Source organism: Streptomyces sp. NPDC102274 (assembly GCF_044766385.1).
Classification (GTDB): Bacteria; Actinomycetota; Actinomycetes; order Streptomycetales; family Streptomycetaceae; genus Streptomyces.
In genome coordinates this window covers 1-57,671 of record NZ_JBIWLW010000042.1, presented here as the reverse complement: position 1 = coordinate 57,671, position 57,671 = coordinate 1, and the positions used below count along the sequence as shown (strand labels likewise).

44 protein-coding genes, 1 rRNA gene and 4 pseudogenes (1 of these 49 running past the window's edge) are annotated in these 57,671 nt (G+C 71.5%); 10 read left to right on the top strand and 39 right to left on the bottom strand.

All coding sequences use genetic code 11. From position 1 onward, the window contains the following. The 7 genes from ACIRQP_RS36420 to ACIRQP_RS36390 form a co-directional block, all read right to left on the bottom strand. Window positions 1-2,847, bottom strand: partial view of a DNA polymerase III subunit alpha gene (locus ACIRQP_RS36420; RefSeq protein WP_403898358.1) — the 5' portion only. It extends 606 nt beyond the left edge of the window; 2,847 of the gene's 3,453 nt are visible here — the first part of the coding sequence; it begins with the start codon at window positions 2,845-2,847; the stop codon falls past the left edge of the window. 529 nt (window positions 2,848-3,376) lie between these two features. Continuing rightward, entirely contained in the window at window positions 3,377-4,459 is a 1,083-nt protein-coding gene (locus ACIRQP_RS36415; RefSeq protein WP_403898355.1) for a S1 family peptidase, read from the bottom strand. A gap of 564 nt (window positions 4,460-5,023) precedes the next feature. Next, complete coding sequence (locus ACIRQP_RS36410; RefSeq protein ID WP_403898352.1) at window positions 5,024-6,376, bottom strand: NtaA/DmoA family FMN-dependent monooxygenase; 1,353 nt, start codon at window positions 6,374-6,376, stop codon at window positions 5,024-5,026. After that, entirely contained in the window at window positions 6,373-7,530 is a 1,158-nt protein-coding gene (locus tag ACIRQP_RS36405) for an LLM class flavin-dependent oxidoreductase (RefSeq protein ID WP_403898350.1), read from the bottom strand. The genes ACIRQP_RS36410 and ACIRQP_RS36405 overlap by 4 nt, the downstream gene beginning before the upstream one ends. Before the next feature lie 15 nt (window positions 7,531-7,545). After that, window positions 7,546-9,480, bottom strand: coding sequence for an FAD/NAD(P)-binding protein (locus ACIRQP_RS36400; protein WP_403898347.1), 1,935 nt, complete (start codon window positions 9,478-9,480; stop codon window positions 7,546-7,548). After that, window positions 9,437-9,631 carry a hypothetical protein gene (locus ACIRQP_RS36395; RefSeq protein WP_403898345.1) on the bottom strand — a complete coding sequence of 65 codons (195 nt, stop codon included), beginning with the start codon at window positions 9,629-9,631 and terminating at the stop codon, window positions 9,437-9,439. Before ACIRQP_RS36395 ends, ACIRQP_RS36400 begins: the two co-directional genes overlap by 44 nt. Window positions 9,632-10,044: 413 nt before the next feature. Beyond that, window positions 10,045-11,229, bottom strand: coding sequence for a DUF5685 family protein (locus ACIRQP_RS36390; RefSeq protein WP_403898342.1), 1,185 nt, complete (start codon window positions 11,227-11,229; stop codon window positions 10,045-10,047). Between the two features lie 276 nt (window positions 11,230-11,505). Between ACIRQP_RS36390 and ACIRQP_RS36385 the strand changes: the two genes are divergently transcribed. Beyond that, entirely contained in the window at window positions 11,506-11,940 is a 435-nt protein-coding gene (locus ACIRQP_RS36385; RefSeq protein ID WP_030354938.1) for a cell division protein SepF, read from the top strand. A 36-nt stretch (window positions 11,941-11,976) separates the two neighbouring features. Here the strand turns inward: ACIRQP_RS36385 and ACIRQP_RS36380 are convergent, their stop codons facing one another. Continuing rightward, on the bottom strand, window positions 11,977-13,185 hold the full coding sequence (locus ACIRQP_RS36380) for an acyl-CoA dehydrogenase family protein (RefSeq protein WP_403898376.1): 1,209 nt from the start codon (window positions 13,183-13,185) through the stop codon (window positions 11,977-11,979). A 192-nt stretch (window positions 13,186-13,377) separates the two neighbouring features. Further along, a complete protein-coding gene (locus ACIRQP_RS36375; protein WP_403898339.1) occupies window positions 13,378-15,126 on the bottom strand; it encodes an MFS transporter in 1,749 nt (582 codons plus the stop codon). A gap of 424 nt (window positions 15,127-15,550) precedes the next feature. On the opposite strand from ACIRQP_RS36375, the gene ACIRQP_RS36370 reads away from it, so the two are divergent. Next, the gene (locus ACIRQP_RS36370; protein ID WP_403898336.1) at window positions 15,551-16,552 is read left to right on the top strand and encodes a phosphatase PAP2 family protein; all 1,002 of its coding nucleotides are present in this window, start codon (window positions 15,551-15,553) and stop codon (window positions 16,550-16,552) included. Between the two features lie 141 nt (window positions 16,553-16,693). Here ACIRQP_RS36370 and ACIRQP_RS36365 read toward each other — a convergent pair whose 3' ends face one another. The 4 genes and pseudogenes from ACIRQP_RS36365 to ACIRQP_RS36350 form a co-directional block, all read right to left on the bottom strand. Further along, window positions 16,694-16,909, bottom strand: a complete 216-nt coding sequence (locus ACIRQP_RS36365) for an I78 family peptidase inhibitor (protein WP_403898333.1) — start codon at window positions 16,907-16,909, stop codon at window positions 16,694-16,696. A gap of 349 nt (window positions 16,910-17,258) precedes the next feature. Further along, window positions 17,259-18,212 (bottom strand): annotated as a pseudogene (locus ACIRQP_RS36360) (helix-turn-helix transcriptional regulator); the annotation flags it as partial. Between the two features lie 54 nt (window positions 18,213-18,266). Next, complete coding sequence (locus tag ACIRQP_RS36355) at window positions 18,267-19,250, bottom strand: transferase (protein ID WP_403898331.1); 984 nt, start codon at window positions 19,248-19,250, stop codon at window positions 18,267-18,269. Then, the gene (locus tag ACIRQP_RS36350) at window positions 19,247-20,515 is read right to left on the bottom strand and encodes a glycosyltransferase family 4 protein (RefSeq protein WP_403898328.1); all 1,269 of its coding nucleotides are present in this window, start codon (window positions 20,513-20,515) and stop codon (window positions 19,247-19,249) included. Before ACIRQP_RS36350 ends, ACIRQP_RS36355 begins: the two co-directional genes overlap by 4 nt. 467 nt (window positions 20,516-20,982) lie before the next feature. On the opposite strand from ACIRQP_RS36350, the gene ACIRQP_RS36345 reads away from it, so the two are divergent. Together ACIRQP_RS36345 and ACIRQP_RS36340 are read left to right on the top strand one after the other, a co-directional pair. Next, window positions 20,983-21,777 carry a hypothetical protein gene (locus ACIRQP_RS36345; protein ID WP_403898326.1) on the top strand — a complete coding sequence of 265 codons (795 nt, stop codon included), beginning with the start codon at window positions 20,983-20,985 and terminating at the stop codon, window positions 21,775-21,777. Beyond that, the gene (locus ACIRQP_RS36340; protein ID WP_403898323.1) at window positions 21,774-22,232 is read left to right on the top strand and encodes a hypothetical protein; all 459 of its coding nucleotides are present in this window, start codon (window positions 21,774-21,776) and stop codon (window positions 22,230-22,232) included. Before ACIRQP_RS36345 ends, ACIRQP_RS36340 begins: the two co-directional genes overlap by 4 nt. Window positions 22,233-22,343: 111 nt before the next feature. Here the strand turns inward: ACIRQP_RS36340 and der are convergent, their stop codons facing one another. From der to aroH, 5 genes are all read right to left on the bottom strand, one after another. Then, window positions 22,344-23,804, bottom strand: coding sequence for a ribosome biogenesis GTPase Der (der, locus tag ACIRQP_RS36335; protein ID WP_382883827.1), 1,461 nt, complete (start codon window positions 23,802-23,804; stop codon window positions 22,344-22,346). A 73-nt stretch (window positions 23,805-23,877) separates the two neighbouring features. Then, complete coding sequence (locus ACIRQP_RS36330; RefSeq protein ID WP_403898373.1) at window positions 23,878-24,480, bottom strand: lysophospholipid acyltransferase family protein; 603 nt, start codon at window positions 24,478-24,480, stop codon at window positions 23,878-23,880. A gap of 107 nt (window positions 24,481-24,587) precedes the next feature. Next, window positions 24,588-25,301 (bottom strand): (d)CMP kinase, encoded by a 714-nt coding sequence (gene cmk, locus ACIRQP_RS36325; RefSeq protein ID WP_403898320.1) that lies wholly within the window; start codon window positions 25,299-25,301, stop codon window positions 24,588-24,590. A 181-nt stretch (window positions 25,302-25,482) separates the two neighbouring features. Further along, the gene (locus ACIRQP_RS36320; protein WP_403898318.1) at window positions 25,483-26,568 is read right to left on the bottom strand and encodes a prephenate dehydrogenase; all 1,086 of its coding nucleotides are present in this window, start codon (window positions 26,566-26,568) and stop codon (window positions 25,483-25,485) included. After that, window positions 26,565-26,927 carry a chorismate mutase gene (aroH, locus tag ACIRQP_RS36315; protein WP_403898315.1) on the bottom strand — a complete coding sequence of 121 codons (363 nt, stop codon included), beginning with the start codon at window positions 26,925-26,927 and terminating at the stop codon, window positions 26,565-26,567. Before aroH ends, ACIRQP_RS36320 begins: the two co-directional genes overlap by 4 nt. Window positions 26,928-27,077: 150 nt before the next feature. On the opposite strand from aroH, the pseudogene ACIRQP_RS36310 reads away from it, so the two are divergent. Further along, window positions 27,078-27,582 (top strand): annotated as a pseudogene (locus tag ACIRQP_RS36310) (DNA polymerase beta superfamily protein). Window positions 27,583-27,681: 99 nt separating this feature from the next. On the opposite strand, the gene ACIRQP_RS36305 reads toward ACIRQP_RS36310, so the two are convergent. From ACIRQP_RS36305 to ACIRQP_RS36255, 11 genes and pseudogenes are all read right to left on the bottom strand, one after another. After that, window positions 27,682-28,704: an ADP-ribosylglycohydrolase family protein gene (locus tag ACIRQP_RS36305; protein ID WP_403898312.1), complete on the bottom strand. Its 1,023-nt coding sequence runs from the start codon at window positions 28,702-28,704 to the stop codon at window positions 27,682-27,684. After that, window positions 28,701-29,444: an NUDIX hydrolase gene (locus ACIRQP_RS36300; protein ID WP_403898310.1), complete on the bottom strand. Its 744-nt coding sequence runs from the start codon at window positions 29,442-29,444 to the stop codon at window positions 28,701-28,703. Before ACIRQP_RS36300 ends, ACIRQP_RS36305 begins: the two co-directional genes overlap by 4 nt. A 232-nt stretch (window positions 29,445-29,676) precedes the next feature. Beyond that, window positions 29,677-30,876 carry a pseudouridine synthase gene (locus ACIRQP_RS36295; RefSeq protein WP_403898307.1) on the bottom strand — a complete coding sequence of 400 codons (1,200 nt, stop codon included), beginning with the start codon at window positions 30,874-30,876 and terminating at the stop codon, window positions 29,677-29,679. Continuing rightward, a complete protein-coding gene (gene scpB, locus ACIRQP_RS36290; protein ID WP_403898371.1) occupies window positions 30,876-31,442 on the bottom strand; it encodes an SMC-Scp complex subunit ScpB in 567 nt (188 codons plus the stop codon). Before scpB ends, ACIRQP_RS36295 begins: the two co-directional genes overlap by 1 nt. 98 nt (window positions 31,443-31,540) lie before the next feature. Further along, window positions 31,541-32,656, bottom strand: a complete 1,116-nt coding sequence (locus tag ACIRQP_RS36285) for a segregation/condensation protein A (protein ID WP_403898305.1) — start codon at window positions 32,654-32,656, stop codon at window positions 31,541-31,543. A 47-nt stretch (window positions 32,657-32,703) separates the two neighbouring features. After that, window positions 32,704-33,306 carry a hypothetical protein gene (locus tag ACIRQP_RS36280; protein WP_403898369.1) on the bottom strand — a complete coding sequence of 201 codons (603 nt, stop codon included), beginning with the start codon at window positions 33,304-33,306 and terminating at the stop codon, window positions 32,704-32,706. Further along, entirely contained in the window at window positions 33,303-34,424 is a 1,122-nt protein-coding gene (locus ACIRQP_RS36275) for a ParA family protein (RefSeq protein ID WP_030354916.1), read from the bottom strand. Before ACIRQP_RS36275 ends, ACIRQP_RS36280 begins: the two co-directional genes overlap by 4 nt. A 382-nt stretch (window positions 34,425-34,806) precedes the next feature. Beyond that, window positions 34,807-35,922 carry an alanine dehydrogenase gene (ald, locus tag ACIRQP_RS36270; protein ID WP_403898302.1) on the bottom strand — a complete coding sequence of 372 codons (1,116 nt, stop codon included), beginning with the start codon at window positions 35,920-35,922 and terminating at the stop codon, window positions 34,807-34,809. A gap of 157 nt (window positions 35,923-36,079) precedes the next feature. Then, a pseudogene (locus ACIRQP_RS36265) lies at window positions 36,080-38,057 on the bottom strand (AAA family ATPase). A gap of 842 nt (window positions 38,058-38,899) precedes the next feature. Further along, window positions 38,900-39,526: an NUDIX domain-containing protein gene (locus ACIRQP_RS36260; RefSeq protein WP_403898299.1), complete on the bottom strand. Its 627-nt coding sequence runs from the start codon at window positions 39,524-39,526 to the stop codon at window positions 38,900-38,902. Window positions 39,527-39,624: 98 nt separating this feature from the next. Then, window positions 39,625-41,343, bottom strand: coding sequence for a CTP synthase (locus ACIRQP_RS36255; RefSeq protein WP_403898297.1), 1,719 nt, complete (start codon window positions 41,341-41,343; stop codon window positions 39,625-39,627). Window positions 41,344-41,759: 416 nt separating this feature from the next. On the opposite strand from ACIRQP_RS36255, the gene ACIRQP_RS36250 reads away from it, so the two are divergent. Both ACIRQP_RS36250 and ACIRQP_RS36245 read left to right on the top strand, forming a co-directional pair. Next, window positions 41,760-43,586, top strand: a complete 1,827-nt coding sequence (locus tag ACIRQP_RS36250) for a glycoside hydrolase family 15 protein (protein WP_403898295.1) — start codon at window positions 41,760-41,762, stop codon at window positions 43,584-43,586. Window positions 43,587-43,822: 236 nt separating this feature from the next. Continuing rightward, window positions 43,823-45,451 (top strand): PucR family transcriptional regulator, encoded by a 1,629-nt coding sequence (locus ACIRQP_RS36245; RefSeq protein ID WP_403898292.1) that lies wholly within the window; start codon window positions 43,823-43,825, stop codon window positions 45,449-45,451. A 19-nt stretch (window positions 45,452-45,470) separates the two neighbouring features. Here ACIRQP_RS36245 and ACIRQP_RS36240 read toward each other — a convergent pair whose 3' ends face one another. From ACIRQP_RS36240 to ACIRQP_RS36220, 5 genes are all read right to left on the bottom strand, one after another. Next, window positions 45,471-46,559, bottom strand: coding sequence for a glycosyltransferase family 4 protein (locus tag ACIRQP_RS36240; RefSeq protein ID WP_403898289.1), 1,089 nt, complete (start codon window positions 46,557-46,559; stop codon window positions 45,471-45,473). Between the two features lie 318 nt (window positions 46,560-46,877). Next, complete coding sequence (recN, locus tag ACIRQP_RS36235) at window positions 46,878-48,632, bottom strand: DNA repair protein RecN (protein WP_403898287.1); 1,755 nt, start codon at window positions 48,630-48,632, stop codon at window positions 46,878-46,880. Between the two features lie 164 nt (window positions 48,633-48,796). Beyond that, complete coding sequence (locus ACIRQP_RS36230) at window positions 48,797-49,702, bottom strand: NAD kinase (RefSeq protein WP_403898284.1); 906 nt, start codon at window positions 49,700-49,702, stop codon at window positions 48,797-48,799. Then, complete coding sequence (locus tag ACIRQP_RS36225; RefSeq protein ID WP_403898281.1) at window positions 49,699-50,514, bottom strand: TlyA family RNA methyltransferase; 816 nt, start codon at window positions 50,512-50,514, stop codon at window positions 49,699-49,701. The genes ACIRQP_RS36230 and ACIRQP_RS36225 overlap by 4 nt, the downstream gene beginning before the upstream one ends. A gap of 36 nt (window positions 50,515-50,550) precedes the next feature. Continuing rightward, on the bottom strand, window positions 50,551-51,000 hold the full coding sequence (locus ACIRQP_RS36220) for a hypothetical protein (protein ID WP_403898280.1): 450 nt from the start codon (window positions 50,998-51,000) through the stop codon (window positions 50,551-50,553). Window positions 51,001-51,042: 42 nt separating this feature from the next. Here ACIRQP_RS36220 and ACIRQP_RS36215 point away from each other — a divergent pair, with 42 nt between their 5' ends. Continuing rightward, a complete protein-coding gene (locus ACIRQP_RS36215; protein WP_403898278.1) occupies window positions 51,043-51,390 on the top strand; it encodes a sterol-binding protein in 348 nt (115 codons plus the stop codon). Between the two features lie 30 nt (window positions 51,391-51,420). Here the strand turns inward: ACIRQP_RS36215 and ACIRQP_RS36210 are convergent, their stop codons facing one another. Next, complete coding sequence (locus ACIRQP_RS36210; RefSeq protein WP_403898367.1) at window positions 51,421-52,236, bottom strand: ABC transporter ATP-binding protein; 816 nt, start codon at window positions 52,234-52,236, stop codon at window positions 51,421-51,423. 65 nt (window positions 52,237-52,301) lie between these two features. Between ACIRQP_RS36210 and ACIRQP_RS36205 the strand changes: the two genes are divergently transcribed. Continuing rightward, on the top strand, window positions 52,302-52,733 hold the full coding sequence (locus tag ACIRQP_RS36205; RefSeq protein ID WP_403898276.1) for a siderophore-interacting protein: 432 nt from the start codon (window positions 52,302-52,304) through the stop codon (window positions 52,731-52,733). Window positions 52,734-52,790: 57 nt separating this feature from the next. On the opposite strand, the gene ACIRQP_RS36200 is transcribed toward ACIRQP_RS36205, so the two are convergent. Then, window positions 52,791-53,837 (bottom strand): HAD-IIA family hydrolase, encoded by a 1,047-nt coding sequence (locus ACIRQP_RS36200; protein ID WP_403898275.1) that lies wholly within the window; start codon window positions 53,835-53,837, stop codon window positions 52,791-52,793. A 71-nt stretch (window positions 53,838-53,908) separates the two neighbouring features. On the opposite strand from ACIRQP_RS36200, the gene ACIRQP_RS36195 reads away from it, so the two are divergent. Then, complete coding sequence (locus ACIRQP_RS36195; protein WP_403898274.1) at window positions 53,909-55,186, top strand: DUF1015 family protein; 1,278 nt, start codon at window positions 53,909-53,911, stop codon at window positions 55,184-55,186. A gap of 80 nt (window positions 55,187-55,266) precedes the next feature. Here the strand turns inward: ACIRQP_RS36195 and ACIRQP_RS36190 are convergent, their stop codons facing one another. The 3 genes and pseudogenes from ACIRQP_RS36190 to rrf form a co-directional block, all read right to left on the bottom strand. Beyond that, window positions 55,267-56,058: a hypothetical protein gene (locus ACIRQP_RS36190; RefSeq protein ID WP_403898364.1), complete on the bottom strand. Its 792-nt coding sequence runs from the start codon at window positions 56,056-56,058 to the stop codon at window positions 55,267-55,269. Window positions 56,059-56,229: 171 nt separating this feature from the next. Next, window positions 56,230-57,210 (bottom strand): annotated as a pseudogene (locus ACIRQP_RS36185) (hypothetical protein); the annotation flags it as partial. 138 nt (window positions 57,211-57,348) lie between these two features. Beyond that, window positions 57,349-57,465, bottom strand: a 5S ribosomal RNA gene (gene rrf / locus ACIRQP_RS36180). Window positions 57,466-57,671: the final 206 nt, after the last annotated feature.

Sequence of the window (57,671 nt, the reverse complement as noted above, 5' to 3'; positions counted from 1 at the left end):
AAGGCCGCTCGGCTCCGCTCCGCCGACCGGGTCCGCGGCGATGGGCAGCTGGCCCTTGCCCGCGGACCGGGTGCGGGAGGCCCGGTGGAGTTCGGCGATCTGCAGCAGCAGGTCGCGGCGCGTGAGGCGGCCGTCGTGCAGGGAGTTCAGGGCACCGATCTCGGCGAGGCGTTCGGCGACCGGCCTGCTGGGGTGGGCCCGCTGCCAGAAGTCCGACAGCGATCCGTATGGCTGCCCCTCCTCGATCCGCGCGCACTCATCCTCGCGGATGCCGTGCACCGCGGACAGTGCGAGCCGCACGCCCCACTGCTCTCCGTCGGCCTTCTCCACGGTGTGCCTCACCCTGGAGTGGTTGATGTCGACGGGCAGAATCGGCACGCCGCGCCGACGGGCGTCGGAGACCAGGACGCGCTTTGGCCACATCCCGGGGTCGTGTTCGAGCAGGCCCGCCAGCAGGAAAGCCGGATAGTGCGCCTTGAGCCAGGCGCTCTGCAGGGCCGGTACGGCGAAGGCGACCGCGTGCGCCCGGCAGAAGCCGTACGCGCCGAAGGCCTCGACGGTCTTCCAGACCTCGTCCCGGACGGCCGCGCTGTAACCACGCGCGCGTGCCTGGCCGTGGAACCAGTCCCTGATCCTGGGCAGCCGGTCCTTGTCGCCGAGCGCGCGCCGGGCGATCTCCGCCAGCGCACGGTCGCAGCCGGTCATCACCGAGACGGTCTCGATGATCTGCTCGTGCCAGATGGTCACGCCGTAGGTGTCGGCGAGCACCGGCTCCAGGTCCGGGTGGGCATACGACGGCGTACCGCCATGGCGGGCGGCGATGTACCGCTCGGGCATGCCGCCGGCGACCGGTCCGGGGCGGAAGAGGCTGATGTCGGCGATGACATCCTGGGGGTCGCGGGGCTGCATCCGGGACAGCAGGTCTTGCTGGCCGGGCGACTCGAGCTGGAACAGACCCAGGGTTTGACTCTCCTGGATGAGTTTGAACGCGAAGACGTCGTCGAGCGGCACCTGGCGCGGGTCGTCCAGGTCGATGCGGTTGCCGGTGGTCCGTTCGATCTCGGTGATCGCATGAGCCATCGAGGACAGCATCCGGACGCCCAGGACATCCAGTTTGATATTGCCCAGCGCCTCGATCTCCGCCTTGGCCGCCATCGCCATCGGGTAGTCGCCCTGGGGGGTGGGCTGCACCGGCAAGCGGTCCAGGAGCGTCGCGTCGCTGATCACTACGCCGCAGGGGTGCATGGCCATGCCGTGGACCAGGGAGTCGAGACCTTCCGCCAGCTCCCACAGAGGCCCGTATCGGCCCGCCTCGGCCGCCAGCTGACGCAGTTCGGGCAGTTCGGCGAGCGCACCGGTGATGTCCGCGGCCCGCAGGTGCGGGAAACTTTTCGCGATCCGGTCGACCTCCGCGGGCGCGATCCCGAGGGCAAGGCCGGTGTCCCGCAGGGCCCGGCGGGCCCGGTAGGTCTCGGGCATCGCGGTGACCGCCACCCGTTCCTTGCCGAACCGGTCGAAGATCGTGTCGTAGCACTCCAGTCGTCGGGCGGATTCCACGTCGATGTCGATGTCGGGCAGCGATGCCCGGCGCACGCTCAGGAAGCGTTCGAACAGCAGGCGGTGGTCGAGCGGGTTGGCCGTGGCGATGCCCAGCGCGTGGCAGACCATCGAGCCGGCGCTCGAACCGCGGGCCGCGACCCTGATGCCCTTCTCCCGGATGTCGGCCACGACCTGGCCGACGGCGAGGAAGTACGAGTCGTAGTCCAGCGTGGAGATCACGTCGAGTTCTTCGTCCAGCCGGTCAAGCGCCGCTCGGTCCCGGTCGAGGCCTCGTCGGGCCATGCCGGCCTCGCACTGTCGGCGCAGCAGTTGTGCGGCTCCTCCCGCTCCGGGCTCGGCTCCGAAGAGCGCCGGTTCCGGGAAGTGCCGCGTGCCGAGCCCGAGATCCGCTCCGGGGTCGACGGCGCATATGGCCGCCGTGGCAGCGGTGTCCGCCACCAGGCGGCGTGCCCGCAGGGCATCCGCTCCGGCGCGTTCGGCGACCATCCGCGCGACGACCGTCATCTCCCTCTCGTCCTTGAGCCAGCGTTGCCCGCTGTCCAGACGGCGTCGGTCGATCGGCCGCAGCAGCCTCGCCGCGTCCAGGACGTCGGCGAGTCGATGCTGCTCCGGGTCGGCGTAGCGGACGGCGTTGGAGAGCACCGCGGTGGTGCGGGTGCGATCGGCCAGCGCCAGGGTCCGAGCGGCCAGCCGAAGCGATCCAGGCCCGATGCCGAAACGTTTGTGCACAACAGCTTCCAGCCTGATTCCCTTACCGAAGATCTCCCGCCACGGCGCCAGCAGCTTCCTCGCGACGTCTTCGCGCCCGGCGGTCAAGGCCCGCACCGGCTCCGAGAGCGGTCCGAGCAGCACGACCAGGCCGGGGCCGCCGTACTCGCGCAGCGCATCCCACGGCACCACCGGTGCCGTACCGGATACGGCACCGGCATGGGCGGCCGACGTGATGCGGCACAGCCGTGCCCATCCCGCCCGGTCCTGTGCGAGCAGCGTGAACCGCAGCGGCGGCTCGACGACGTGCGCGCCACCGCGCGCCGGAGTGCGGCGCCGCAGGACAGGCGGCGGGGGCGCGAGGGCCTCCACCGCCAGATCGACTCCGAAGATCGGCCGAACCCCGGTTCCGGCGCATGCCTGCGCGAACCGGACGGCTCCGGTGACCGTGTCCCGGTCGGTGAGCGCGAGCGCTGTCATGCCCCGCTCGGCCGCCCGCTGGACGAGGTGCTCGGGGTGGGCGGCGCCGTAGCGAACGGAGTAACCGGACGCGACGTGCAGATGAGCGAAGCCCGCCATGCCGCACCTCCATCACTCCACCCCTTTTCAGTCATACACCCGATATGTTCGTCGTACGCTCGTTCGATTACCTTAACCCCATCAGCCCAGGCCAGCGACCAGATTCGAACACATCAACGATTCTTTGGCGGGGCGAGCAGTGGCCGAAACAGGCACCATCCCGTCACCTCCCCGACCAGACAGAGCAGTTGGGGAAAAGCCCCCCACGGCGTGCTCCGCGCCACCGCGTTCAGCGATCCGGGACGGGCGAACAGGTAACGATAAGCATCACAACCAGCACTCTCCGTAGCCAATCGAGCGCAGGACACAGCGCCGCGGGAACGAGCCCGGTCGGGGCGGGCGGTGCGGGCGATGCGGGGTCGGTCGGGTCGGTCGGGTCGGTCGGTACGGTCGGTGCGGGGGCGGGCGGTCGGGGCGGTCCGTCGCGAGGGCGCGGCCGGTCTCGGAGGCAGCGGCGCCATGACATGCCGGAGGGGCCCGGTCCACCACGGGCAGTGGTGGACCGGGCCCCTCCTCCCAGCGGGTTCGGTCAGCCGATCTGGGCACCGTACGCGGCGAGCGCCTCCGGCACCGGCTGGAAGAACGTCTCACCGCCCGAGGAGCAGTTACCGCTGCCGCCCGAGGTCAGCCCGAGCGCGGTGCCGCCCGAGAAGAGCGAGCCGCCACTGTCGCCCGGCTCGGCGCAGACCGTGGTCTGGATGAGCCCGTTGACGATGTCGCCGTTGCCGTAGTTCACGGTGGCGTCGAGCCCGGTGACCTCACCGTCGTGCACCTGGGTGGTGGAGCCGCTGCGGGTCACCTGCTGGCCGACGGTCGCGTCGCCCGCCCGCGCGATCGCCTGCGTGCTGCCGTTGTAGAGGTTCACCTCGCTCGGGTGTGCCACGTCGGCGGTGTACTTGACCAGGCCGTAGTCGTTGTCCGGGAAGCTGGAACCCTCGTTCGTCCCGATCTCGGTGCCCTGCGCGTCCGACCAGGTCTGGATGGACTCCGTACAGTGCCCGGCGGTCAGGAAGTACGGCGCGCCGTCCTTGACCACGTTGAAGCCGAGCGAGCAGCGCCCGCCGCCGCCCGTGATGGCGTCACCGCCGGAGACGAAGGGCTTGAACTCCCCCGCCGTCTTCTTCAGTTCGGCCTTGTCTCCGAGCGCCTTCACCACACCGCCGAGCGTGTCCCAGGACTCGCCCGTGACCGTACGGTCGGCCGTGACGACCACCTTGTTGGTCACCGGGTCGACGGCCCACGACGTACCCGGGATGGTCGCCCGGTCCGTGAGGGTCTGCCGGGCGCTCTTCAACTCGGCCAGGGAGTTCTGAACCAGTCTGGCCTTGCCGCCGGCCTGGCGTACGGTCTCGGCCGCCTGCTCGTTGACGACATTGACCACGAGCGCCTTCGACTCGGCGTCGTAGTACGCGCCGGCCGCGCCGGCGCCCAGGCTGTCGTCCAGGGTGGACGCGAGAGTTCCGGCCGCCGTGGCGGTCAGCGACTTCACCGTGAACTGGGGCGTGCTCTCACTGGCGTTCGCAGTCTGGAAGGTCACACCCGCGACCACCAGAGCGACCACGGCACCTCCCGCCATCGTCACTCGCTTTTTGGATATACGCCGATGATTCAACGTCAGCCTCCTGTGGGGGGACCGTGTCAGGCCATGTGGGGTGTCCTGATACGGAGGATTGGCCGCCCACTATTCCGAGACCGACCAGTAACACACAAGGTCGAGTTCAGGACGGATGTCCACAACAGCCCCCGCGCGCCGCGCCGTCGGCCGACCGCTTCCGCGCAGGGACGGTTCCATGTGCGAACACCCGGTGCGATCACCGCGTCATCAGCGGGTGAGGACTAGTCCTGTCTTGAATTCGCCCCTGTTCCCCTGGCGCGATCCGCGCCCGCCAGCATGCGCGGCGACGTACGGGCAGCGGACGGGCAGCAGACGGACGGCGAACGGACGGGCACCCGGCCGGAGTTGGCCCGGGGCCCGCCCGCCGCTGACCGCGCATGACGAGTATGCCCGCGAGAGGTCCGTGCCGGTCAGCAGGCGTCCCCGCCCGGATCGGCGGCCGACGGCCGGCCGCCGATCCGGGACTCCTCGAACGGGCCGCGGAGACCGTGGCCGTACGGCGCTCGCGCCAACCTTCCTATTCCTGGACAGATACGGGGGAACCAGCGGATACATCCGTGCTCATGCCGCTGAACCCTTCCCTCCGGGTAGGGGAAGCCCGAGGTGTGAGCGCAGGGTGGTCCCCTCGTATTCCGTACGGAAGGCTCCGCGCTCCTGGAGCAGCGGTACGACCCGGTCCACGAAGTCGTCCAGACCGCCCGGAGTCAGATGCGGTACGAGAATGAACCCGTCCGCCGCCCGGGTCCGGACGAAGGTGTCGAGGCTCTCGGCGACGCTCTCCGGGGTGCCGATGAAGGACTGCCGCGCGGTGGTCTCGATGACGGTCTGCCGGATGGAGAGCCCCTTGGCCTCGGACAGCGCCCGCCACTTGGTGGCGACCACGAGCGGATCACCGATCCTCACCCGGCCCTGGACCAGAGCGGAGTCCGGGTCAGGATCGATCCCGGGCAGCGGCCCGTCCGGGTCGTACGCCGAGAGGTCCCGTCCCCAGACCTGCTCCAGGGCGAGGATCGCGTTCTGCGGGGAGACCTGCTGTCTGCGGATCTCGGCGGCCCGCTCCTGCGCCTCCGCGTCGCTGTCGCCGAGGACGAAGGTGACCCCCGGCATGATCTTGAGATCGTCCGGCTCCCTGCCGTACTTCGCCAGCCGGGACTTGGTGTCGGCGTAGAACTCGCGGCCCGCCTCCAGGGTGCCGTGGCGGGTGAAGATGACATCCGCGGCGGAGGCCGCGAACTCCCGGCCCTCCTCCGAGTCGCCCGCCTGGATGACCACGGGGTGACCCTGCGGGGAGCGCGGGACGGTGAACTCCCCCTCGATCGCGAACTGCCGCCCGGAGTGGGCGAACGGGCGCGGTGCGCCGTACGGGGCGCCGGGCGCGGGCGGCGTCCAGGAGTCCCACAGCTCCCGCGCGGTCGCGACGAACTCGGCGGCCCTGGTGTAGCGGTCGGCGTGGTCGAGATAGCCGCCGCGCCGGAAGTTCTCCCCGGTGAAGGCGTCGGAGGACGTCACCACGTTCCAGGCCGCGCGGCCCGCGCTGAGGTGGTCGAGGGTGGCGAGCCTGCGGGCCAGTTCGTAGGGCTCGTTGAAGGTGGCGTTCACGGTGGCGGCGAGACCGAGCCGGTCGGTGACGGCGGCCAGCGCGCTCAGCACGGTGAGGGATTCGGGGCGGCCGACCACGTCCAGATCGTGGATGAGGCCCTTGTGCTCGCGCAGCCGCAGCCCCTCGGCCAGGAAGAAGAAGTCGAACTTCCCGCGCTCCGCCGTACGGGCCAGCGCCTCGAAGGAGGAGAAGTCGATCTGGGACCCGGAGCGGGGGTCGGTCCATACGGTGGTGCTGTTGACCCCGGGGAAGTGCGCGGCGAGATGGATCCGGTTGCGGGCGGTACGGGATGTTTCGGTCGTCAAGAGGTTCATGAGGTTCCCCCGGCGGGCGCGTACTGGTTGGCCGGGCGTGCGAGGCTCAGATGCTCGCGGAGCGTGCCGCCCGGATGGAAGGTGCGGAACAGACTGCGGTGCTGGAGCAGCGCCACCGTCCCGTTGACGAGCCGTTCGAGATCGCGCCGTGGCTCGGCGGGCGTGAGGTGAAAGCCGTCCACGGCGCCGGTGCCGTGCCAGGTGGTGATCAGGTCGGCGAGATCGACGGGGCCGCCGCGGTAGTGCGGCCCGGTGTCGCCGGCGGTGGTGCGCGGCGCGCTCCCCCGACCGGGTTCCACCGGACGTTCGCCGTCGCCGAGATCGATGGTGAGCGCGGCAAGCACCCGCAGCGTGTCGGGATCACGGCCGTGGTCGGCGGCCCGTGACCGGAGTTTCTCCCGTACCACCGCCGCCTCGTCGGGCCGGCCGGCCCTGACCAGGACGACATCCGCGTGGCGCGCGGCGGTCTCCACGCTGTGCTCCCCGGTCGCGTCGACCACGATGACGGGGTGGCCCTGCGGCGGCCGGGGCACGATGGACGGGCCGCGGATCGTGAACGTGGCCCCCTCGAAGTCGACATAGTGCAGCTTGTCGCGGTCGATGAAGCGCCCTGTCGATGTGTCGCGGATCTCGGCGTCGTCCTCCCAGCTGTCCCAGAGCCGGGCGGCCACATCGGCCGCCTCGCCCGCCTCCTGCCACAGGGCGGGGACGGAAGCGGCCGGGCGGCGACCGAACAGCCGGGCCTCCGCCGGGGTGGTGGACACATCGACCAGCCAGCCGGCCCGGCCACGGCTCACCCAGTCCAGGGTGGCCACGGCCGCGGAGACATGGAACGGCTCGGTGTGGGTGGTGGTGACGGTGGGCACGAGCCCGATGCGTTCGGTCGCGGGCGCGACCCGGGAGAGCACGGCGAGCGCGTCGGGGCCGGGGCGCCCGAAGGAGTCCTGGAGCGTGACGAAGTCGAGGGCGCCCCGCTCGGCGAGCCGGGCGAGTTCGACGTACCACGCGGCGTCGTAGGACCGCTGACCGCCGATCTCGGCGGCGAGATACAGCGGCCGGTGCGGCGAGCGACGCGACGGGCCGGGCTGCGGGATGTACGGCGGGGTGTGCCGAAATCGCGGCGAAGATCGGTGCGGAGGTCGGGTGGCGGACATGGCGGGCCTTACCTTTCAGCTTCGGACGGGCTGCCCGTCCGGCGGTTGAGGAGCCGAAGCGGCCGTGGACGGTCCGCCCGCGGGCGGTGCGGCCGAAGGTCGTGTGGCCGGAGGCGGTGCGGCCGGGAGCTGTGTGGCCGGAGGCGGTGCGGTCGCGGCCGGGTGCCGTGCGAGACCGGCGAGCAGGGTGAGCGCGGCCCGCGCGGTGGCGTCGTTCTGCCGGAACGCGGGTCCTCCCGTACGCGGCCGGGTGAAGGCGCCGCTGGACCGGGCGGTGGTGTTCGGACCGAGGGCGAAGCGGCGGGGATGCGGGGTGCCCCCGCGCTCCAGCAGCCGCCCGTCGTCGGGGTCGACCCGGACCAGCCCCGCCGAGATCGCCGCGGCCCCCTCCTCGTACAGCGCGCGCAGCAGCGGGCTTCGGGTGCGTTCGGGCGAGGGGTCGGGCAGCCGGGCCTCGACGAGTGCGCGCGCCTCGACGTACTCCCCCGGTACGACGGCGCTGCCCGCCCGGAAGATCCCCCGCCGCCCGTCGGTCTCGACCGACATGTCCGCGCCCAGGAAGCGGACGACCCCGGCCCGGGAGAGCGCGAGCAGCTGGCGCAGCCGGGGACCCGGCGGGCCGGAGGCGATATAGCTGAAGAAGCCGTGCCAGCTGCCGCCGGAATCGCCGAGGTCGCCGAGGCGGATCAGCTGGCCGTAGACGGAGAGCAGCCCGAGGAAGACGGCGAGGTCCGCGCTGTGGGCCGGGTCGTGTCTCCGGCCGAGATCCGCGCGGATGTAGTCGCGCAGACCGTCCTGGAGCGCGTCGTACGAGGGGAAGCGCAGCCCGTCCAGCGGCCGGTCGAGGGCGGCGAGGTCGAGCCGGTCGGCGGGGTCGGGTACGGCCGCGCCGACCAGGGCGTCCAGCGAGGGGCCCCCGGGATCGGCGGCGGCGTACTTCTCCTCGAAGTCGGCCCAGTCGACGCGGGTGCGCTCGGGGTGCGCGGTGAAGAGGCGGTGGTAGTGCGCGAAGCCGAGCTCCTTGTCGATCAGCGGCCGGACATCGCGCCGGAAGTCGGGCGGCGCGGGTCGGTTCAGCAGCGCGTCGATCTGCTCGGGCCCGAGGAAGCGGGGCAGCGGGGGCCGTTCACCGTCCAGCCCGTAGCCGATCTTGGAGTGGTACGGGACACCGCGCCGCGATCCGACGTACAGCACCGGTTCGCGTCCCGAGGGGTGGTAGACCAGCTCCCCGTTGTCGTGGTCGGCGCTCCCCGAGTAGCGTCCGCCGCGCCCTTCGGTGACGAGCACCATCAGATCGACGAAGGCGAGTCCGAAACCGCGGACGAGGACGGGTTCACCGGCGGGCAGGGCGGACAGATCGCTGTCGGCGGTGAAGTCGGGCGGCAGATGGATCAGTCCGTGTTCTTCGGCGAACCGGCTCAACTCCACCTGTTCCGCGTCCGGTTCGGCGTCGAGATGTCCGAGGGTCAGCACAACGAGGTCGGCGAGGAGCGGTTCGCCACGGTCCGCCAGCCAGACGCGCTGGCGTCCGCCGCGCGGGCCGCTGACGCGCACGGCGTCGGTGCGGTGCCGGTGAACGGTGACACCGGGCGGCAGGGCGGCCACGGTCTGTTCGTACACCCAGCTCAGATAGGCGCTCTGCACCCGGCGGCTGGGAAAGGTCTGGCCGGTGAGGGCGGCGATCTCGGCGCGGAGCCCGGACCCGGACGGGGCCCCCGTGCGCGTCGACTCGGCCGCCTCGGCCGCCTCCGACTCGGCGGAGAGCCGTGCCCTGCCCTCCCTGATGTCCCGTGCCCACTCGTCCAGCGCGGGTCCGTGCCGTACGGGACCGGCCAGGGCCACCGTGTCATCGGTGAACATGGTCACGTCCGCGGCCATGGAGTTCATCCAGAGCAGCGGCGACTGATCACGGCGCCAGATCCGCCCGGCACCCGGCGGATACGGGTCCACGAGATGGACTGTCCAGCGGCAGACCGTCGTACAGGGAGCGCGCGTTGGCGGCGATCCGTTCCAGAAAGCCCGTGCCGCGCGGACCTGCCCCGACCACGACGACGGACGGGGGCACGGGCGGAGTGCGGACGGTGACCGAGGACACAGACATGCGAAGGCTCCGTGGATACAGCGATCGAACACGGGAGTGCCTTCACAGACAACGCGGGCGGACCGGCCCCTCAGCACGATCCGCTCGTCCTTACGAGGCTAAACGGTGTGTACGGCCCGTTGTCAAGCTTGTCCGTACTGTGAGCCGTCCGTCCCGGCTCGGTTGACGCGGAAACGGATGCCTGTTCCACTTGACTCATGTATGCGCAGCAGTGGCTGGTCACCCGCTCCCACATCGACTTCGGTCGCGTGTGGTCCTCTTCCTGTTGAGCTGACGCCCTGCACGGCCTCCCCGTACGTTCGGCGCTCGCGCGCCGTTTCCCCGCGTGCCTTCACACGCAGCGCGTCACGCTTCTCCCTCCCCCTCGCATACGTTCACGCACACCGTCCGCGCCCCATGCCGTCGTCCGTCCGTCATGCTCCGCAGTCGCAGCAACTACAGGAGTCACAGCAGTCGCAACTGTCACAACAACAGTCGCAGCCGTCGGACCAGTTGCAGCAGCCCTCACGCTTCTTGCGTGACCACGGGCCCTCGTACTCGTCCGCACAACAGAGTTTGCAGGTGCAGCACAGCCCGACGAAGGCCGCGCAGCCGGCCAGGAAACCGCGCTTGCCCGGCCTCGGCGGCGGCTGCCCGAAGCCGGGCGGCAGCCCTCCGCCCTGGCTCCCGTGACTGCCGGGGCCGCTTGGGCTCCCGTGACCGCCGGGGCTGCCGTAACTGCCGTGCCCTTCGTGCGCGCAGGCCGTCGTGCCGAAAGCGCGGTCGACCGAGGCCCGCAGTTCGTGCGCCAGCAGCACATGCGCCAGCCTGCCGTCGGTGAACTCCGCGTCCCGCAGCGCCGGCCGGATGCCGTGCACCGCGTCGTCGGCGAGCCGACGCGCCTCCGCGCGGGACGTACCGGTCGCGGTGAGCGGGTTCCACGCACCCGACGCGGCGTCAGCCGACTGGTCCTCCACGGCGTCCAGCAGATGCGCGAGCCGCCCGAAGAGCCGTCCGGCCTCGGCCAGCGGAGCGCTGTTGCCCGGCCGGCCCGCCAGGACGGCGGTGTACGCGAAGGCGGCGGCGGTCGCCGTCTCGGTCGGCTCGGTGACGGTGAGCAGCGGAGTTCCGGGGCCGGCCAGCACCTCGATCCCCTGCTGCCGCTCGACGGCGTCGACCAGTACGGCCGTGTCGAACCCCAGCTCCGCGCCGGTGCGCGCGCCCGCCCTGTCCCACCCGTGGGCGACCCGGCGCGCGGCGGCGGCCAGCGGCCGGCGCCCCAACAGCCCGTCCCCGTCGGCGACGTGGTCCCGGATCTTCGCCGAGGCGAGCACCAGCGACACGGAGGCGGCGAGCCGCGCGCCCTCGCCCTTGGCTATCGGCGCCGTACGCATGCCGCGCAGCGGGCAGGGGCCCGCGGTACGCCGCTGCCGTGCGGCGCGTTCGGTCTGAGCCTCCGTCAGAACCGAGACGATCAGACCGTCGTAGTTGGTGACGACCCGGGAGAATTGCCCGTGGTCCGCGCGAAGTGCCAGACAGAGCCCGCAGAGATGGGCCATCCACTCGACCTTGAGCCCGTCGGCGAGCCGATGCGTACACGGTCTGACGATTCCGAACACGACAGTCCCCCGAGAGTCGTTCACAAGTGCGTGACGCATCGTACCGAGTGATCGGTTCACCCGTACGTCCCCGGCATCACCCATCTGGCCGGAACGTAATATTTTGTACCGACTCAGGCCCTGTACGCTGGAACAACCTTGACGAACCGCCACATCTTCTGCACCAGTACCGTCACGAATCATCTGCGCGCCGACTATCCCCTTGGCGCGCGATCCGCATGATGGTCGACCATAGGGATAGGGAACGTCATGTGACCGCGGTGAAAGGAGGCGTCCATGGGATCGGTGCGCAAGGCGAGTGCCTGGCTGGGCCTCGTCGAGGACAACGACGAGCGTTACTACGACGACGAGTACGCCGAGGGTGCGGAGAACGGCGACAACTGGCGGACCGACCCGCGCGTACGGGTCGTCGCCGAGGCCGCCCCGGAGCAGGACCGCAGAATCGCCACCGTCTCCCCGGACAGCTTCCGGGACGCCCGGACCATCGGCGAGCTCTTCCGGGCCGGCACCCCGGTCATCATGAACCTCACGGCCATGGAGCCCGCCGACGCCAAGCGTGTGGTGGACTTCGCCGCCGGGCTGATCTTCGGGCTGCGCGGCTCGATCGACCGCGTGGCCACCCGGGTCTTCCTGCTGAGCCCCGCCGACACCGAGATCGTCACCGGCGAGGCCGCGGGCCGCGGCAAGGACGGATTCTTCAACCAGAGCTGAGCAGGGTGCTCACCGGTTCGCCCGGTCCCAACGGGGTCACCGGAAGGCGTCGAGGCCGGTGAGCGCCTTGCCCAGGACGAGCTGATGCATCTCGACGGTGCCCTCGTAGGTGAGCACCGACTCCAGGTTCGTCGCATGGCGCATCACGGGGTACTCCAGCGAGATCCCGTTGGCGCCGAGGACGGTCCGTGAGGTGCGGCAGATCTCGATCGCCTCCCGCACGTTGTTGAGCTTGCCGAAGCTGATCTGCTCGGCGCGGAGCCGGCCCGCGTCCATGCGCCGCCCCAGATGGTGGGCGAGCAGGATGCCCTTGTGCAGTTCGAGTGCCATGTCGGCCAGCTTGGCCTGGGTGAGCTGGAAGCCGCCGATCGGCCGGCCGAACTGCTCCCGGGTCCTGGCGTACTGAAGCGCCGCCTCGAAACTGGTGCGCGCCGCGCCCATCGAGCCCCAGACGATTCCGTACCGCGCGTGGCTCAGACAGCTGAGCGGGCCGCGCAGTCCGGTGGCCTCCGGGAGGACGGCGTCGGCGGGCAGCCGTACGTCGTCGAGGACCAGTTCGCTGGTGACCGAGGCACGCAGTGACCACTTGTGGGTGATCTCCGGGGCCGAGAAACCGGGGGTGCCCGCAGGGACCAGAAACCCACGAATGGGGGGGCTGGAGGCGCTGGACTCGTCGGTCCGCGCCCAGACGACCGCGACCCCCGCCACCGAGCCGTTGGTGATCCACATCTTGCGGCCGTTGAGCACCCAGTCGGTGCCGTCCCGCTTGGCGTGGGTACGCATCCCAGCCGGGTCGGACCCGTGGTCGGGCTCGGTGAGTCCGAAGCAGCCGATGATCTCGCCGGCGGCCATGCCGGGCAGCCAGCGCCGTTTCTGCTCCTCGGAGCCGAAGCGGTGGATCGCGTACATGGCGAGCGAGCCCTGTACGGAGACGAGGGAGCGGATCCCGGAATCTGCGGCCTCCAGTTCCAGACAGGCGAGCCCGTACTGGACGGCGGTGGCGCCCGCGCAGCCGTACCCGGTCAGGGACATCCCGAGCGCGCCGAGTCCGCCGAGTTCGCGGGCCAGTTCACGGATGACGGGCAGTTCGCCGCGCTCGTACCACTCGGCGATATGCGGCAGGACCCGGTCGGCGGCCCAGCTCCGTACGGTGTCCCGGATCGCCAGGTCCTCCGGTTCGAGCAGGTCGTCGAGACCGAGGGGGTCGCCGGGGTCGAAGGGCGGGGGCTTGGCGACCGACGCCATCGACGGCGCGGACTGTGCGGACGGTGCGGACATGGGACGGCCTCCGGCGGCTCGCACGGCTCTGACGGCTCTGAGACTCCACCGAGCCGTAACTAGCAGTGCTAGTTACGGCTCGGAAACGACCGTACGACTCAGTGTGCCGCGCGTCCAGACACACCCCGTCCGCGTCGGCCCTCCCACGGACCGGTGCGCCTAACGAGAGCCGCGGCCCGCCGGGACCGCCGCCTCCGGGGATTCGCGTGCCGCCGTCGGCGCTCTGCGCGGCTGGGGCGGCCGCTGCTCCCGCGGGCGGGGCGGCCGCGCCTCCCGGGACTCCGGCGCCTCTTCGCGCGCCTCATGCGCCGCGTGTGCCCGCGCGGACGGCCGCTCCGCGCCGACCGGCTCCTCGGCGGCGCGCGGCGGACACTCCATGACCTTCGGCAGCCGCAGCGCGGCCAGCGCGCCGAGCAGCAGCAGCCCCGCGCTGACGAGCAGCGTGACATGCAGACCGTGGACGAACGAATGGCGCGCGGCGGTACGCAGGCTCTCCCCCACCGGTCCGCCGAGCCGGGCGGCCACCTGATAGGCCTCACCGAGCGAGTCGGACGCCGCCGACCCCGCCGACGCGGGCACGCCCTTCACCGACGCCAGCGCGGGCGCGTACACCGCGTTCATCACACTGCCGAGCAGGGCGATCCCCATGCCCGCACCCAGCTGGTACGAGGTCTCGCCGATGGCCGCGGCCCCGCCCGCCTGGTCCGCCGGAGCCTCGCTGAGCATCGATTCGTACGCGCCGAAGAGTGTGGTCTGGAGCCCGAAACCGAGCAGTACGAACCCCGCGGTCAGCAGCCCCGGCCGGTCGTGCTGGCCCATCAGCACCAGCAGCAGCACGGCGCCCGCGGTCAGTACGAAGCCCCCGGCCACCATCCGGCGCGGCCCCACCCGGCGCAGCGTGGCGGAGCCGGTGACGCCCGCGGCCATGGCGGCGAAGGTGAGCGGCAGCAGCCGCAGTCCCGTCTCCAGCGGACTGAGTCCCAGCACCAGCTGGAGGTACTGGACGGCGATCAGCTCCAGGCCGACCAGGGCCAGCATGGCGAGGACGATGCAGCCGACGGAGGTGGAGAACGTGGGCCTGGCGAACATCCGCATGTCGATCAGCGGATGCGCCCTGCGCCGCTGTCTGCGGACGAAGAGAACGAGGAGGGCCACGCCGACGCAGAGCGGGCCGAGGGTCTCCGGGCCGAGCGGCCCTTCCCCGGCGCCGAGCCGCTTCACCCCGAAGACCACCCCGAGCATCCCGACCGCGGCCATCAGCGCGCCGAGCACGTCCCAGGGCCCGTCGCCGCAGCCCTTCGACTCGGGCAGCACCAGCCGGCCGAGCGGCAGCAGGAGGGCGAGCAGCGGGATATTGATCAGGAAGACCGAGCCCCACCAGAAGTGCTCGACGAGGAAGCCTCCGAGCACCGGGCCGAGGGCGGCGCCGATCGCGGCGACCGCCGTCCAGACACCGATGGCCATGGCGCGCTCACGCCGGTCGGGAAAGACGTCGCGGAGGATGGAGAGCGTCGCGGGCATGATCATCGCGCCGCCGACACCGAGCAGGGCGCGCGCCCCGATCAGCACCAGCGGTGTATCGGCGAGGGCCGCGACGGCCGAGGCCACCCCGAAGAGCGCGTATCCGGTGAGCAGGACCCGGCGTCTTCCGATGCGGTCGCCCAGTGTGCCGAAGAGGATCAGCAGCGCGGCGCAGACCAGCGGATACGTGTCCACGATCCAGAGCAGCTCGACGCCGCTGGGCCTGAGGTCCGCGGTGACGGCCGGGACGGCGACATGCAGCACGGTCGCGTCGAGCGCGACCAGCAGCAGGCTCACGCAGAGGACGACCAGGACGACCCAGCGGTTGGCACCGCCGCGGACCCCGGCCGCGCGCAGCCGTGCGCCGACCGTGGTGCTCCCGGACATCTGAGTACCTCCCAATGCGTCCCTCGCGCTCGGCGGGCCAACGGGGACACAGGTCCCTCGAAGCGGCCCGGCATCGACGGGCGAGTGAGCCGTCAGCGTACGCGAGTGAACCCGCGCGACGCGTGGCGCATCTCTCACCGTTCCGGCCAACGAGTGTGGCGTACGCCACTCCCGCGCGCCAGGACCGGCGCTTCGAGCGCGCACGAGCAGGAGGGAAATTCCGCGCGACGCCACGGTGAACAAATTCTGTTCCACGCAAAGACAGTTCCGGGAACGGCGTGTCGATTAATAGGGCCGAAGGTCCCTTCGATTTCCGGAACGGCCCCTGATAAACCACGTTCCGAGACGCACTCCACATCACATCGTCATCACAAAGAGACCGGATCGACCGGTTCACTCGCTCACTCGCTGTAACGTCGATTGGGTGCGTACCGACATCTTTGCCCGTCTGGACCGGGAGCCGGAACCGCCGAAGATAGAGATCCCGCGGATGAGCCGCACCCGCAAGGCTCTCTTCGGCGGGACGTTGGCGTTCTATCTCGCCATCGTCGTTGCCGTGCTCGTCTCGTCCTCGCTGGTGATCCTCGACTGGAAGGTCATGCTCTTCCGGCCCTATCAGCAATGGCCGGAACTGCATCCCTTTCTCGACTACTTCGTCGTGCTGGGACAGCGCGGCCCCACGGCCGTGGTGATCGCGGCCTGGCTGGGCTGGCGCTCCTGGCGGCAGCACACGCTGCGGCCGTTGCTGACCCTCGGCACGGCGCTGCTGCTGCTCAACGTGACCGTCGGGGCGGTCAAGCTCGGCCTGGGCCGCCTCGGCCCCCACTACGCGACGCAGATCGGCTCGACCGAGCTCTTCGCGGGCGGCGATATATTTCCTTCGGGACACACCGCCAACGCCGTGGTGACCTGGGGAATCCTGGCCTATCTGGCCACCACGCCCCGGGCCAGGCGCTATCTGTCGGTCATGTCGGCCGTGGTCGCCCTCGGGGTCGGCGCGACGACCGTCTACCTCGGTACGCACTGGCTGAGCGATGTGCTGCTCGGCTGGGCCGCCGGGCTGCTGATCCTGCTGGGGCTACCCTTCTTCGAGCCGCTGATCGGCCGGGCCGAGCTGGCGGTCTTCGCGGTTCGCGAACGGTGGCGCGCGGGCCGCAGGACCACCCCGTCGACCCCGGTCGCCTCCGGAGGCCCGCGGCCCGCGCCCGTACCGCAGGAGGCGTCGGCGCTGGGCGAGGAGGCGCCGTGCGAGCCCATCGGGGCAGGTCACAGCGGCCACGCCGGCGTCGGCCGCAATACCGGCACCGTCGCGGGTACGGGTCAGCTCACCCAGCCGAGGCCGCACGCGGTGCGCTCGGAACGTACGCCGGTCACCCCGGCCGGGAGTCGTCGCCCGCCGCACTCGCGGCCCATGCCGGGCGGCTGACCGCCCCCAGGGACCGCGGGGGCGGTACGGCACAGCCCCACCCCGCGCACGCGTGTAGGCCCCGGGCTCCGGCCGGGGCCTACACGCGTGTCAGGGGCCCGTCGGGAGCCCGGCAGGAGGCCGGGGGCGGGGGCCCGCCGGTCAGCCGAGCCAGCAGCGGATGACCCGGCCCTCCTCGACCTCGAAGTTGAGCCGGCCCACGACGAACTCCATGGTGATGATCGAGCCCGGGGGCAGCGCTCTGACGGTGGTCCAGCCGCGCTCGCGGGCGCGCCGTCCGGCGCTCTCGGAGTCGAGTCCGACATAGGACTCGGGGGCGTCTTCGGGCTGTCGGTGTGGAGTCGGTATCGGTCCCATACCACTCACCGTAGGCGCCGGGGACAGCCGAAGGAAGGTGAACGGATACCTCGTCCGTATGCTTCCCGTCCCTCCGCGGTCACACTTGTGTCACAGGTTCCGACGCGCCCCGGATGGGAACGGCGTCACTCTTACGGCCCCTTCACATCCGACTTCTTAGAAATTCCACAACCGCGAAGATCACATAAATAGCCCACCCTGAATTCCACCGCCCGCGACAGCCGTTTTCCGGTCGACCACGGAAATCAATTGAGGGACCGTCGAGGAATTCACGAGTCCCCCGCACAATCCGCCGTCCGCCGACACGTGCCCATACCAGTACCTTCCCGTCGGCGTGGCCCTGTCAGCCGAGGGCGCGGGACAGCCGGTCCCGTACGACCCTGATGCGCTCGGTCAGCTCCGGTGGCTCTACCACCTCGAAGTCGAAGCCGAGCAGCACCAGATGGATGACCATCACATCCAGGCTGCCCGCCCCGGTCCGCAGCAGACAGCTGTGCTCATCGACCGCTTCCAGGACGCCCGTGGACGGTGACACGTCCTCGGCCGCCTCCTCGGCGGACGCGTGCAGCCGGATCACGGCCGTCGTGGCGTAGGCCCGGGTGGAGATGCCCCGCGAGACATACGCGGCGAGGTCCTCGGCGGGCGGGGTACGCGGGGAGAAGCGCGGTCCGTGCGGCGGCGTGGGAGTGATCCGGTCCACCCGGAACGTACGCCAGTCGGCGCGGTCCAGGTCCCAGGCGACCAGATACCAGCGGCGTTCGGTGCACACCAGACGGTGCGGCTCGACGGTGCGGCGGGTGACGGAGTCCTCGTGGTCGCGGTAGGCGAAGCGCAGCCGCTCGCTGTCCCGGCAGGCGTTGGCCAGCTCCGTGAGGACGCCGGGATCGACCATGGACCCCCGCGGCCCGCGCAGCATCGGCACAGTGAAGGAGTTCAGGGCGCTGACCCGGCGACGCAGCCGGTTCGGGAGCACCTGCTCCAGCTTCGCCAGGGCGCGTACGGAGGTCTCGCCCATGCCCTCGACGCCGTTGCCGGCGGCGGTGCGCAGGCCGACGGCGACCGCGACGGCCTCCTCGTCGTCCAGCAGCAGCGGCGGCAGCTCGGCCCCCGCGCCGAGCTGGTAGCCGCCGCCCGTGCCGGGGCTGGCGTTGACCGGATAGCCGAGTTCGCGCAGCCGGTCGACATCGCGCCGTACGGTGCGCGGGGTGACGCCGAGCCGGTCCGCGAGATCGGCGCCGGACCACTCGCGGTGGGCCTGGAGCAGTGAGAGCAGGCGCAGCAGTCGTGCCGAGGTCTCCAACATGGGCCGAGTGTGACAGCACTCGCGGACAGCTTCTGTCCGCGAGCCCCGCTCCGGTCAGCCCGTCGACGTCGGCACGGGCGCGGGGTCCAGCCGTACACAGAGATCGTTGTCATGGGTGTAGCCGGGGGCGGCCAGCCAGCCGTCCGTGCCGTGCGACGGGGAGACGCCGGGTGCCGGACGGACGCCATGTGCCGGATAGACATGGATCTCCCGCTTGTCCCAGATGTCGTCGAGGATGCGGGAGATCCGTATACCGGGGGCGTCCGGCGCGGGCAGCAGCCACACATCCCACTGCCTGCGCTTCTCGCCCGGCACGCCCGCCCCGACCGGCCCTTCGGCCAGCGGTCCGTACGGCAGGGTGAAGGCGAACACCCCGCCCCGGCCGGTCACGGCCACCCGGTGGGTACGCTCGCCGCCGCGCAGCCGGGCCTCGGCCCGCGCGTGCTCCCCCAGCTCGGCGCCATACAGCACGCCCTCGACGGACACCCCGGCAGGCTCACAGCGGACCGTCCCGGCCTCGGCGTGCGGTGCGCGGAGCCAGGTCCTGAGGGCCAGCCGGCCGTCCGCGGTGGGGTACGGGACGCGGGCGGCGACCGGGCCCGCCCCCGGCACGCGGTCGATCAGCGCCCGTACGTCCCTGATCCCGGGCCGCACGGGCTGGTCGCCCGAAGGGCCCGTGAAGATGTCCCAGTGCCCTTCGACCAGTTCGACGGTGCTGGGCAGTACGGCGCGCAGCCGCGCCCGCCCGGCTCCGGTGACGGTGGCGGCGGGACCGGTCAGCGGCAGCCGTACCTCGTCGTCACCGGCGCCGTCCGCCCCGGCGCCGTCCGCCCCGGCGCCGTCCGCCCCGGCGCCGTGCGTGACGTCCCCGCGCCCCGCGCGGCGACGCAGCACCAGCGTCGCGTCGGGGCGGGCCGCGCCCGTGATGTCGAAGGTGATTCCCCCCGCCGAGTCGGCGGTGCAGTCGGCGGTGCAGTCGGCGGTGCAGTCGGCGGTGCACACGGCGGGCGACGCCCGCCGCCCGATGGGTCTGGTCATACGGTTCTGCCCTTTCGGATCACATCTGCGGCCTTGTCCCTGACGGTGAACGCGCCGCCGAGTAAGGCGCTGCCACCGCGGTACAGCGCCTCGCGCGGCTTCGCGCCCCCGGACGACCCCCGGGACCGGGCCAGCTCGGCGTAGAGCGTGGCGTGGCGCTCGGCGATCCGCGCCGGGTCGAAGCGGGCCGAGGCCACGCGCGCCGCCTCTCCCATGCGCCGGCGCAGTCCGTCGTCCTGGATCAGCCCGAGCAGCGCTCCCGCGATCGCGTCCACGTCGCCCGTCGGCACCAGCCGCCCGTCGACCCCGTCCTCGATGATCTCGCCGGGACCGTGCGGACAGTCGGTGGCGACGACGGGGACCCCGCAGCGCATGGCCTCGACGATGGTCATGCCGAAGGCTTCGTGGCGGGAGGTGACGGCGGCGAGCGATCCCTTCACCCACTCCGCCTCCAGCGGGTCGGTGGGGCCCATCAGGAAGACATGGTTGTACAGACCGCTCTCCTCGATGAGCCGGCGCAGCGCCGCCTTCTCGCCGCCGCCGCCGTGGATCCGCAGCCGCCAGTCCGGGCGTACGGCCACTACCTGGGCGAACGCCCGCACCAGCAGGTCGTACCGCTTGACCGGGGTCAGCCGGCCGGCCGCGACGACCCACTTGCCCGTCGAGTCGGCCGGGGCGACGGCGGGCGCGGGCACGCCGTTCGGCACGGCGACGATCCGTACGCCGGGCAGCCGGAGCCGGGCGCGGTAGGCGCGGGCGTCGGCCTCGGTGACCGTGGTGACCGCGTGCAGCAGCCGGTAGTGGTGGCCGATCTCGCGGCGCAGCCGGCGGCCGTGGTTGTCGAGGGCCAGATGTTCCTGCCCCACCCGGATCTGGCCGTGCCTGCCCTGCCGGACGAGATGGACGTTGAGGCCGGGGCGGGTGCCGATGACGACATCGGCCTCCAGGGCGGCCAGACGGTCGCCGATCCTGGCGTCGGTGAGCCGGCTGTACTGCCGGTAGCGGCTGTCGCCGCGGGAGAAGACGCGGGCGGGCCGCTGGTGCTCGGGATGGTCACCGTCGTAGTCGGGGCTGTCGCGCCGCAGGTCGACAAGGTGACTCAGCCCGACCCCCGCCGGGGCTCCGAGGACCGGCTCCTCGCGGTGGCGGAAGACCGACACGATCTCGACATCGTGGTGGACCGCGAGCGCTCCGGCCAGATTGAACGTGCCCCGGATGGTCCCGCCGATGCCGTACGCGTTGTGGAGCAGAAAAGAGAGGTGCATGCCGTGCCGGTCTCCCTGGTCCTTCCGGTTTCCGCCGGTCCCTGTTGGGGCTGACTGGGTAGATGCGGAAATGACCCACATGGTGCCGACTCGGAGCAGATCCATACGTTCACGCGCCGATACCGCACCGGCGAACCACACGGACACCCCTCGGACGCCACACGGGCCGCGCCGGAGCCACCGAAGGGAGCAATGAGTTTCGGCCACCCCATTGGTTCGCTGATTTCCCGATTTGTCGACCTGTCCATCTGTCCACGCGCGGATCCGCACTTCGGCGTACGGAATCAACTTCCCTTCGCCCGCCAGATGTTGGGCCGCACCGGCCCGTTCCGGCCGATGGCTCGCGACCTGTCCGGGATGGTTCGATTCCGTACCCCTTCGCGCGTGACCCGGGCGACGGCTCGCCCGTTGTCTTCTGTACGAGCCGGGAACAGCCCGGCCCACGCACCGAGTTCGAGGAGCCACCCGTGCCGCGCATGCTCGATGTCAGCGAGGACGTACGCGCCGAGATCGGCGACGAAGAAGCCGACCGGCTGCTCTCCGGCGAGAGCTCCCCGGGCAGCTACGACTGCACGTCCTGCCGGACCCCCGGCGACTCCGAACAGGAGCGGACCAGCACCGTGCTGTTCGTCGGTGAGGAGACGGCCGTTCTCGCCTTCGCCCACGCCACCTGCATTCCCTCCCAGGTCGTCCAGGTCGCCGAGGACCAGCTCCAGGGTGCGGTCCGGTCGATCACCGGCGGCGAGCCCCGGTCGGAGGGAGCGCGGGGAGTCCCCGCCGCGAGCTCCAACCAGGCCGTACTCGGGGTCACCAGCGGTCTGGTGCTGATCGAGGGCGATCTGCACCCCGCGCTGGTCGTCGAGCCGACCGCCCCGATCGTCCGGCCCGGCTCGGACTCCACCACCGACGAGTTCCTGCCGCTCCTCGTCGAGCAGGGCTTCCAGCCGCTCGGCGATCTGAACCAGGTGCCCGCCCCGCTGCCCGGCTGGTCGGTACTGCTCGCGATGGGGCAGCTGCACGCCGTGCTCCAGCCCGGCACCGGCGGCGGCACCCCGACCGCGTGGTGGCAGGCCCATCAGCCGCTCCAGGTCACCGAGGGCTGGCGGACCGCCGCCAACAAGTCGCACACCGTACTGGTCTTCGCCGCGCCGGTCGGCTCCATCGGCCAGCAGCCCCGCGAGGACCTGCTGCGCGACGCCCTGGAGAAGGCCGCGGCCAACGGCAAGCTGGTCGCCGCGGCGATGCCGCTGGCCGGCACGTGACCGAGGCCACGCGCCCCATCCGTCCGCCGCTCCGCATCCCGGCGACCGCGAATTCCCAGGACAGCCCGCATCCGACGGGCGACGAGGTCGTTGGCACGTACGTGCACTCATACGACCCCACCCGCCAGCAGTACCAGAGCCACATCCCTTCCATGCGCCCCGCGCAGGATGTCGCGGACGGGTTCTCCACGACCCCGATCTACGACGCGCTGTACTCCGAATTCCGCCGGTCCTTCAGGGCGCTGCCCGGTGACCGCAGCAATGAGGAGAATCTCGGCTTCACGGCATTCGGCACCGGGCTGCACGCCGCGCGTGGCGGGTACGGCGCCCACTCCGGGCTCGGACATACGCCGTACCCCGGGTTCTGGCAGCGTGATTCCCGGCAGCACTCGGGGCGGCCGGCTCAGGCGGCACTTCCCCCGGCCCTTCCTCCGGGCCCCCGCCGGGGCAGATGACCGCGCCGAAAACGGTGGGGCCCGGCACGGACGATTCCGTGCCGGGCCCCACCGCTTTCGGCGTGTCGTATTTCCGGGCTTCCGGGCTTCCGCGCCCCCGGGCTTCCTGACCTACTTCTTGCGGCCGCGCTTCTCGCGTACTCGAACAGAGATATGGATCGGGGTGCCCTCGAAGCCGAACTCCTCGCGCAGTCGACGCTCCACGAACCGCCGGTAGCCGGCCTCGATGAAGCCCGAGGCGAAGAGCACGAAGCGCGGCGGCTTCGTGCCCGCCTGCGTACCGAACAGGATGCGGGGCTGCTTGCCGCCCCGGACCGGGTGCGGATGCGCGGCGACCAGCTCACCGAGGAACGCGTTGAGCCTGCCGGTCGGGACCCGGGTCTCCCAGCCCGCGAGGGCCGTCTCGATCGCCGGGACCAGCTTCTCCATATGACGGCCGGTGCGCGCCGAGACATTCACCCGGGGGGCCCAGGCGACCTGTGCCAGCTCCGTCTCGATCTCCCGCTCCAGGTAGTAGCGGCGCTCCTCGTCGAGGGTGTCCCACTTGTTGTACGCGATGACCAGGGCGCGGCCCGCCTCGACGGCCATCGTGATGATCCGCTGGTCCTGGACGCTGATGGACTCGCTGGTGTCGATCAGTACGACCGCCACCTCGGCCTTCTCGACGGCGGCGGCGGTACGCAGCGACGCGTAGTAGTCCGCGCCCTCCTGAAGATGGACCCGGCGGCGGATGCCGGCGGTGTCGATGAACTTCCAGACGACGCCGCCCAGCTCGATCAGCTCGTCGACCGGGTCACGGGTGGTGCCCGCGATCTCGTTGACGACGACGCGGTCCTGGCCCGCGACCTTGTTCAGCAGGGACGACTTGCCGACATTCGGGCGGCCGATGAGCGCGATACGGCGGGGGCCGCCGAGGGCGGTGCCGAACGTCTGCGCCGGGGCCTCGGGCAGCGCTTCGAGCACCGCGTCGAGCATGTCGCCGGTGCCCCTGCCGTGCAGCGAGGAGACCGGGTGGGGCTCGCCGAGTCCGAGCGACCAGAGCGCCGTGGCGTCGGCCTCGCCGCTCGGTCCGTCGACCTTGTTGGCGCAGAGCACGACGGGCTTGCCCGCCTTGCGCAGCAGCCGGACCACGGCGGTGTCGGTGTCGGTCGCGCCGACCGTGGAGTCCACGACGAAGACGACCGCGTCGGCGGCCTCGATCGCGTACTCGGCCTGGGCGGCGACGGAGGCGTCGATACCGAGGACGTCCTGCTCCCAGCCGCCGGTGTCGACGATCTTGAAGCGGCGGCCCGCCCACTCGGCCTCGTAGGTGACCCGGTCACGGGTGACGCCGGGCTTGTCCTCGACGACCGCCTCGCGGCGGCCGATGATCCGGTTCACGAGAGTGGATTTGCCGACATTGGGGCGGCCGACGACGGCGAGGACGGGCAGCGGTCCGTGACCGGCCTCACCGATCGCGCCCTCCACCTCCTCGGCCTCGAAGCCCTCCTGAGCGGCAAGCTCCATGAAGTCCGCGTACTCGGCATCGCCGAGCTCTCCGTGCTCGTCGGCGGAGTCGATCTGGTCGTTCATGAAGTCCGTACCTCGTTCATCGTGATCGGTGCGCCGCGGCACGCGGCGCACTACTCAAGTACTCAAGTGTTCGCTAGCGCCCGGTCAGGCGCCTGGCGTTTTCCAGGTGGACGGTCAGCCGCTTCTGGATCCGCGCGGTGGCGTCGTCCATCGCCTTACGGGTGCGCCGCCCGCCCGTGGAGCTCCGCGCTCCTTCTCGCACCTCGAAGGCGTCGCCGAAGACGACGTCCACACGGCTGCGCAACGGGGGCAGCGCCGGTATCAGCCGGCCCCGGCGCTCCGTACTGCCCAGGACCGCCACCGGCACGATCGGCGCCCCGGACCGTACGGCGAAGTACGCCAGCCCGGCGCGCAGCGAGGCGAAGTCTCCCTCGCCCCGGGTGCCCTCGGGGAATATCCCCAGTACGCCGCCGTCCCTGAGCACCCCGAGCGCGTCGGTGATCGCGGCGCGGTCGGCGACCGTACGGTCCACCTTCAGCTGCCCGATGGCCCGCAGGAGCGGGTCGAGCGGGCCGACGAACACTTCCTTCTTGATCAGGAAGTGCACCGGACGCGGCGCGGTGCCCATCAGCATCGGGCCGTCGATGTTGTGCGCGTGGTTGACGGCGAGAATGACGGGACCGCTCGCCGGAACCCGCCACGCGCCCAGCACCCGCGGCCTCCACAGGCCGTGCATCAACCCGATGCCGATGCCGCGCCCGACCGCCGCGCCCTTCTCCGAGGACGAGGCCGGGGCCGCGCCCTTCGGTGACGTGGCTCCGGTCGCCAGAGCCGACGGTTTGCTCACTTCGCGGCCCGCTTCTCCTCGACCAGGGTCACAACACACTCGATGACCTGCTGGAGCGTGAGATCCGTGGTGTCCACCTCGACCGCGTCGGCGGCCTTCGCGAGCGGGGAGGTCTTACGGCCGGAGTCGGCCGCGTCCCGCTTGACCAGGGCGTCCTTGGTGGCGGCGACATCGGTCGCCTCCTTGCCCTTCAGCTCACCGCTGCGCCGGGCCGCACGCGCCTCCGGGGAAGCGGTGAGGAAGATCTTGACGTCGGCGTCCGGCAGCACGGTCGTACCGATGTCACGGCCCTCGACCACGATCCCCTTCCCGGCCGCCGCGGCGATGGAGCGCTGGAGCCCGGTGACAACGGTCCGTACCTCGGGCACGGCGCTGACGGCGCTCACCTTGGAGGTGACCTCCTGGGTACGGATCGGACCGGCGGCGTCCGCGCCGTCCACGATGATCGTGGGGCCGGCCGGGTCGGTCCCGGAGACCAGTACGGGCTTGCCCGCGGCGGTCGCGACGGCGGCGGCGTCCGACACGTCGACACCATTGGTGATCATCCACCAGGTCATCGCGCGGTACTGCGCGCCGGTGTCCAGGTAGCTCAGCCCGAGCTGGGCGGCCACGGCCTTGGAGGTGCTCGACTTGCCCGTGCCGGAGGGCCCGTCGATGGCGACGATCACAGCGGCCGGTGCGGTCCGGGCGGGGGTTGCTCCGTTGTCCACGGGGGTCGGACACCTTCCTGGTTCAAGGGGGTGGATGTGCGGGGACGCACATACGCCCCCGGCACAAGGTTACCGAGTACTCAGGACCCCGAATGCACCCGTTCGGCGGGACGCCCGCCGGAGCACCGCACGGGACTACCGCGCGGATCTACCGCCGGACTACCGCCGGACTACCGCCGGACTACTGCCGGATCGACCAGCCGCGTTCCCGCAGAGCCGCCGAGAGCACCGGAGCCGCCGACGGCTCCACCATCAGCTGTGCCAGGCCCGCCTGCTGCCCGGTCGCGTGCTCGATCCGTACGTCCTCCACATTGACCCCGGCGCGGCTCGCGTCCGCGAAGATACGGGCCAGCTCGCCGGGCCGGTCGTTGATGAGGACGGCCACGATCTCGTACGTCGCGGGGGCGGCGCCGTGCTTGCCGGGCACCCGTACCCGTCCCGCGTTGCCGCGCCGCAGGACGTCCTCGATCCCGGCGGCCCCGCCGCGCCGCTTGTCCGCGTCCGAGGACTGGAGCGCGCGCAGCGCCTCGACCGTCTCACCGAGGTCGGCGGCGACCCCGGCCAGTACGTCGGCGACGGGGCCGGCGTTGGCGGAGAGGATCTCGACCCACATCCCGGGGTCGGAGGCCGCGATCCGGGTGACATCGCGGATGCCCTGGCCGCAGAGGCGTACGGCCGTCTCGTCCGCCTCCTCAAGACGGGCGGCGACCATCGACGAGATCAGCTGCGGGGTGTGCGAGACGAGGGCGACCGCGCGGTCGTGCGCGTCGGCGTCCATCACCACCGGCACGGCCCGGCACAGCGCGACCAGTTCCAGAGCGAGGTTCAGCACCTCGGTGTCGGTGTCCCGGGTCGGGGTCAGCACCCAGGGGCGCCCCTCGAAGAGATCGGCGGTCGCGGCCAGCGGTCCCGAACGCTCCTTGCCGGCCATGGGGTGCGTACCGATGTACGGGGCGAGGTCGAGGCCGAGCGCCTCCAGTTCGCGCCGGGGGCCGCCCTTGACGCTGGCCACGTCCAGATAGCCGCGGGCCACGCCGTCCCGCATCAGCGCGGAGAGCGTGGCGGCGACATGCGTGGGCGGTACGGCGATGATCGCGAGGTCGACGGGGCCCTCGGGCGCCTCGTCGGTCCCCGCTCCGAGCGCGGCGGCGGTCCTGGCGCGGGAGGGGTCGTGGTCGTTGAGGTGGACGGTGACGCCCCGGCCGGCCAGGGCCAGCGCCGCCGAGGTGCCGATCAGGCCCGTACCGATGACGACGGCGGTTCTCACTGGGCGATGTCCTTGCGCAGGGTGGCCGCGGCGCCGAGGTAGACGTGCGCGATCTCGGACTTGGGGAGGTCGGACTCGATATGGGCGAGGATACGGACGACGCGCGGCAGGGCGCCCGCGATGTCCAGTTCCTGGGCGCATATCAGGGGGACGTCGGCGATGCCGAGCCCACGGGCCGCGGCGGCCGGGAAGTCGCTGTGCAGATCGGGCGTGGCCGTGAACCAGATGCTGATCAGATCGTCCGCGGTGAGCGCGTTGCGCTCCAGGATCGCGATGAGGAGCTGCCTGACCTGGTCGTCCATGTGCCCGGCCTCGTCCCGCTCCAGCTGGACCGCTCCGCGGACCGCTCGTACCGCCACGACGTTCTCCTCAGTGATCGAGTGCTCGTCCCAGGGTAGTCAGCCGCGGGGAACGGGAGCGCCGCGACCGCTCTCGCCACAACAGCGGGCTCGCCGGGACGCCGGAAAACCAGTCATGCCCCCGCCCGGTGCCCCCGTACCCCCTCCTCCATGACCTCGCCGGAAGCGCTCGTCCGTGAACACACCGTCTACGCGTGTGTGATGGGCTCGCGCGCCTTCGGACTCGCGACGGAGGGGAGCGACACCGACCGGCGCGGTGTCTTCCTCGCCCCGACCCCGCTCTTCTGGCGCTTCGAGAAGCCGCCGACCCCCGCGCTGGAAGCACGCCATGCACCTGCTGCGGCTGCTCGCCTCCTGCCGGGATCTGCTGCGTACGGGCAGCCTGGTGATCGACGTCGGCCAGGACCGGGACCATCTGCTGGCGGTCAAGCGGGGCGAAGTCCCCTGGCCGGAGGTGGAGCGCCGGATGACCCGCCTCGTCGCCGAGGCCGACGAGGCGGCGCCCCGTTCCCCCCTGCCGCCCGAACCGGAGCACGCGCGCGTGGAAGACTTCCTGACCCGCACGCGCCGCGCCTCAGCGCTCCATCCTTCACCGGCCGGCCAGGTCGTGCTGCGCCTCGTACCCGACGGGCTCACCGGGCAGCGCCGTCCGTGACCGCGCGTCCTCAGGCTCCGGAGTCCCTGGACGGGAAGCCGTTACGGATGGGACCCGGAGACGGTCTTCGGGGCTTCTTCTTCCGTCCGTACGCATGGATCAGGAATCCCAGAGCGCTCCCAGCGTCATCAGATCGCCGTGGTACTCGATCCGCTCCGCCCACTCCTGGGGCCACGCGCCCGCGCCCAGGTGGGCGCCCGCGAACGCGCCCGTGAGGCAGGCGAGGGAGTCGGAGTCGCCCCTCGTACAGGCGGCGCGGCGCAGGGCGGTGACCGGGTCCTGGAGGAAGAGGAGGAAGCAGAGCAGGCCGGTGGCGAGGGCTTCCTCGGCGATCCAGCCGTCTCCGGTGGCCAGACAGGGATCGGTCTCCGGGGAGGGGGTGCGCAGGGCCTCCTGGAGGCGTTCCAGGGCCTCCAGGCACTCGTCCCAGCCCCGGGCGATGAAGGTCTCGGGCGTGGGGTCGTGGGAGAGGGTCCAGAGGTCGCCGAGCCAGCGGTGGTAGTAGTGCTCGCGGTTCTCGTACGCGTAGGAGCGCAACTGGCCCACCAGCCCCTGCGGCTCGCCGCCGTGGGACAGCAGATAGACCGCGCGGGCCGTCAGGTCGGAGGCGGCGAGCGCCGTCGGATGGCCGTGGGTGAGCGCCGCCTGCAACTGCGCGGCGCCACCGCGCTGTTCGTCGCTGAGGCCCGGGACGAGTCCGATCGGCGCGACCCGCATATTGGCGCCGCAGCCCTTGGAGCCGATCCGGCTGGCCCGCTGCCAGGGGCGGTCGCTGTCGAGGAGCTCGCAGGCGGTCAGGCAGGTGCGGCCGGGGGCGCGGTTGTTGTCCGGGGAGTGGTACCAGCGGACGAACTCGTCGCGCACCGGCCGCTCCAGCCGCAGCGGATCGAGCACGCCCTGGTCCATCGCCGTCCTGATCCCGCGCGCGAACGCCAGCGTCATCTGGGTGTCGTCCGTGACGAACGCGGGCTCCGGCAGCGCCATTTCCCGCCAGGGACCGCACTTGGCCAGGATCGACGGCACATCGTTGAACTCGGTGGGAAAGCCCAGCGCGTCACCGAGCGCGAGCCCGATCAGCGAGCCCGTGGCAGCCTGTTTGGTCAGGGCCCTCGCGATGATCATGCGTTCCGTCCTTCCGGTCGAAGCAGAGGTGGGTGCAGCGTGGTGGCGGGGCCCGCGCGGTACAGCGCCGCCGGTTTCCCCCGGCCACCCGTCCGGCGCGGCGGCCCCTCCAGTGCCTGGACGAAGCCGGGCGTGGTGAGGACCTTGCGCCGGAAGTTGGGGCGGTCGAGAGCCACGCCCCAGACGGTCTCGTACACCTGCCGCAGCTCGCCGAGCGTGAACTCCGGCGGGCAGAAGGCCGTGGCCAGACAGGTGTATTCGAGCTTGGCGCCGACCCGGTCGTAGGCGTCGGCCAGGATGTGTTCGTGGTCGAAGGCGAGCGGCCCGCGGGCGCCGAACTCCACCCACTGGGCGCGGGCGGCGTCCCCGCCGCCGCGCGGCTCGGGCAGGTCGGGGACGAGCGCGGCGTACGCGACCGACACCACCCGCATCCTGGGGTCGCGGTCCGGATCGCTGTAGGTGCGCAGCTGCTCCAGATGGAGCGCGCTCGCGGTCCGCGCCAACAGACCGGTCTCCTCGGCGAGTTCGCGGCGGGCCGCCTGTCCGGCGGACTCCCTGGGCCGTACGAAGCCGCCGGGCAGCGCCCAGTCGCCCCGGTACGGTTCCTCGCCCCGTTCGATGAGGAGTACGTGCAGCCGGCCCAGGCGCACGGTGAAGACGGCGAGATCGACGGTGACCGCGAACGGCTCGAAGGCGGCGGGGTCGTAGCCCCCCGGCACCCGCCGCCCCCGGGCCGTCATGACCGCTCCGGCGAGTACGGGCCCGGGCCACCCCCGTGGGTCCAGGTCCACCTGCCGTACGCGCGCACGGCCGTCCGAGTCGTGATCGCGTGACGCACGGCCACCCCCTTAATGGTCACGTTGACTATAAAGGTGAACGCGCCGTCCGCACAAGGGAGAAGCCCGCGACCAACGGGCCGCGGGCTTCTCCCTTGTGCGGACGGCGTACCCCGAGGAGGACGCCGCGGGCGGGCTACAGCCCGACTTCCTTCATCAGCATGCCGACCTCGGTATTGGTGAGGCGGCGCAGCCAGCCGGACTTCTGGTCGCCCAGCGGGATCGGGCCGAAGGACGTCCGGACGAGCCGGTCGACCGGGAAGCCCGCCTCGGCGAGCATCCGGCGCACGATGTGCTTACGGCCCTCGTGGAGGGTGACCTCCACCAGATAGTTCTTGCCGGTGTTCTCGACGACCCGGAAGTGGTCGGCCTTGGCGTAGCCGTCCTCCAGTTGGATGCCGTCCTTCAGCCGCTTGCCCAGATCGCGCGGCAGCGGGCCCTGGATCGCGGCGAGATAGATCTTCTTGACGCCGTACTTGGGGTGCGTGAGGCGGTGGGCCAGCTCACCGTGGTTGGTGAGCAGGATGATGCCCTCGGTCTCCGTGTCGAGCCGCCCGACGTGGAAGAGCCGGGTCTCGCGGTTGGTGACGTAGTCGCCGAGGTTCTGCCGCCCGTCGGGGTCCTCCATCGTGGAGACGACCCCGGCCGGCTTGTTCAGCGCGAAGAAGAGATGCGACTGCGTGGCGACCGTCAGTCCGTCGACCTTGATCTCGTCGCGGTCCGGGTTCACGCGCATGCCCTGTTCGAGGACGATCTCGCCGTTCACCTCGACCCGGGACTGCTCGATCAGCTCCTCGCAGGCGCGGCGCGAGCCCATGCCGGCGCGGGCGAGGATCTTCTGCAGCCGCTCGCCCTCCTGCTCGGCGCCCGGGTTGGTCCTGGGCGTCTTGACCGAGGGCCTGTCCGCGTACCGGTCGCGGTTGCGCTGCTCGATCTTGGCGTCCAGCTCGCGCGGACGGGACGGGGCACCGCGTCGCGGACCGCCGCGGCCACCGCCCTGCGCGGGCTTGGGACCGCCCTTGGCACCGCCGCGTGCCGCCGCGCCACGGGCACCGCCCTGACGGGAGCCCCCGCCGGAAGCGCCGCCCGCGGAACCCCCGGAACCGCCGGAGCCACCGGAACGGCGCGAGCCCGCGGGTGCTCCGGACGCGCCGGAACCACCGGTGGGACCCGAGCGGCCGACGTCGTAACGACGCTCCTCGGGACGGGGTCGGGACGGCCGCTTCTGCTCGTCGTCACGCCCGCTGCCGGCTCCCCGGTTGTCCCGGTTGCCGCCGCCGCTCCCGCCTCCGCCGCTCCTGTTGCCGCTTCCGCTGTTCCTGCCGCTGCTTCGCATCAAAGTTCCGTCTTGTCGTCTGCGTGGGTATCCGGTGCGTCCGGATCGAACGACGGAACGCCTTCCTGGCTCTCGGCCTCGATCGCGTCCGCCTCGGGGAGGAAGGGCGCGAGCTCCGGGAGCTCGTCCAGGCCCCGCAGGCCCATCCGCTCCAAAAAGTAGTTCGTCGTCCTGTACAGGATCGCACCTGTTTCGGGTTCCGCGCCCGCCTCCTCCACCAGCCCGCGCTGGAGCAGGGTGCGCATGACGCCGTCACAGTTCACTCCGCGCACCGCCGAGACCCGGGAACGGCTCACGGGCTGGCGGTACGCGACGACCGCGAGCGTCTCCAGCGCGGCCTGGGTGAGCCGGGCCTGCTGGCCGTCGAGTACGAACGCCTCCACGGCCTCGGCGTACTCGGGCCGGGTGTAGTAGCGCCAGCCGCCGGCGATCAGCCGCAGCTCGAAGCCCCGGCGCTGCACGGTGTACTCGTCGGCCAGCTCGCGCAGCGCGTCGGCGACGGCCCGCCGGGGGCGGTCGAGGACCTTGGCGAGATGTTCCTCGGTGGCGGGCTCGTCGACGACCATGAGGACCGCCTCCAGCGCCGGCTTGAGCTCCAGGTCCGCGACCGTACCCGGCGACCGCTCCGCCGCGCGCGCCCTCGCCTGTTCCCGCTCCCTCTCGCTCACGCCGTCACCTTCTTCTCCTCGTCCGTTCCGTCGGCCGGCCCGGACTCACGGTCGAACTCGTCCGTCACGGCGGCCTCCACGTCACCGTCCCCGCCCGTCCAGCGGACCATGAGCGGGCCGAGCGCCTCCTCCTGGTCCAGGGCGACGGCACGCTCCCGGTAGAGCTCCAGCAGCGCCAGGAAGCGCGCCACCACGGTCAGGGTGTCCGCGGCGTCCTCGGTGAGCGCCGGGAAACTCATCTCGCCGCGCTCGCGCAGCCGCGCGACGACGATCCCCGCCTGTTCCCGCACCGACACCAGGGGCGCGTGGATGTGCTCCACGTACACCTGCGGCCTGGGCTTCGGCTGCATCGCCTTCACGGCGAGCCGGGCGAAGCCCTCGGGCCCCATGCTGATGACGACCTCGGGGAGCAGCGCGGCGTGGTGCGGCTCCAGCCCGACGGTACGGGGATAGCGCCGGGCCTCGGCGTCCAGGCGCTCGCTGAAGATCTCCGCGACCTGTTTGTACGCGCGGTACTGGAGAAGCCGGGCGAAGAGCAGGTCCCGCGCTTCCAGCAGCGCGAGATCGGCCTCGTCCTCGACCTCGGCGGCGGGCAGCAGCCGGGCGGCCTTCAGATCCAGCAAGGTCGCCGCGACGACCAGGAATTCGGTGGTCTGGTCGAGATCCCAGTCCGGCCCCATGGCGCGGATGTGTGCCATGAACTCGTCGGTGACCTTCGACAGCGCGACCTCGGTCACATCGAGCTTGTGTTTGGAGATGAGCTGGAGCAGCAGGTCGAAGGGGCCCTCGAAGTTGACCAGCCGTACGGTGAACCGCCCGTCACCGGGCTCGGGCGAAGGCTCCGGCGCGGGCGATGGCGATGCCTCCGGCTCCGGCTCCACCACTGGCGCGGGCGAAGGCTCGGGCTCCGGCACAGAGGCGGGCTCCGGCTCCGGCGCGGAGGCAGGCTCCGGCTCCGTTACAGAGGCGGGCTCCACCACAGGCTCGGGTACGGGTACCGATACGGGAGCGGGAGCAGGATCGGGCTCGGACACGGGCTCGGGCGCCGACGCCCCTGGCCCGCGGCCCAGAGTGCGGCGGGACGGGCGGTGAAGACCGGGGGGCGGGGGCATCGAGGTCCTGGGGGCGCGAGCGGAGGGGCGGCCCGCGCAGGCTATCTTCAGCGTCCGCGCAGGCGCCGTACGAGGATGCTCGCGTCGCCACGCGATTCGAGGTCGGCGAGGACCACGGCGACGGCCTCGCGGACGATCCGGCCGCGGTCCACGGCGAGTCCGTGCTCACCGCGCAGCACGAGCCGCGCGTGTTCGAGGTCCATCAGTTCCTCGGCCGAGACATAGACCGTGATCTTCTCGTCGTGCCGTTCACGTCCGCTGGGGCGGCGGTTGGCGCCACGTCCCCGGCGGCGCTGCTGCCCGCCCTGCGGCCCCGCGCCCTGCGTCTGGCCCTGAGCCTGCCCCTGGCCGGCGGAGGACGCGGAGGCGGCCTCCTGCGGCCGTCGCCCCTTCACGGACGAGGCGGCCTGCTCCGCGTCGGCGGTCCGGCTCCGGGACGGCTCCTGGGCGTCCGTACCGGCGGTGGAGTGCTCCTCCACCTCGGTGGAGGAGGAGGCGCCCGCCGGGTCGCCGGACGGATCGCTCTCCCCCGCCGGAGCGGGCACCCGGGGCTCGCCGTTGGCGTTCCTGCGCCGGTCCGCCGACGAGGAGGACTGCAGCGCCATGCCCCCGGTCGTACGGAACAGTTCGTCGGCCCCGGGCAGACTCACTCGGCGTGACACCGGGCGAGCACCTCCCTGGCGAGCTGGCGATACGCGGCGGCGCCGACGGAGTTCGAGGCGTACGTGGTGATCGGCTCACCGGCGACCGTGGTCTCCGGGAAGCGCACGGTCCGCCCGATCACGGTGTGGTAGACGTGATCGTCGAAGGCCTCGACCACGCGCGCGAGGACCTCACGGCTGTGCACCGTACGGGAGTCGTACATGGTGGCGAGGATGCCGTCGAGCTCCAGCTCGGGGTTGAGCCGCTCCTGAACCTTCTCGATGGTCTCCGTCAGCAGCGCCACACCGCGCAGCGCGAAGAACTCGCACTCCAGCGGCACGATCACCTTGTGCGCGGCGGTCAGCGCGTTCACGGTCAGCAGACCGAGCGAGGGCTGACAGTCGATCACGATGTAGTCGTAGTCCTGCATCAGGGGCTTCAGCGCCCGCTGGAGCGTGGACTCGCGCGCCACCTCGCTCACCAACTGCACTTCCGCCGCCGAGAGATCGATATTGCTCGGCAGCAGGTCCATGTTGGGCACGGCGGTCTTCAGCAGCACCTCGTCGGCCGCCATGCCCCGCTCCATGAGCAGGTTGTAGACGGTGAGGTCCAGCTCCATCGGGTTCACACCGAGACCGACCGACAGGGCTCCCTGCGGGTCGAAGTCGACGAGCAGCACACGCCGGCCGTACTCCGCGAGCGCGGCACCCAGGTTGATGGTCGACGTCGTCTTGCCGACGCCGCCCTTCTGGTTGCACATCGCGATGATCTTCGCGGGGCCGTGGTCGGTGAGCGGGCCCGGGATTGGGAAGTACGGCAGGGGACGCCCGGTCGGGCCGATCCGCTCGCGACGCTGGCGGGCGGCGTCGGGGGCGAGGGTGGCCGCGTACTCGGGGTCGGGCTCGTACTCGGCGTCGGGGTCGTAGAAGTGCCCCTCGGGCACTTCGTCGTAGTCGGCGAATGGAGTGGACTCTCGGCCACCCTCGTTGCCGGCCATGGCGTTCACGTGTTGGCCGTCCATCATCTGGTGGGCTGTCGTCATGTGCTGGTGGGTGGCGAAGGTGCGGACCGCTACGGAGCCGACAGCCTTGAGCCCGGACGACGGGCTCTGGCTCCTCACAGGCATTCCTGGTTGACCACCCCCGGGAGTAAATGTCGACTCATTCACAAGTCGTCTTACCTCCTTGGACTGGACCAGGAAACTTATCGATAGGTCAGCGTGGCACCATGCCGACGGTTGGCGACTCTATGGCGTGTCACCGCTTCGCAGCAACACAATCCGCCGGACCCGGCCCGATGTGTCGGCAACGGAACACCTCTCTGTCAAGGGCGCACAAGCCTCTCACCAAGGCGTGCCCAGCAGGTTTCGCCGACGCGCGAAACGGTTGAAAGCGTTACGTTCGAGGCGTGTTGACCCGCCGTTCGGCGGCCACCGGACACGCGTACGGCCGGACCTCGCCGCGTGAGATCCGGCCGCTGGCGCGATGTTGACGAGGCGCGTTGACACATCAGCCCAGAAGCATGGCCAATTCGGCGTGATCCAGCCCATGAGCCTCGGCGACCTCGCGGTAAATGACCTGGCCCTCATGGGTGTTGAGCCCCTTGGCGAGGGCCGGGTCCCGGCGCAGCGCGTCGAGCCAGCCGCGGTTCGCCAGCTCCACGATGTACGGCAGCGTGGCGTTGGTCAGGGCGTACGTGGAGGTGTGCGGGACGGCGCCCGGCATGTTGGCCACGCAGTAGAAGACCGAGCCATGGACCCGGAACGTCGGCTCGGCGTGCGTCGTCGGCCGTGAATCCTCGAAGCAGCCGCCCTGATCAATCGCAATGTCGACAAGTACACTTCCGGGCTTCATCTTGGCGACGAGCTCGTTGGTGACCAGCTTCGGCGCCTTCGCGCCGGGGATGAGAACGGCCCCGACGACGAGGTCCGCCTCGACGACCGCCTTCTCCAGTTCGAAGGCATTGGAGACGATGGTCTGGACCTTCGTGCCGAAGATCCTGTCGGCCTCGCGCAGCTTGTCGATGTCCCGGTCGAGCAGCGTCACATGGAATCCCATGCCGACGGCGATCTGCGTCGCGTTCCAGCCCGAGACACCGCCGCCGATGACGACGGCCCGGCCGGCCGCCGTACCGGGCACGCCGCCCGGCAGCACACCCCGGCCGCCGGCCGAGCGCATCAGGTGGTAGGCGCCGACCTGCGGCGCCAGCCGGCCCGCGACCTCGGACATCGGGGCGAGCAGCGGCAGCGCGCGGCTCGCGGTCTCGACCGTCTCGTACGCGATGGCGGTGGTGCCGGAGTCCAGCAGGGCGTCCGTGCACGCGCGGGAGGCGGCGAGGTGCAGATACGTGAAGAGCGTCTGGCCCTTGCGCAGCCGGTGGTACTCCTCGGCGACCGGCTCCTTGACCTTCAGCAGCAGATCGGCGGCGGCCCAGACCTCGTCGGCCGTGGCCGACATCCGGGCGCCGGCCGCGGCGAACTCCTCGTCCGTGATCGAGGAGCCGGCCCCCGCATTCCGCTCGATGACGACCTGATGCCCCTGGCGTACCAGCTCATGGACGCCGGCCGGGGTGATGGCCACCCGGAATTCGTTGTTCTTGACCTCGCGGGGGATACCGACCAACACGGCAGATCACGGTCCTTGGCTCAGGGGATGTCCGGGGATGTCCAGGGGCGATCCCATACACACCCGGGCGCGCGCGGCGCACAGGAAGACGCCGCGCGGAGAGGTGCGGCGTAGCCAGTCTAATGAAGGATTTCTTGGTGTCTAGCCTTGCAAAGCATCAATCACCACTCGAAGCACTACGGATTTCGTAGGTGTTTTCCCTCCGTTTCCAGCAGACGATCGGCCGTGGCCCGGTGCAGCCTCGCCGCGGTCGGGTCGCCGAGCCGGTCCAGGGTGTCGGCCAGCCTGAGCTGGAGCGCGGCCTGGAGCCGTTCGTCCCCGGCCAGCCGCGCCCACTCGACCGCCTCCTGGCAGGTGCGCAGCGACTCCTGCGGCCGGCCCGCGTACTCCTGGACCCGGGCCGCCTCGCTCAAGGCCCTTGCCTGGCCCGGGAGATCGCGCAGCCTGCGGTAGCCCGCGGTGGCGGCCCGCCAGTTGCGCAGCGCCTCGCCGTACAGCCCCGCGTAGGTGAAGACGGTGCCGAGCCGGCCGTACAGCCGGGCCTCGTCGGCCCGCTCGCCCCGGCTCAGCCGCTGGGCGAGCGCCCTGCCGTACCAGTCGGCGGCCCGCTGCCAGTCCCGCAGATCCTGGTAGGCGCCGCCTACGGATTCCATCGCGCGGCCGGTCGCGTAGAGATCGTTCGCGCTCCTTCCGGCGTCCAGCGCGGCGCGGTAGCGGGCGAGCGCGTCCCGCGTACGGCCGGTCTGGGCGTCCAGATCTCCGAGGTTCAGCAGCGCGGCGGCCTGCTCGCGGTGCAGCTCGCGCCGCTCGGCGATATCGAGCACCAGCTGATGGAGCCCGTACAGCTCGGGGGCCGCGGCCTCGGTGCCCCGGTGCGCGGCCAGCGCCCTGACCAGCGCGGCCACCAGCCGCCGGGCCAGCGTGTCCAGCTCGCCGTCGGCGACCGCGAGACGTGCGGAAGCCAGCAGCGCGGGCTGTCGCGCGCCCAGCCATCCAGCCGCTGCCGCGGCGCTCGGGAAGCGCAGCGCGCGGGGCAGCGCGGCCAGCTTCTTGCGGGCCGGGGAGCCGTCGGGGTCGGTGACGGCGCGGCAGGACTGGAGCAACCGTACGCTCCGCTCCAGCATCCGCGCGCGGGCCAGCTGCATCTCGGCGGGCCGGTCGTGCTCCTCCATGACGGCCCGCAGCAGCGGGACCAGACAGCCGGACACCTCGTACTGTTCGGCGTCGACCGCCCTGAGCAGGCCCCGGGCGGCGAAGTCGTCCAGTGTGGTCCTGGCGGCCGAGACCGAGCAGCCGGCCAGCGCCGAGGCGATGTGCGCGTCGGCGAGACCCGCGGGCGCGAGCGCGAGCAGTCGCAGTATCCGGGCGGCGGGCGACGGCAGCGTCTCGTAGACGAGATGGAAGGCGCGTGCGAGCGGCCGGTCGCCGACGGGCCGCTCCCAGTCGTGCGGCAGGGCCCGCAGCTGTTTGGTCACATCGGCGACGGACGCGGTGGGCCGGGCGGCGAGCCAGCCGGCGGCCAGCACGAGCGCGGCGGGCTGGCCGCCGCACTCCTCGGCGAGGGACTCCGCTGCCTGCGGATCGACGGTGATCCGGACGGCGCCGGTGAACCGGCCGAGAAGCTCGATGGCCGCCTTGGTGTCCATCCCGCCGAGCGTGCACGGACGGACGTCGGGGATCCCGGTCAGCGGACCCTGCGCGACCGCGACCACCAGGCAGCCGGGGTTGTCGGGCACCAGCGGATCGACCTGCTCGGCGTCGACGGCGTCGTCGAGGAGCAGCAGCACCCGCCGCGCGGAGAGCGCCTCGCGCACCATCTCGGACAGCTCGTCCTCGCCCGCGCCAGGCGGGGTGGCGAGGCCGAACGCGCCGAGGATCTCGCGCGCGCTCCGCTCGGTGGGCACCGGCTCGCCGCCGGGCTCGGTGAGGCGGGTCCGTACGACACCGTCCGGATAGCCGTCGCGCAGCTGCCGGGTCAGCTCCTCGGCCAGCGCGGTACGCCCGGAGCCGGGCCGGCCGGCGATCAGCAGGACCCGGGCGCGCGGCTCCTTGCGGCCGGAGAGCGTGTTGAGCCCGGTCCGCTCGACGTCTCCGCGCAGCGCCTTGAGTTCCCGCTGTCTGCCGAAGAACGCCATGTCGTACGCGGGCCACCCCGGGTGCGGGGCGTGCGCGTCGGTCAGCGGTCCCACGGGGCCCGTCGGGACGGAGAGGGGCGGCGACTGGACCGGCCGCGAGAGATCCGGAGAGGGTACGACGGGCTCGGCGGGAATGACCGGGGCGAGGCAGCCGGCTCCGGGTCCTGCCGGCAGACCGACCGCCCCGGACCGCGGATCCCCCGCCCCGGACACCAGGTCCTTCGGCCCGGACGCCGGGCCCTCCGGTCCGGACCGTCGAGCGCCGCCCCCGGGGCCGGCCTCCGCCGGGGCCGGATCTGCGAGTCCGGCGGAGCCGCCCGCCGGGCCCGACACGTCCGTGCGCGTGCCCTCGCACACCGCCTGCCGCGTGTCACCACGCTCCGTCACGCCGTCCGGCGCGGGCCTCGCCGTGCCACTCACGCTCACGGCGTCGGTCGCGTCCTCGGGACCCTCCGGGACAGTCACCCGGGCCGTACCTTTCGTCTCGGAACCCGATGTCGACATCTTCTCGGCCGCCGACGTGGAAAGGCTCCGCCGTTTGCCCGACGGCCCCTCAGTTTCGTTCGCCCCTGCGGCGGTTGGCTTCCCGCTCCGGGTGCTGCCGCGCTTTTCCCCGGCACCCGGACGGCCGGGGCCACTCACATCCACCGCCTGATCCGTCACGGGCCACGCTCCGTCCGCCTGCGCACGAGCCGAGCCCGGCGGGTTCCCGCACGGGCGGTTCGAGCGTAGTTCACGCTCAGCGACGAGACCGGTGGGGCGTGGCCGATATATCCCCCAATCGGATCAGCATTTTTTCAGACTGGAGATTGACCGGATGCCCGGAATAACAGGGCTCCTGTTCAGGACTCGAACGGACGCGCGGGCCAGGGCGCCTCGGCCGGCCTGAGCGACTCGATGCCGTCGCCCGCCAGCGCCGCGGTGAGCGCGAGCACCCCCACCGCCAGACAGGTGTTGTGCAGTTCACCGGCGAGCACACCCCGTACCAGCTCCGCCGCCGCCACCCGGGCCAGCTCCATGTCCGCCTCCTCGTCGGAGACTTCGAAGCGCTCGCCCTCCGCCTCCGACAGACCGCGCGCGAGGAAGATCCGTACCGCCTCGTCGGAGCCGCCGGGCGTGGTGTAGACGTCCGTCAGCACCCGCCAGTCCTCGGCCTTGACGTGCGCCTCCTCGTACAGCTCGCGCTGCGCCGCGTGCAGCGGATTCTCGCCCGGCACATCGAGCAGACCGGCCGGGATCTCCCACAGCTTCTGGCGGACGGGGTGCCGGTACTGACGCAGCACGAGGACCCGGCCCGTGTCGTCCAGCGCGAGGATCGCCACGGATCCGGGGTGGACCTGGTAGTCGCGCGAGGCGACCGTACCGTCGGGCATGACCACATCATCCGTACGGACACTGGTCTTGTTGCCGCGGAAGGGCGTCGAGGTCGCGGTGACCCGCCACTCCTCGGGGGCGTCCTTGATCGTCATGAAAGCGTCCTCCCACACAGTGGCGCACAAGCGGAAACCGGGGCACAAGTCCCGAAAGACCCGTGCCCCGGCTCCCACCGTATCGCTTGGAGAATCGCTCAGGACTGGGCGGCCACCGGCTCCGCCGGCGTCCCCTGCCCGCCCTGGCCGGCGCCCGCGTGGGCGCCCCGCCGGCGCTCCACCGCGGCCTTCACGAGCCCGGTGAAGAGCGGGTGCGGCCTGGTCGGCCGGGACCGCAGCTCCGGGTGGGCCTGGGTGGCGACCAGATACGGGTGCGTGGTGCGCGCGTACTCGACGTACTCGACCAGCTTGTTGTCCGGGGACGTGCCCGAGAAGACCAGACCGGCCTTCTTCTCCAGCTCCGCGCGGTACGCGTTGTTGACCTCGTAGCGGTGGCGGTGGCGCTCCTCCACATACGGCTGGTCGTCATAGACCTCGCGCACGATCGAGCCCTCGGCGAGCTTCGCCGGGTAGAGACCGAGCCGCATCGTGCCGCCCAGGTCTCCGGCGCCCTCCACGTAGGCGAGCTGCTCCTCCATCGTGGAGATCACCGGGTGGGCGGTGCCGGAGTCGAATTCCGTGGAGTTGGCGTCGGGGATCCCGGCGACGTTGCGCGCGGCCTCGATGACGATGCACTGGAGGCCCAGACAGAGCCCCAGCAGCGGGACCTTGTGCTCCCTGGCGTACTGGATGGCGCCGACCTTGCCGGTGACACCGCGCTCGCCGAAGCCGCCGGGGATCAGGATCCCGTCGACGTCGGCCAACTGCCTGGCGGCACCGGCCGGGGTCTTGCAGTCGTCCGAGGTGACCCACTTGACCTTGACGCGCGCCCTGTTCGCGAAGCCGCCGGCGCGGATCGCCTCCGTCACCGAGAGGTAGGCGTCCGGGAGGTCGATGTACTTGCCGACCAGCGCGACGGTGACCTCGTGGTCGGGGTTGTGGACGCGGTCCAGCAGATCGTCCCAGACCGTCCAGTCCACATCGCGGAACGGCAGATCCAGCTTGCGCACGACATAGGCGTCCAGGCCCTCGGTGTGCAGCACCTTGGGGATGTCGTAGATCGACTTGGCGTCGACGCACGCCACCACGGCCGTCTCGTCGACATCGCACATCAGCGAGATCTTGCGCTTGATCGCGGTCGGTACGTCGCGGTCGGCGCGGAGCACGATCGCATCGGGCTGGATACCGATGTTGCGCAGGGCCGCGACCGAGTGCTGGGTCGGCTTGGTCTTCAGCTCGCCGGAGGGGCCGATGTACGGCAGCAGTGAGATGTGCACCACGAAGACGTTGTCTCGGCCCACCTCGTGGCGCACCTGGCGGACGGTCTCCAGGAACGGCAGCGACTCGATGTCGCCGACCGTGCCGCCGACCTCCGTGATGACGACATCGACGTCGTCGGCCGCCATGCGCCGGATGCGATGCTTGATCTCGTTGGTGATGTGCGGAATGACCTGAACCGTGTCGCCCAGGTACTCACCGCGCCGCTCCTTCGCGATGACCTGCGAGTAGACCTGGCCGGTGGTGACATTGGCCGAGCCGTCGAGGTCCACATCGAGGAAGCGCTCGTAGTGGCCGATGTCCAGGTCGGTCTCGGCTCCGTCGTTCGTGACGAATACCTCGCCGTGCTGGAACGGGTTCATCGTGCCCGGGTCGACGTTCAGGTACGGGTCCAGCTTCTGCATGGTGACCCGCAGACCACGCGCTTTGAGCAGCGCACCCAGACTGGAGGCGGTCAGGCCCTTGCCGAGGGAGGAGGCAACACCCCCTGTGACGAAGATGTGCTTGGTCGTCGAGGATGTCGTGGAACGGTTCGGCATGGCCAAGAGGGGGCTCCCGTGGTCGCGGTCTGAGGTGCGTGCCGGTGTCCCGGTCGAAGACTGGAGGGACTTCCGTCGCTGCGGGTACGGGGCCCCAATGCGTCGCAGGGAGTCCACCGGTCCACGGGCTACCAGGGTATCAGCGCCGAAGGGAGGGTGCTTCCGGCCACGCGCCGCCGCCCGCATCCGAGAAGCCATTCCCCCGAGTCAGCCTTTTTCCCCCGAGTCACCCTTGGCCTACCCGTTCGGCGGACCGATGTTGTCGGGACCGTGGCGCAGAGCCCCGTAGTGCGTCGTATCCTGCTCAAACATTCGCTGCCGAGTCCGGCCGGCAAACGGCACCATCCCCGCCCGATTTCCCGGAAATAGAGCTCGTCAACGACCCTTGACCGAAGTACGCGCCCCTCGGGGCGGACATGGCCGTTCGACTGGAGATGCACGTGGCCGGGCGCATCGAGGATTACGCACTCATCGGAGACATGCAGACCGCTGCCCTGGTCTGCCGGGACGGCACAGTCGACTGGCTGTGCCTGCCCCGCTTCGACTCGCATGCCGTTTTCGCGGCACTGCTCGGCACCGATGAGCATGGCTTCTGGCGCCTGGGACCCGCGCATCCCGCGGGCTCCATGCCGCCACAGGCCACACGGCGCCGCTACCGCGGAGACTCACTGATTCTCGAATCGGAGTGGGACACCCCGCGCGGCACCGTCAGAGTGACCGATTTCATGCCCCCGCGTGACGGCGCTCCGCAGGTGATCCGGATCGTGGAGGGCATCAGCGGACGGGTGCCGATGCGGTCCGCGCTGCGGATGCGGTTCAGTTACGGGCGGGTCGTGCCCTGGGTCCACAAGGTGGACAACCGCACGGTCGCCGTCGCGGGGCCCGACTCGGTCTGGCTGGATACCGACGCCGAGACCTACGGCAAGGACCTCACGACGTACTCCGACTTCACGGTGGCGCCGGGAGACCGGATCACGCTCACGATCAGCTGGCAGCCCTCGCACCGGCAGCCGCCCGCGCTGCCCGACCCCGAGGGTTCGCTGGAGGCGACCTCCGACTTCTGGCGTGAATGGGTCGAGCACTGCACGTACCACGGCCCCTACCGGGAGGCGGTGGTCCGTTCGCTGATCACGCTCAAGGCGCTGACCTACGCGCCGACGGGCGGGATCGTGGCGGCGCCGACGACCTCGCTGCCGGAGGAGATCGGCGGCGTACGGAACTGGGACTACCGCTACACCTGGCTGCGCGACGCCGCGATCACGCTCTCCTCGCTGCTGCGCACCGGCTACCGCGAGGAGGCCCGCGCCTGGCGCGAGTGGCTGCTGCGCGCGGTCGCCGGCGACCCGGAGAATCTGCAGATCATGTACGGGATCGCGGGCGAACGCGAGCTGGGCGAGGCGGAGCTGGACTGGCTGCCCGGCTATGAGCGCTCGGGCCCGGTCCGGGTCGGCAACGGCGCGGCGCACCAGCTCCAGCTGGATGTGTACGGCGAGGTCACCGAAGCGCTGCATCTGGCGCATATGACCGGTCTCGCCCGCAATGACTACGCCTCGGTGCTCCAGCTCAAGCTGATCCAGTATCTGGAGAAGCACTGGGACCAGCCGGACGAGGGCATCTGGGAGGTGCGCGGTCCGCGCCGGCACTTCGTGCACTCGAAGGTGATGGCCTGGGTCGCGGTCGACCGCACGATCAAGCTGATCGAGTCGGGCGACGCCGACGGCCCGCTGGAGCGCTGGCGCGAGATGCGGGACGACATCCACCGCGATGTCTGCGAGAAGGGGTACGACAAGGAGCGGAACACCTTCACGCAGTCGTACGGCTCCAAGGAGCTGGACGCGTCGCTGCTGCTCATTCCGCAGATGGGCTTTCTGCCGCCGGACGACAAGCGGGTCATCGGCACGATCGAGGCGATCCAGCGGGAGCTGTCCACGGAGGACGGCTTCGTCATGCGGTACCCGACCTCGGGCGAGGACGCCGGGGTGGACGGGCTGGAGGGCGACGAGGGCGCGTTCCTGGCCTGCTCCTTCTGGCTCGCCGACGATCTCGCGATGATCGGCCGGGTGGAGGAGGCCAGAAAGCTCTTCGAGAAGCTGCTGGCGCTCCGTAACGATCTGGGGCTGCTCGCCGAGGAGTGGGACTCCCGGCTCCAGCGCCAGGTGGGGAACTTCCCGCAGGCGTTCAGCCATGTCCCGCTGATCGACACGGCACTGAGGCTGACGGCTTCGGGGGCGTACGGCGGCTGACCCCTTGTTCGGCTCGCCCCGGTCGTCAGCAGTGCGTACGACCGGGGCGAGGGCATGTCTTCCTCTGATCAGAGTTTCACTTGGACTCGATTCGGCCCAGCGGGCCGGCGCCCTCCGACGGGGCCGGAAACGGCGTGCGCGCCGACTGGTCGAGCTCCTCGTCGCCGGAGTGCGCCGACCGCACCGACCACCGGCCCGGTCCGGCCCCGCGCGCATTTCCAGTAGCCTCCGGCGTCATGGACAGTCAGGGCGGAATCACCGTGCGGCGCGCCCTTGAGCTGCCGGGACTCCGGGCCGGCCTGCCCGAGGTCGTCGCCTGCGCGGACCTGCTGGACCGTACGGTGCGCTGGGTGCACGCGGGTGAGGTGCCGTACATCGCGTCCCTGCTCAAGGGCGGCGAACTGCTTCTCACCACGGGGCTCGGGCTGGGCAGCCGCCCGGCCGAACAGCGGGTCTTCGTCCGCAGGCTCGCCGAGCGCGGGATCGCGGCGCTGGTGGTCGAGCTGGGGTCCCGGTTCGACCGGCTGCCCGCGACGATCGTGGAGACGGCGCGGACGGCCGGGCTGCCGCTGGTGCAGTTGCACCGCGAGGTGCCGTTCGTCTCGGTGACCGAAGAGGTGCACACCGAGATCGTGAACGGCCATTACGCGCTGCTGCGACAGGCCGAGGAGGTCCACCGGCGGTGCACGGAGGCGCTGCTCGACGGGGGCGGAGTGCCGCGGGTGCTCCGTATCCTCGCGGACTTCGCGGGCAATCCGGTCTTCCTGGAGACGGCCGAGGGACGTCTGCTGTACGCGGCGGCCCCCGGCGCGGGTCCGGCCGCCGCCGATCCGCTCCAGATCTGGGAGGGGCTGCGCGGCCAGCGGGCGGCGCGCGCGGCGGGACCGCCCGCCGGAGCGGTGCTGGTGGATGTGCCCGGCGGCGGGCACGGCACCGGGGCGGTACGGGCGCGGCTGGTGCTGCCCGCCGTATCCGCCCCGCCGCTGCCGGTGCACCGGCTGGCGGCCGAGCGCGCGGCGGACATCCTGGCGGTCGTCCTGATGCAGGCGCGTCAGGAGGAGGAGCTCGCGGCCCGTGGCCGTGGCGACTTTCTGACAGATCTCGCGGAGGGCCGGATCCTCGCCGAGGACGCGCCCGCGCAGGCGAAGGTGCTGGGTTTCAAGCCGGGCGAGGGCCCCCTGCTGCCGGTGGTGATGCGACTGGCGCCCGAGTCGGCCCCGGCCGGCAACTGGGCGCTGCTCGCCAGGGCCGTGCTGGAGGAGCTGTCGTCGGTGGGGGTGCCGGTGCTGCTGGGTGTCCGGCCCGTAGAGGGGCGGGTTCCGCTGCTGCTGGGGCTGCGCTCCGAGTCCGAGCGTACGGCGGTGGCCGACCGCGTCGCGACGGCGCTGCGCACCGGCGTGGAGCGGGCCGGGCTGGAACGTCCCGGGGCACAGCCGCCGGTGGTGGTCGTCGGCGTCGCGGGCGGCTGGGCGGCGGCGAGCGCGGGGCTGCGGCACGCGGCGGAGACCGCGACGGCGGCCCAGGGACTGCCGGACCGCGCCTGGTACGACGCCCGCCGGCTGGATATCGATCTGCTGCTGTGGCGGCTGCGTGAACACCCCGATCTGGCGGCCTTCGTGGACCGCGCGATCGGCCCGCTGCGCGCGCACGACCGGTCCGCGCGCCCCGCGCTGCTGCCCACCCTTGAGGTCTATCTGGCCCACGCGGGCCGGAAGGCGGAGACGGCGCGCGAGCTGCATCTGAACCGCCAGACGCTCTACAACCGGCTGGCGAGGATCGCGGAGCTGCTCGGCACGGACCTGGACGATCCGCAGACGGTGCTGGCCCTGAGCCTGGCGCTGCGGGCGAGACGCCATACGCTCTGATCGACTCGGCCGCGGTCGGTCAGTGGGACCGCTGGGGCTGAGTCAACTCGTCGTAGACACAGAGCACTTGCGCGATGGTCTCGTCCTCCGTCGGCCAGCCCGTCGCCTGCGCCCGGCCCGCCGCGGCGAGTTCCCGGCAGCGCTCGGGATCGGCGAGGAGTCGTATCACGGCGTCCGCGAGGGCCGCCGCGTCCCCGTACGGTACGAGTTCCGCCGCGTCGCCGACCAGTTCGGGGACGGCGCCGACCGCCGTGGCGACCAGCGGGACCCCGAGTCGCAGCGCCTCCTGCGCGAGGACGGAGCGGGCCTCCCAGCGGCTGGGCAGCAGGGCGACATCGGCGGCGGCGAGGAGTTCGGAGATGTCGTCGCGGCGGCCGATGAGCTGTACGGGCAACTCGGCGTCCTCGATGCGGCGCTGGAGTCTGGCGCGCTCCCGCCCCTCGCCCGCGATGACGATCAGCGGCATGGGGTCGAGGTGACGCCAGGTCCCTGCGGCGTCCAGCAGCGTGTCGTACCCCTTGTCGGGTACGAGGCTGCCGACGGCCATCAGCAACGGGCGGTCGACCGCGCCGAGTTCGGCGCGCGACTTGTTCTCGGGATCGTCGGGGGGCCGGTGGGGCGCGGGCACTGCGACCGGCGCGAGCCGGGCGTCGCGCGCCCCCCGCTCGCGGGCCCGGTCGACCAGTTCCGAGGAGGCGCCGAGCACAACGGCCGCCGCTCTGGCGGCCCTTCGCTCCATCAGCCGCAGCAGCCGGCCGCGCGGCCCTTCGGCGTGCGCGCGGGTGTGCCAGGTGACGACCAGTGGCACGCGCATCCCGCCGAGCGCGATCGCGGTCCGTACGGCGGCGTGCACACCGTGCGCGTGCACCACATCCGCGCCGGCGCAGGCCGCCCGCAGGGCCGCGACAGCCGCCGGATCACTGCGCCGGGGCACAGGGACGTGCTGCGCCCCGGCGCCGCTGAAGTCGTAGGAGCGGTCGAGTTCGGCGGGGGCGCACACTGTCACCCGCACACCCCTGGCGGCCAGACCGGCCGCCAGTGAGCGCACGTGCGCGCTGCTGCCCACACTGCCGCCGCCAAGCACCTGGACCGTACGCAGTTGTGTCACGTGGTCAAGGCTCCTGGATCGGGAATGGGGAACTGATGGACGGTCGGGGTGCGCGGAGCGGCGCGGCGCGGGCCCCCGCTAGTCGCTGCGCCAAGGATGCCAGTCCGTACGCACGTTCCGGCACCGCCGGGGCGTCGTTCGTGTGTCCGGCGCTTCAACTCGGCGCCCGGATCACTCACATGGGTGAGGACGCGCGCCGGCCGACCCGGTCACCGTACGCCGTCGCGGCGACAACTCCCAGTGCGCGAACCGCCGTCCCGGCCCGGCCCGGCCGCTGCCCGCGACGAGGGCGACCGCGACGCCGAGGTCCCGTCCGCCCTAGCCGCCGGAGGCGCCACCGCGCGCGGTGGCCAGCAGTTCCTCCGCGTGCGCCCGCGCCGTTTCCGAGTCCTCCTGGCCCGCCAGCATCCGCGACAACTCCCGTACCCGGTCCTCGCCTTCCAGGACCGTCACCCCGGAGCGCGTCACCGAGCCGTCCACCGTCTTCTCGACCAGCAGCTGCCGGTCGGCGAAGGCCGCGACCTGCGGAAGGTGCGTGACCACGACCACCTGCGCCGAGGTGGCCAGCTTCGCCAGCCGCCGGCCGACCTCGACCGCCGCCTTGCCGCCGACGCCCGCGTCCACCTCGTCGAAGAGATACGTCGGCACCGGATCCGAGCCCGCGAAGACCACCTCCACGGCGAGCATCACCCGGGACAGCTCACCACCGGACGCGCCCTTGGCGATCGGCCGGGGCTGGGCGCCCGGGTGGGGTGCCAGCAGCAGTTCGACCTCGTCGACACCGTGCGGCCCGTACACCACCGAGCGTCCGCCGACCTCGACGCCGTCCGCCTCGTCGGCGGACTCGGTCTGGCGGATGTCGAACGAGACGCGCGCGTGCGGCATGGCGAGCGAGGCCAGCTCCGCCGTGACGGCCTGCGCGAAGAGCGCCGCCGCCGCCGTACGCGCGTCGGTCAGCGTCTGCGCGAGATCGGACAGCTCGGACCGCAGCGCGTCACGCTCGGCCGTCAGCTCGCCGATCCGTTCGTCGTCGCCCTCCAGCTCGGTCAGCCGCACGCTGCTCTCCTCGGCCCAGGCCAGGACGGTGGCGATGTCCTCGCCGTACTTACGGGTCAGCCCGGTGAGCGCGGCCCTGCGCTCCTCCACGGCGGCCAGCCGCAGCGGATCGGCGTCCAGATTGTCCGCGTATCCGGCGAGTTCCCCGGCCACGTCCGCCAGCAGGATGGAGATCTCGCCCATCCGCTCGGCGAGCCCGGCGAGCGCGGGGTCATGGGAGCGTACGGCCTCCAGCGCCCGGCCCGCGCCCCCGACCAGGGTCGTCGCGTCGACGCCCTCCGGGTCCTCGGGGTTGCCGGCGAGCGCCGCGTGCGCGACGGAAGCGGCGGACGCGAGCGCCTCCGCGTGGCCGAGGCGCTCGGCCTCCGCGGCGAGTTCGGTGTCCTCACCCGCCCTCGGCTCGACCGCCCCGATCTCGTCCAGCCCGAAGCGCAGCAGATCGGCCTCCTGGGCGCGCTCACGGGCCCGGGTGGTCAGTTCGTCCAGCTCCGAGGCGACGGCCCGCAGCCTGCGGTACGCCTCCGTGTAGGCGACGTACGGAACGGCGACGGCGTCGCCCGCGTACCGGTCGAGCGCCTTGCGCTGCCGCGCGGGCCGCAGCAGCCCCTGCTGGTCGGTCTGGCCGTGCACCGCGACCAGGTCGTCCGCCAGCTCCGCCAGAACGCCCACGGGCACGGAGCGCCCGCCGAGATGGGCGCGCGAGCGCCCCTCCGCGGAGACGGTTCTGCTGATGAGCAGCGTTCCGTCGTCCAGCTCCGCCCCCGCCTCCTCGGCACGCAGGGTCGCCGGGGCACCGGCGGCGAGGGTGATCCGCCCCTCCACGACCGCCGACTTCGCACCGATCCGCACGAGGGCGGGATCGGCGCGTCCGCCGAGCAGCAGTCCGAGACTGGTGACGACCATGGTCTTGCCCGCGCCGGTCTCACCGGTCACCGCCGTGAAGCCGGGTGACAACTCGACGACCGCGTCGTCGATGACTCCGAGCGACCGTATCCGCATCTCCTCCAACACGGTCATGACCATACGAGGTCCGGGAGCCCCCGCGCGACGGACCCCACCCCCGATTCGCTCGACCGGGCAGTGTCCGGGTGGCGCGCGGCCTGAGCGATACGCACCGAATCCACCCGGAAACACCTCCTATGTCATGCCGGTCGCGCTCATCACACCGCGGGCCGGTCCGGTCAGTGCGGCGCCCCGCGCCAGCCGGACACCGGCAGCGCGAACTTGGCCACCAGCCGGTCGGTGAACGACGCGTGATGCAGCCGCGCCAGCCGTACCGGGACGGCTCCGCGCCGTACCTCCACCCTCGCTCCCGGCGGCAGCTCCACGGTCCTGCGCCCGTCGCACCACAGCACCCCGTGCGGGGTGTTCGCCTGCACCTCCACCGCCAGCACCGTGGTAGGCGAGGTCACCAACGGCTTCGCGAAGAGCGCGTGCGCGCTGATCGGCACCATCAGCAGCGCCTCGACCTCCGGCCAGACGACCGGCCCGCCGGCCGAGAAGGCGTACGCCGTCGATCCGGTGGGGGTGGCGCAGACGATCCCGTCGCAGCCGAACGCGGTCACCGGCCGTCCGTCGATCTCCAGGACGACTTCGAGCATCCGCTCCGGTGAGACCTTCTGTACGGCCGCCTCGTTGAGCGCCCAGTCCCGGTGGACCACATCGCCGTTGCTGCGCACGACGACATCGATGGTCATCCGCTCCTCGACCTCGTAGGAACGGGTGACGACGCGGTTGACGACCTTGTCCAGATCGTCACGTTCCGCCTCGGCGAGAAACCCGACCCTGCCCAGATTGACCCCGAGCATCGGTACCCCCGAGGCCCGCGCGAACGCGGCGCCCCGCAGCAGCGTGCCGTCCCCGCCGAGCACGATCAGCAGCTCACAGCCGTCGAGGGCGGCGGGGGTGGCGTCGGGGACCGTCTCCACGGAGTCCGGCAGCGGCAGGTCGACGGCCTCCGCCGCCAGGACCCGTACGCCGAGACCGCTGCGTACCAGTCCGTTCACGACCAGTTCCGCGCTGCGGATCGCCGCGGGTCTGCCGGTGTGGGCCAGCAGGAATACGGTGCGTTCTGCGTTCGGCGTCAACGGGGTCCCTCCGCCACTGCACGGTCGACATCGGCCGGATCCAGTTCGGGTGCTCCGGCCCTGAGCCACAGAAAATACTCAACGTTTCCGGAGGGCCCCGGCAGCGGACTGGCGGTGACTCCCCTTACCCCCAGGCCGAGTTCACCCGCGCGCCGCGCCACGGTCCGTACGGCCTCGGCACGCAGTTCGGGGCTGCGTACGACCCCTCCGCTGCCCAGTCGCTCCTTGCCCACCTCGAACTGCGGCTTGACCATCAGTACGAGATCGGCGTCCGGGGCGGCGCAGCTCGCCAGCGCGGGCAGCACCACCCCCAGCGGAATGAACGACAGATCCCCCACGATCAGATCCACGGGCTCCCCTTCGATCGCTTCGAGCGTCAACTCGCGTACGTTCGTACGATCCTTGACGGTGACGCGTTCATCACTCCGCAGTGACCAGGCGAGTTGGCCGTAACCGACGTCCACCGCGAGGACATGGCCGACGCCGGCCCGCAGCAGGACATCCGTGAAGCCGCCGGTGGACGCTCCGGCGTCGAGCGCCCGCCGGCCGGCGACCTCAAGGCCGAGCGGTACGAAGGCCGCCAGCGCTCCGGCGAGTTTGTGCCCGCCGCGCGAGACATAGTCGGGGTCGCCGTCGTCCTCGGTGACGACGACGGCGGCGCTGGTCTCCACCTGGGTGGCGGGTTTGGTCGCGGTGGTGCCGCCGACGGTCACCCGGCCCGCGGCGATCAGCTGGCTCGCGTGCTCACGCGAGCGCGCGAGGTTACGGCGTACCAGCTCGGCATCGAGACGGCGGCGTGCCAGTCCAGCCACGTTCGGTTCAGCTCCTGTGGTCGTGCGCGGGAGAAGTCAGCGGGGCGTCGGCTGCCCCCGGGGCCCCTGAGGTCGTTGAAACCCCTGGGGCCCTGGGACGTCCTGGTGTCCTGGGACACCCTGGGTTCCTGGGACACCCTGGGTTCCTGGGACCCCCTGAGGTCCTGGGACGCCCTGGGCTGCCGGACGTGCGTCGAGCGCGGTCAGCGCGTCGCGCAGGCCCCGGTGTACATCCTCGTACACCTCGACATGGCCGTCCGCAGGGAGGTGGTCGGCGTCGGCGAGCCGGGTCAGCAGCGCGTCCACCTCGGCGTCGCCGGTCGGGACCCGCTCCAGGCCGAGGGGCAGCGGCCCCGCGGGGTCGTGGGCGCCGGGGCCGGCTGCCCCGGTCTCCCGTTCCGGCGCCCGTTCCGGCTCCCGCTCGGGCCGTTCCCCGGGCCGCTGCTCGAACCCTCGCCCCGCCGGGCCCGCCATCGAGTCGCTCATGCCCAGACGCTACCGCGAAGCCCTGCGGTACCGTCGATCGCGATGGCGACGATGGAGGAGTGCCGCAGCGCACTCGACAAGCTCTCTGACAATCTGGCGCAGGCGGACGGAAGGGTCCGCACCGCGGCCGGCTTCGACCGCTCGCTCAGCTGCCACATCACGGATCTGGATGTCACGTTCACCGGCCGTCTGGTGGACGGCCGGATCGTGGTGACCGACACCGTGGAGGGTCCACCCCCGGAGAAGGCCGAGATCAGACTCGTCATGACGGGCGACGACCTGGTGGCGCTGGTTGACGGTGAGCTGAACTTCGCCCGCGCCTGGGGCTCGGGCCGGGTCAGGCTGGAGGCCGGTTTCCGCGATCTGCTGCGGCTGAGATCGCTGCTCTGAGGGATCCGCGCCGGGACCTGGTGGCCGCGTTCACTTCTCCGACGGTACGGGTACGGGCCGCCGCGCCCGCCGCCCCGCCGGGACCACCAGCGGCGTGCCGGTCTCCGGATCGTCGATGACCTGGCAGCGCAGCCCGAACACCTCCTCCACCCGCTCCGCCGTGACGACGTCCGCCGGAGTGCCCTCCGCCACGATCCGCCCGTCACGCATCGCGATGAGGTGGGAGGCGTACCGGGCCGCGTGGTTGAGGTCGTGCAGGACGGCGACGAGTGTGCGGCCCTGTGTCTCGTGCAGTTCGGCGCAGAGGTCGAGCACATCGATCTGGTGCTGGATGTCGAGAAAGGTGGTCGGCTCGTCCAGCAGCAGGAGCGGCGTCTGCTGGGCGAGGGCCATCGCGATCCAGACCCGCTGGCGCTGACCGCCGGACAGTTCGTCGACATGGCGACCGGCGAGCTCGCCGACGCCGGTCGCCGCCATCGATTCCTCGACAATCCGCTCGTCCTCCGGCGACCACTGACGCAGCAGCCCCTGGTGCGGATAGCGACCGCGCGCCACCAGATCGGCGACCGTGATGCCGTCGGGCGCGAGGGACGACTGCGGCAGCAGTCCCAGGGTCCTGGCGACCTTCTTGGCGGGCAGGGAGTGGATGGCCGTGCCGTCGAGCAGTACGCGCCCCTCGGACGGCTTGAGCATCCGCGAGAGCGCGCGCAGCAAAGTCGACTTGCCGCAGGCGTTCGGTCCCACGATCACCGTGAACGACTGGTCGGGGATCTCGACGGACAGTTCGCGGGCGATGATCCGCTGGTCGTAGCCGAGGGTCACCGACTCCGCTGTGAGGCGCTGCATGGTCATCGAGTTAGGTTAGCCTACCCTCGCAATCGATCTCGCTGCGGGAAAGGCGAAGAGAGCCCATGAGCGACGCCCCCTTCCAGTTCTTCACCGTCGAGGTGCTCCGCACGGAGCGCGTCACCCCGTCGATGGCCCGGGTCGTCCTCGGCGGCCCGGACATGATCACGCGTACGTACACCGTGCGCGAACTGCGCCGTGACCCGCACGAGTTGGTCATCGATTTCGCCCTGCACGGTACGGAGAGCGTGGGCGAGGACGAGGGCAGTGGCGGCAGTTGTGGTGGTAGAGCAATGGACGCCGCGTCAGGACCCGCCACCCGCTGGGCACGAGCGGCGCGGCCCGGCGCCCGGATCGCCGGTGAGTCGGCGACAGTAAAGGCCGTACGCCGCAGTAAAGGCCGTACGCCGCCATCTCGTCGGAGAAACGCGGCTTCGACCGTAGGGCAGTCACGTTCAGCGGCTACCGGCGCCGGGGGGCCTCCGAGGACCATCTGATGGCCGCCGGAGAAGAAGCCTGACCACCCCGCCGCCTCCGGACCGCCCCGCCGCCTGTCACAGACCGAGCTTCGCCAGCGCCTTGCCCGCGTCCCGCGTGCAGGAACCGTCGCCCGCGTCCGTCCAGGCCGCCGCGCACAGCGCGCGCAGCCCGTCCAGCGCCGCCCCGTCCCCGTCGAGCACCAGCGCGCCGGCGCTGACGTACGCGGTCCACCCACCGCAGCCGAAGGCTCCCGCGGCATCGCCGGCATCGGAGACGTCGGAGACTTCGGGCTGACCGGTCAGCAGCCCGCGCAGATCCGCGTCCACATACGTCGGCCGGTGCCGGGGCTCGGCGGTCAGCAACTGCGCCGCGTCCGTCACACCGGTCAGGACGAGCAGCGAGTCCACCCCTCCGTTGAACGCACCCTCGATGTCCGTGTCCAGCCGGTCCCCGACGACCAGCGCCCGCTTGGCCCCCGTCCGCAGGATCGTTTCGCGGTGCATCGGGGGCAGCGGCTTGCCCGCGACCTGCGGCTCGGCGCCCGTCGCGATCCGTACGACCTCGACCGCCGCGCCGTTGCCCGGCATGATCCCCCGCGCGCTCGGAATCGTCAGATCCGTATTGGACGCGAACCACGGCACGCCGCGGTTGATCGCATAGCACGCCTCGGCGAACCGCCCCCAGGCCAGATCGGGCCCCCCGAACCCCTGCACCACGGCGGCCGGGTCGTCGTCGGCCGACTCCACCGGTTCGAGACCGCGCTCGCGCAGCGCGATCCGCAGCCCCTCGCCGCCGATGACCAGCACCTTGGACCCCCGCGGAAGCTGCTCGGAGATCAGCCGGGACACCGCCTGCGCCGAGGTGATCACATCGGCGGGGTCCGCGGACACACCGAGCTCCGTCAGATGTCCGGCGACGGTGTCCGGCGGCCGGAGTGCGTTGTTGGTGACATACGCGAGCCGCATCCCCGCGTCCCGGGCCGTGTTGAGCGACTCGACCGCGTACGCGATGGCCTCCCCGCCCGCGAACACGACCCCGTCGAGATCGAGCAGAGCCGTGTCGTACGCCTCGTTCAGCGCGGTCGTGCTCCCGCTCGGCCTGTACCTGCTCTGCTGGCTCATCCGTCTTACGCTCCTCGTTCGGTTTGTCCCCCGATCATCGCTCATCCCCGTACCGCACATACGATGCCCGAATGAACACAACAGGTCCCGCGGACAAGGGGCTGCGGCTGATTCCGTTCCGCGGACTCCGCTACGTCCCGGAGCGGGTCGGCAGTCTCTCCGCGGTGACCTCGCCACCGTACGACGTGGTCGTCAGGCCGGACGGGCTGCACCATCTGGAATCGGCGGATCCGCACAACATCGTCCGGCTGATCCTGCCGCAGGCCGCCACCCCTGAGGACCGCCACCGCCAGGCGGCGGCGACGCTGGAACAGTGGCTGTCGGAGGGCGTCCTCACCCCGGATCCGGAGCCCGCGCTCTACGTGTACGAGCAGCGCAAGGGCGAGCTGCTCCAGCGCGGGGTCATCGGGGCGCTGGCGCTCTCCGCCCCGGCGGACGGCATCGTGCTGCCGCACGAGGACGTGATGCCGGATGTCGTGGCGGACCGCGCGGCCCTGATGCGGACGACCGCGACGAATCTGGAACCGCTGCTGCTGACATACCGGAATGGAGACGAAGCAGGTGGCGCGGCCGCTGTGATCGAGCGCGCCATCCACCGCTCCCCGCTCCTCGCCACCACCACGGAGGACGGGTTCAGCCACCGGCTGTGGTCGGTCACCGACCCCGGAGACCTCGCGGAGATCACCGATGACCTCGCCCACCACCAGGCCCTGATCGCCGACGGTCATCACCGCTGGGCGACGTATCTGCGGCTGCGGGACGAGCACCCGGTCCCCGGGCCCTGGGGCTACGGTCTGGTGCTCCTGATCGACACGGCCCGTTACCCCCTCCAGGTCCGCTCCATCCACCGGCTGCTGCACGGGCTGCCCGTCGACCGGGCGGTGGAGGCCCTGGCAGGATCCTTCCGCGTCCGTACGGTCGACGGACCGCTCCCGGAGGCTCTCGACGCGCTGGGCGACGCCGCCGCCTCGGGCAACGCGTTCCTGCTCGCCGGGGACGGCCGGTTCCGGCTGGTCGACCGGCCGGACCGGAGCCTGCTGGCGCGTACGGTCCCGGCCGACCGGCCGGCGGCCTGGCGGAGCCTGGACGCGACGGTCCTCCATGCCACGCTGCTCGACCACATCTGGCGGATCCCGGACGCCCCGGAGCACATCGCCTACATCCATGACAGCGAGGCGGCCGTCAGCAAGGCGGAACATGACGGCAGCACGGCGGTCCTGATGCATCCGGTACACGAGGACGTCGTACGGGAGCTGGCGCTCCAGGGCGTCACGATGCCGCGCAAGTCGACGTCCTTCGGTCCGAAGCCGGCGACGGGGCTGGTGCTGCGGAGCCTGGCTCTCGGCTGACGTGGCCCAGGGCCGGCCCTGGGCCGATATACGAGTGGGCGGCACCCCGGGACCAGGGTGCCGCCCACTCGTATCGTCACTCAGCCCTTGTCGGGGCCGTTGCTGTCGGCCTCGGCCTCGATACCGTCGTTGATGTCGTCGATATCGTCGTCGGTGTCGGCCTCGATATCGTCGTCGACATCAGCATCAGCATCAACGCCGGCTTCGGCGCCGAAGCCGGTCTCGGCCGGTGTCCCGGGCTCGTCGTCGTCCTCACTCATGGCATCGACGAACTCGACGCCGTCCAACTCGGCGAGACGGTCCGAGGCATCCGTCGCCCCGTCCTTGTCCGCCTCGATCGTCCTGCCGAACCACTCCCGCGCCTCGTCCTCACGCCCGGCCGACAGCAGGGCGTCGGCATACGCGTACCTCAGCCGCGCGGTCCATGGCTGTACGGAGTTCGAGGCCAGCTCGGGGCTCTGCAGCGTCACGATGGCGGCCTCGATCTGCCCCATGTCCCTGCGCGCACCGGCCGCGACGAGCCGCATCTCGACCTGACCGGCCTTGTCGAGCTTCTGCACCTCGGGCTCACCGGCCATCGCCATCGCACGCTCAGGACGGCCGAGGCCGCGCTCGCAGTCCGCCATGACGGGCCACAGATCGACACCCCCGGTCATCCGCCGCGCCGCCCGGAACTCGGCCAGCGCCTCCGCGTACTTCTGCGTCGCGTACGCGGCGAAGCCGGCGGCCTCACGTACGGCGGCGACCCTGGAGGCGAGCCGCAGCGCGATACGCGAGTACGCGTAGGCCTGCTCGGGGTCCTCGTCGATCAGCTTCGCGACCATGACGAGGTTTCTGGCGACGTCCTCCGCGAGCGTCTTGGGCAGGCTCATCAGCTCCTGCCGAATGCTCTTGTCGATCTCGTCACCCGTGACGTCTTCGGGGATCGGCAGCCGCTTGATGGGCTCGCGGTCGCGGTCCCGGTCGTCCCGGCGCTCGTATCCGCCTCCGCGGCTGTCGTCACGGCCCCGGTATCCGCCGCGGTCCCCACCCCGGTCATCACGGCGCGGCCCACTGGGACGGTCGTCACGACGCCCGTAACCGCCGCCACCGGCCGGCCGGCCACCGCGACTGTCGTCACGGCGAGGCCCGGCGGAACGTTCATCCCGACGGAAACCGCTCGGCCGGTCGTCGCGACGGTCATCACGGCGGAACCCGCCACGGTCGCCGTCCCGACGAGGGCTGCTGCCGCCGGGCCGGTCGTCACGGCGGAACCCGCTCGGCCGGTCGTCACGACGGTCATCACGGCGCGGACCCGACGGACGGTCATCGCGCCGGTCGTCACGCCTGAACACGGGACGATCATCACGCCGGTCATCACGCCTGAAGGCGGGACGGTCATCACGTCGGTCGTCACGTCGGTCGTCACGCCGGTCGTCACGACGAGGACCGGCGGGCCGATCGTCGCGGCGATCGTCACGGCGGAACCCACCGCGGTCGCTGTCCCGGCGCGGACCGCTGGGCCGCTCGTCACGACGAAAACCACCGGGCCGGTCATCACGACGAGGCCCGGAAGGACGGTCATCCCGACGCCCGAAGCCACCACGGTCGTCGGAACGACGCGGAGTGCTCGGACGGTCGTCACGACGCCCGTATCCGCCGCCGCCGGTCGGTCGGCCACCGGTCGGCCGACCACTGCCACCGGCCGGCCGGCCACCGCGGCTGTCGTCCCGACGGCCGTAGCCACCACCGCTGGAACCGGAGTTGGGGCGGCCGCCGCGGTCGTCCTCACGACGCGGACCGCTGGGGCGGTCATCACGACGGGGGCCGCCGCTCGGCCGGTCGTCACGCGCACCACGGAACCCGCCACCGCGATTGTCGTCACGGCGGTTGTTGTCATCACGACGGAAACCACCACGGTCCCGATCATCGCGCCGCGGTCCGCGCTCGCGATCGTCACGACCTCCACGGAAGCCGCCCCGGTCACCGCTGTCCCTGCGGCGCTGATCGCGCTCAGGACGGTCGTCGGAGGAGTTGGGGGACATCGGTTGGGCTCCTGTCTTCGGGTACCGCAGTCATTCTCGCGCAATCGGCCTTCCGATGCGCTTCGGGCAAAAAGGGGTGGAAACAAAAAAAGACCCGTGGTCCAGCGTGAACGCTGGACCACGGGTCCATGAAAGATTGTTCGGCGGCGTCCTACTCTCCCACAGGGTCCCCCCTGCAGTACCATCGGCGCTGTGAGGCTTAGCTTCCGGGTTCGGAATGTAACCGGGCGTTTCCCTCACGCTATGACCACCGAAACCCTATCGGGCCATCCCGCAGAGCGGGATATCGGCACTTAGCGAACAAGCACACTCTTCAATTGAGTACATACTGGTTCAACCGGTGCGACTGTTCGCAACCCGGGAACCACACAGTGGACGCGAGCAACTGAGGACAAGCCCTCGGCCTATTAGTACCGGTCAACTCCACCAGTCACCTGGCTTCCATATCCGGCCTATCAACC

Bases quoted from the DNA above. Each gene is read 5' to 3' on its own strand.
- ACIRQP_RS36410 (WP_403898352.1), bottom strand. From the start codon at position 6,376: ATGAACCTCTTGACGACCGAAACATCCCGTACCGCCCGCAACCGGATC.
- ACIRQP_RS36405 (WP_403898350.1), bottom strand. From the start codon at position 7,530: ATGTCCGCCACCCGACCTCCGCACCGATCTTCGCCGCGATTTCGGCAC.
- ACIRQP_RS36395 (WP_403898345.1), bottom strand. From the start codon at position 9,631: ATGTCTGTGTCCTCGGTCACCGTCCGCACTCCGCCCGTGCCCCCGTCC.
- ACIRQP_RS36385 (WP_030354938.1), top strand. From the start codon at position 11,506: ATGGGATCGGTGCGCAAGGCGAGTGCCTGGCTGGGCCTCGTCGAGGAC.
- ACIRQP_RS36380 (WP_403898376.1), bottom strand. From the start codon at position 13,185: ATGGCGTCGGTCGCCAAGCCCCCGCCCTTCGACCCCGGCGACCCCCTC.
- ACIRQP_RS36375 (WP_403898339.1), bottom strand. From the start codon at position 15,126: ATGTCCGGGAGCACCACGGTCGGCGCACGGCTGCGCGCGGCCGGGGTC.
- ACIRQP_RS36365 (WP_403898333.1), bottom strand. From the start codon at position 16,909: ATGGGACCGATACCGACTCCACACCGACAGCCCGAAGACGCCCCCGAG.
- ACIRQP_RS36355 (WP_403898331.1), bottom strand. From the start codon at position 19,250: ATGACCAGACCCATCGGGCGGCGGGCGTCGCCCGCCGTGTGCACCGCC.
- ACIRQP_RS36350 (WP_403898328.1), bottom strand. From the start codon at position 20,515: ATGCACCTCTCTTTTCTGCTCCACAACGCGTACGGCATCGGCGGGACC.
- der (WP_382883827.1), bottom strand. From the start codon at position 23,804: ATGAACGACCAGATCGACTCCGCCGACGAGCACGGAGAGCTCGGCGAT.
- ACIRQP_RS36330 (WP_403898373.1), bottom strand. From the start codon at position 24,480: ATGCACGGCCTGTGGAGGCCGCGGGTGCTGGGCGCGTGGCGGGTTCCG.
- ACIRQP_RS36305 (WP_403898312.1), bottom strand. From the start codon at position 28,704: ATGATCATCGCGAGGGCCCTGACCAAACAGGCTGCCACGGGCTCGCTG.
- ACIRQP_RS36300 (WP_403898310.1), bottom strand. From the start codon at position 29,444: ATGACGGCCCGGGGGCGGCGGGTGCCGGGGGGCTACGACCCCGCCGCC.
- ACIRQP_RS36295 (WP_403898307.1), bottom strand. From the start codon at position 30,876: ATGCGAAGCAGCGGCAGGAACAGCGGAAGCGGCAACAGGAGCGGCGGA.
- scpB (WP_403898371.1), bottom strand. From the start codon at position 31,442: ATGGTCGTCGACGAGCCCGCCACCGAGGAACATCTCGCCAAGGTCCTC.
- ACIRQP_RS36285 (WP_403898305.1), bottom strand. From the start codon at position 32,656: ATGCCCCCGCCCCCCGGTCTTCACCGCCCGTCCCGCCGCACTCTGGGC.
- ACIRQP_RS36275 (WP_030354916.1), bottom strand. From the start codon at position 34,424: ATGCCTGTGAGGAGCCAGAGCCCGTCGTCCGGGCTCAAGGCTGTCGGC.
- ACIRQP_RS36260 (WP_403898299.1), bottom strand. From the start codon at position 39,526: ATGACGATCAAGGACGCCCCCGAGGAGTGGCGGGTCACCGCGACCTCG.
- ACIRQP_RS36255 (WP_403898297.1), bottom strand. From the start codon at position 41,343: ATGCCGAACCGTTCCACGACATCCTCGACGACCAAGCACATCTTCGTC.
- ACIRQP_RS36250 (WP_403898295.1), top strand. From the start codon at position 41,760: ATGGCCGTTCGACTGGAGATGCACGTGGCCGGGCGCATCGAGGATTAC.
- ACIRQP_RS36245 (WP_403898292.1), top strand. From the start codon at position 43,823: ATGGACAGTCAGGGCGGAATCACCGTGCGGCGCGCCCTTGAGCTGCCG.
- recN (WP_403898287.1), bottom strand. From the start codon at position 48,632: ATGACCGTGTTGGAGGAGATGCGGATACGGTCGCTCGGAGTCATCGAC.
- ACIRQP_RS36220 (WP_403898280.1), bottom strand. From the start codon at position 51,000: ATGAGCGACTCGATGGCGGGCCCGGCGGGGCGAGGGTTCGAGCAGCGG.
- ACIRQP_RS36215 (WP_403898278.1), top strand. From the start codon at position 51,043: ATGGCGACGATGGAGGAGTGCCGCAGCGCACTCGACAAGCTCTCTGAC.
- ACIRQP_RS36210 (WP_403898367.1), bottom strand. From the start codon at position 52,236: ATGCAGCGCCTCACAGCGGAGTCGGTGACCCTCGGCTACGACCAGCGG.
- ACIRQP_RS36205 (WP_403898276.1), top strand. From the start codon at position 52,302: ATGAGCGACGCCCCCTTCCAGTTCTTCACCGTCGAGGTGCTCCGCACG.
- ACIRQP_RS36200 (WP_403898275.1), bottom strand. From the start codon at position 53,837: ATGAGCCAGCAGAGCAGGTACAGGCCGAGCGGGAGCACGACCGCGCTG.
- ACIRQP_RS36195 (WP_403898274.1), top strand. From the start codon at position 53,909: ATGAACACAACAGGTCCCGCGGACAAGGGGCTGCGGCTGATTCCGTTC.
- ACIRQP_RS36190 (WP_403898364.1), bottom strand. From the start codon at position 56,058: ATGAGCCTGCCCAAGACGCTCGCGGAGGACGTCGCCAGAAACCTCGTC.